Below are 44966 nucleotides of genomic sequence, written 5' to 3'. Positions count from 1 at the left end.
CAGGGCAACCGCATGAGTGCTCACTAATTAATCATGCCACTAAAACCCGCAGTTAGCACAGCTTCCAGATAGCTGGCTTTCATCCAAGCCCGTTTTTGCTTGGCGGGTATGCTGCCTTTTGATGACTCTGCCCGCAACATGTTTAGCGCTAAATGGCGTAGCATCGACCAGTTTTCGGCACCGTGATTCTGGTGTATCTGGCAGTCGTCTTCACCCATGCTGACATCCAGTACCCAATGTAAGCTGTTCTCTACAGCCCAGTGGGAACGTACTGCTTCGGCTAGTTGCTTCTCACTTAATGGTGCGGAGCTGATATGGTAGCGATACGTCAGTTCAGGTGCTTTGCCTTGTTGTTGGCGGAAGCTCATGCTCATGCCAAGCGTCTTTAACTCAGGCCATTGCGGGAACGCTTTGCTCACCTCATCAGCACTTAACACATGGTATGTCCGGGCTTCTATGCGACCCCGCTTTTGCTCGAAGGTTAAGCCACCAAGTGGTGCTTCCCGTGTCTCAGTAAACGCATCCTCGACTGCTTTACAGAGCTTGCCCTGATTGCTTTTGAGTGTGAACAGGTAATCACCACCTTGCTCGACTATTTGCTCTGCGATGCTGGTCTGGCAGCCCATAGCATCAATTGATACCAAGGTGTCCTGAACATCAAGTAACTGAATAAGCTCAGGGATTGCTGTAATTTCGTTCGACTTCTCTGAGGTTTTAACCTGACCTAAAACGACTTTATTGGTGCAGGCAAACGCGTTGACCATGTGTATCGTTGATTGGCGGTCACCGCGCTGGTAGGAGCTTCGCAGCGTTTTACCGTCAATCGCAATCAATTGTCCTTCGGTGCTTTCATGTACAGCCTGCATCCAGTTGATAAAGCAAGCTCTAAACTGCTCTGGGTCGAGACGCGAAATGGTACGGGCAATAGTGTCATCAACGGGGACGCCATCGCGCAAGTAACCATGTTGCTGGAACCAGCCAATATGACCGTCGGCATAGTCCCGGATATCGCTCCACCCTTCGGCTCCAGCGACGACACCACATAAGGTGATAAACAAAATATCCTCAAGTGGATAGGTCACTTTTGCTGATTGACGCGTGTCAGATAATTCCCCAAAGTGGGTGGTGAAGGCTTCGATATACATGGTTTTACTCCCCAAAAAGAGAGTATAAGATCACGACTAAACCGGATCGTCAAACTGATCGTTTAGTTTCCTCCAACTGGTTAATAAATATTCACGATCTCACCCTGGGATCTAGGACACTTATCACCTATCGCTTTTAGTTTCTCAGATGCTTTTTTAGCAACAATTGACAGGTGATTTTGCGCACTTGCGCGCTCTAGATCGTATTCCTTAAAACCTTCTATTGTCAGACGACTTGGTGACAACTGTGGGCCATGAAACCTTTCCATCCCACACAATATTTCGGGGTTTTCATTTAGAACATGAGTGAAAAAAGTTGTCCCTGAGCGAGGAACGCCGGTAACTAAAAACAGTTTTTTATTCAAGCGAGTGCTACCCATAAGTTGCAATTTTTCAAACCTTTACCGCAATAAAAGTTAGTTAAAGGGCGTGTAGGTCTGTACGTGAGAAACGATGCTACACTTATGAAGTAATTACAAGATAGACATTCGCCTACCAGGCTAAAAATATTCAAATTTTCGTTACCAAACTTGGCAATGTTTTTTCAGAACTCTAAACTCTTAAGCATTTGCTTACTGCAAGCATTTAAACTTAGCGAAGGTGTTGAGGTCAATTTCAGCGATTCGTTTTATCAAGAGATTGTGTTCACATGAATCATACAAACAAACCTAAAAAGAAAGTGCTTATTCACTTGGGCCATACCAAGTGCGGTTCTACTACAATTCAAAATTTTTTAAAGATTTACAAGCAAGAACTAGCTGAAGCGGGTTACTTAGTACCTAGTGCATCTAAAGTTAACGTGGAAGATCAGGGAATAACAGCGTATGCAGGTTTGGCCAGGTCATTAGAAAATTACCGAAAACACCATCAGCTTTCAGACTTTGAATATAATGATTTCGATTCTTATTTTGAGACAAAGCTATTGAGAGAGATAAACGAGAGCGACGCTCACACTGTTATCTTAAGTCATGAGGGATTATTTCCCAGAGATGCGAAGGCTATGCAAAAAGTAGTTCACTTGCTCTCGCTTTTCTCAGATGATATTAACGCATTGGTAATTTTAAGGCGACAGGATAGATGGGCAATAAGTTCTTACAATACAAGACTTACTGCGCATGGAACAGCAAATAAAAACATTTTAGTAAATGATATGGGGGGCGTTCACGGCCTGAATTATTATCATAAGTTAAAGGAATGGGCTACCGCTTTGGGGGAGCATAAGCTTACTGTTTTTGCATTTGAGGACTACAAAGACATCTTACTGCCTTACATGGACTATTTAAACTTTACGCCAAAAAGTTACTCACCTCTTAAAGCCAACCCCGGAATGTCAGCATACAGTCAAGAAATTATCAGAATGCTCAACGTACAAGCTAAGCGAACTGGAATTGAAACATCATCCCAAGTTGCGTTGAGAAAACGTTTACGGAGAATTCTGCCCACGGGCTTGCCAACGCTACCATCGAAGGATGATATAGATGCTTATATGGATAACTTTATCCAGTCAAATTTACAATTAAAGAATGGTTTTTTAGACGAAAACTCAGCTTTTTTCAGTGATATTCATGAGTATAAACGCGACTGCAATCGCCCACTTTTAGACGAAAAAGAAGTTGAACAATGGATAAAAAAGATTGAAACTCTGAATGATTAGATACCAACTGAGTGTTGATAAGTGAATTATACTGAATTAAAGCGCAGGATTGGTACCGTAAAAGCCAGTAATTACGACATTACAAGCTTATGTAACCTGCGTTGCGAGGGTTGCTTATACTTCTCGGGTGATGATTATAAAAAACATACTGAAGAAGATCCAAAAGAAAAATGGCATGAGTTTTTTAAATCAGAAGCCGAACGGGGGGTAAATTTCGCTTATTTGGCTGGCGCAGAGCCTTCACTTGTTCAAGATCGAATAAAAGCTGCAGAATCGTATATTCAGCGAGGTGCTATTTTTACTAATGGCACAAAAAAAATTGACTCAAGCATTAATTACAAAATTCACATCTCTATTTGGGGCGCTGAAGGTAGCCAAGAATACCGGGGTAAAGACTTAAACTTGCGGGCATTATCGAATTATCAAAGCGACCCTAGGGCGCTGTTCGTGATGACTATTAATGCGCTTAATATTAATGAAATATTAGAAGTCGCAAAGCTATGCGCAGAACACAATGTTCCACTTACGTTTAGTATGTTTTCCCCATCTGTTGAGTACCTGAATGGTATTAATAATGAAAATACGTGGGCTATAAAATCAGATTACCTCAGGTTTAGCACAAGTAACCGAAACTTGATTATCACTGATGAAAATCGAATGGAAATTACGAAGGCCATTGCTAATGCAGAAAAACTTTTCCCCGAAACCATAGTTTACAATTGGGATTATCATGAATGGCTTTTTTCTCCCCTTCCCCTTTATAAATTGGATGTAAATGGTATCGCCATTAATTGCGGTAACAGATTAACACCAGACGACAGACACTATACTGTTAGCATGAAACAGTCTGATGGAAAGTGCTGTATGCCCAATATAGATTGCTCTCAATGTAAAGCCTATGCACCTTCTCTTGCAACTTATCTTAAAAGAGTCCCGAGAATCAGGAGTCAAGAATTTAAGACGTGGCTAAATGTGTGGGATTTTTGGGCTAAGCTGTTCATCCACGAGTATGGTCAATGATGAACTTTGAAGCAAAGTTGAATAGAAGGACTGTCTAACGTGTTGTTGGAATCACTTAAATCTAAGTATGAAGACAAACTCTATTGGGAGGTTATCGAAGCAATAAGGGCACTACCTGACGGTACCCTATATAGTCCTGAATATACTCGCCTTCTCCTAAAGAGCTACGAGCAAGTTAAAGCGGTTCACGAAGCAGAGTTGCTTTTAGCAAACCACCCCCTAGATGATTGGCAGACTCAAAATATAGCTGCACATTTTTACTTCAAAACAAAAAATGAAACGTCTTTAACCAATATTTTAAGAAAGTTATCTAACAACGATTCCGCCCCTACCCTAGTCAAATTAGCTCAAAACGAAAATCTAGCTGTCCTTCAGTCTAACTGGCTATCTGCACTACATTTTAATGAAGCCACATTGGAGTACTATACAGATAAAAATATACCGAAGAGGGCAGTATTAAACGGGATAGAATACGGAATTCGATTGCTCAACACATCAAAACTTATAAAACGAATTAAACTTGCTGAAGATGAACCTAACGTTGAAATATCGCTAGATGAAGTACTGCATATAGCAACAATAACCGGAGAACAAAGCTTTTTTCATATAGCCGCAGCGCTTATAGTTCTGAACGGCTCGCAGAGCCTGTCCACGGCGGCTGTTTCTATTCTCAACGCTGCTTTAGCAAATATTCCTCGCCCCCAATTGATTCAACTAAAAAACGAATACCCTGAAACGATAGAATTAAGCTTCATCAAGCCAAACATAAAGCGAAGAATGGGTATAGCGTTAACTGCTCAACAGTTCAAAGCGTTGCCACCCCGTAATAAAGTAATGCGGCTAATTGAAAAATCAGACTGGACTTCCGCACATCAAGTGTTGATTGAGGAAAACATAGAGCCTGACGAAAAACGCGTACTACTTAACATGTTAAAAGAGCTAGAAGGTGGTCAAAGTTCTGAACCTAAGATATCAAATGAAACTGTTTCGGTATATGAATCTGAATACCGAACAAATAATGTGATAATCTGCTTTTCTGGTATTAATGGTTCTTACTTCGGTTTGACAGATGCAGCGTTAGACCAGTTGCTGTCGCAGTTTACTTGTCATCGAATCTATATCAAAGATACTGAAAGAAAGTTACATCTAAATGGTTTTGGCAACACTTCAAGTTTTGAAGAGGCCGGTGAATACATCAATACTGTGTTATCTAAAGAGTTAAACATAGCAAAGCCCTGTATAAATGTGCTTACAACATCTGCTGGCGGTCTCGCCGGGTTTCAATACGCTCAAATTTGGAAAGCTCAAGCCGTTGTTGCATTTTCTCCGCCAATATCAGTGTTCTCAGAGTTTGAAAATAGAGGAAAGGCGGTAATAAGGAGGCTCACACAAGGGTTTCCGAAAGAAAGGTTAGATTTTGCTAATTTTATCAAAAGTAAGCCTGTTCTATTTAACGCCGCTCATATTCTTTATTCCGCAAATCATCTAGTTGATCACAAGCATGCTACCGAATTCGAAAAAACTTCGGTCAACGTAAAACTTCACCCAATCGATTCTACCGAGCATAATGTCTTGAGGTATCTATTAGATAACAATTTGGCTAAAGCTACCGTAGCTGACCTACTCGAACTTGAGTAAATAAAAAACTGCCAATTTATGTATATGCTTGTGAGCGTCGGTGTTAAAGGAAGTTGATGGCAAGTGACATTTTGGGAATATTTAATTAGTTAACTCATCAAGCAGTTCCGTATAGCCTAAATGCTCAATCAGTTGCCAGTCTAGCTGCTCTTTTACATAACGAATATCACTGGCATCATATTCATTCATGTATTCATGTTGAGTGTAACGACCTTTATTAAAACTCTGATTCGTTTGGTATTCATCAAAAGTTGTTATCTTTTCCGCATCATTGATGCGTTTCACTTCTCTATTTGGTACTAAAAACTCTCCCGGCTTAGGGGTTAGCCCCATCTTAGTAGCTGCGCGATCTGTAATAATCTCTGGATTGTCGACTAACCACTCATAACGAATATGTACAAAATCATTATGTGACCAGTAGTTCCAATTCAACATAGTCCAAAAGTCGATAGGGTTAGCAAATCGCAATTGCGGCGAGTTAGGTTGGCCTTGATCAAACACAATAATTTTGCTGCGAAGGAATTGCTTAAATTCCGTTGGCGCTATCAGATTACGTTGCACGGTTAAATGGTACTTAAACAGTGAAGATAAAAATGAAAACGGGTTTTTAGTGATAAAAAATGCTTTTTCGTAATCAAAACGATATTGTGCATTTGAATCAGCAGAAATTATCGGTAGTAAGCCATGCTTCCAGCCAAATACATTATTTTTAACTTCACAATTATAGTTTTGCTCTAGTAGGGTTTTCGCGAAATTTGTACCGCTTCTGAAGCATCCCATCATCGCTATTTTAACTTGAGACATAAAAAATTCCGCTATTTGGTTACTTTTTTAGCTTACTCTGCCAAGCAGCTAATTTATCTTTTATAAAGGTACCTTCAGGCTTTAATTTACTCGCAAGGGTCATAAGCTGATACGCTAGACCAAGCTGCTGATTTTCGAGAAATAGTGCAGCATTTCTAATCTCAGTCACTTTTTCCTTAGCCTCTTTACCAAGCATGACTAGCTGTTGCTGCTGCAACAAAAATTGGATATCTGTTTTGCAGTTGTAAAAGTCTACACTAGTTAGCTTGGTGCTTAGCTCAGGAAATCGCTGCAGTAACGCCTTCATTTGGTCGGTATTTGCGTCGCCAGCATTATGTGTAAGGTATAATGCCGATTCCTGAGTACCCTCTATAGTTTTCATTTGCATAGATGTGGCTATGGGCAGCACCACAACCGGCGTATTCTTTAGCCACGTCATCGCCTTAAACCACAAGTCATCTGCATGGGGAGCAATACTCATAAATGCGCTTTCGTTAGTAACTTCTTGGTGAAAACAACCCGGTGGGTACAATACGCCCCCATAGCCAATAGGTATTAAGCAATGCGCCCCAGATATGGCATGGGGTTGGGATATAAACTGCCAGGATGGATAAGGCGCCACGGTGCACTCTTGACGATTTATAATCCGCCCTCTTGCAGCAATCACATGATCTGGGTATTGAATGGAGTAATTGTAGAGCTCCTCGATTAAACCCACTGGGTATTCAAAATCGTCGTCAACCGTGATGATGGTTTCATTTGGAAATAGCCTTAACGCAGGAACTAGCTTTTTGTAACTTCTTAAGTTAGGACAAAAGCGTATTTCAAAAGAAGCGCTTGATATTGCTTTGAGCGATGCTGGTACGGTAGCTGATGCAAACTCGTTTTCGTCCAGCCAAAGGACGATTTTCTTGGGCAGTAAGCTTTGGTTGAGTAACGACCTAATCGTATGATGAACAGTTTGTGTGCGCTGCCCGTAGGTAGTAAGACTAACAATAAGATCAGCTTTTTTCTTCTTAAACAAAATCTACACCGTTGAATATGAATATAAAAGCTTTATAACTTTATATAGCTTCCAGAGTTGGCAAATATTATCACATAAATTGAGTTTTGGGTTTAAACATCAATTGCTCTCTTTACCCATAAAGCTGATCAGCAAATTCTCTCAATTTACTAAGAATAAGTTTGCCATTAGGCCTGTATCTTCTGGCCTCCCTCATAAAATAATAGGCCATTTCCAAGTTGCCTATCTGCTCATGAAATAGCGCTAACTCTCTCAAAAATAGCCCATTATCAAGCCTGGCCGTCAGTTTTAGTCTCCTCCTGAAGCCCTTGATTTGCTCATCAGATAAGCTTTGATCAGGTAGTCTGTTAAACCTGTCAGCCACAGAGCGTTTATTCCGAAACATTAAACGCCACGCACGCGGAATTGCACTGCTTTTTGGAGAAAAGTAATTAAATGCCTTTCCAACCTCACTTTCTCTGAGTTGTGGGTGTGCATTGCTGGTAACTACCTGCTCCAATTTTACGAACAGTTGCTTGTCATACTTATTAACTGTTTCTAGAAGCTGAATTGCCTGAGCTTCACTCAATTGTTGTTTAAAGGTTTCTGCTTGCTCTGATTGCTTTACATTTTGTAAAAAAGCTTCGCCACTCTCAACTTGAATATTCTTAAACAGTTCTGCTAAAGCCGCTATTGTTAATGTTTTAAACTCTTCGTATTGCGGGATGCTGTATAACGAGAATTTTTTAGTTGTCTTGCTATATCGTTGAAGAAAATCATCCAGTTGATAGTGCAAAACATTGATTGGTACCAGGTTAAACCAACGTTTAAATTCCAATGCAGAAAACGAATATGATGGATTAACCACCTTGTCAGAGGCCTCAGGTGATAACTCAGGAGCAATAACCGACAGAAAATCGTTTACGATGCTTCCACCTTTAAAAAACTGGTTTCCAAACAAACGTACCGTTAATGCACTCCCAGGTTTTCCTTTTATCGTATCTCTAAGTTTGTAAAGGCGAGAGAATGATACTTCAGATGGAGCGGTGATTTTGGAGCAATTGAAATGTCGCTTGACTGACTGATTATAGAGAGACTCAGCACACTCCATTGGATTTCTTAAATAGAAAATGACTTTTACGCATTCAAAAAACGCTAATATTGGCTCGAATCGAGCAATAAATGCCTCGGAGGATAACAATAATGTATTAGCTCCTTTATGCTTTGCTTGCTCCAGTAAACCCGAGGCTTTTTCGTGACTGAATATAAGAGATCCTGACGCATCCGTACTAAATACGGCATCTACATTACCTGAACTCACACCGTTCTTATCCAAAATGTGGGGGGGGTAGTAGATCCCATGCCGGAGTAATTCCGGAGCCCGTCTTAATAACGATTGTTGTATAGCTGATGAACCGGTTTTTCCTGGCCCCACGTGAATAAGTATTCGCATTAAACAGTTACGACCTTTTCTGACTGGCCTTTATTATTCTAAATTCATTCAGCTTTTGGTTAATCACCGGGCCCTCCGGATGCAACTGATGCGCGACCTCCATTAATGAAATGGCTTCGTCAATATTTTGCGACGAAGCATCAATGGCAAGATCCCGTATTAGCCTGAAATTTTCTGGCTGTTCAGCTACCAGTTTAGCGCGATGCTGGCCAAATACCTCTACGACCTGATGTTGATAAACGCCCCTGAACATTTGCATCATAGTCGGATAATCTGTTTCTACAAAACCCGGCAACTGACTCATTGAATCATTAAAACGCCGCTCCACATATCCTTTGGCTTTGTCCAGCTGTTCCGGTTTGACATTGCTAATTAAAAAGTCGCGATAGGATGCCGCATATTGCTTATAAGAGGCTTCAGGAAAATCGACTTCTACAAACCAATTGTTAGGCACAGGCAACCCATGCCGATTAGTTTTATAGGGAAATGTTTCCCCTGGCCGCCCCCGGTATAACAAGGAAATATACTCTTCCACCGAGCGGTGCGCTCTATGATACACGAACGCATCTTTTAAGCTTTGTAGCTCTTCCGCAACGGCTTGTATAAGGCTTTTCCTGGCCGAAAAAGGGTGTCCGTCGGCCAATACATGATTTTGCGGGGCAGCGAATAGCGGAACATGATGCCGGAGTTCTATAACCGGTGTATTAATTGGAAAGAGTGTTTTTACCAATGGGGATAAATTGCCACCAAGCTTTTGCGGAATGGGAGAAAACTTTGGCAAATTTCCCAAATCATTTAACCACTCAAAGGAAATTACACTGTCCGGTTTAAAGCCAGCTATGTACTCTTTTATAGTGGTGGAAAAATCTTTTGGCATCCAGAATTCATCAATGTCCAAAAATAAAATATGAGTGAACCCCCCTTGACTGAGGCATTCGTCCCATACCTTATTATACACAATAAACTGGATATGTTTTTTGGCACCAGGTGGGCATTGGTCGATCCAATCTGCTTTATGCCAACTTACTGACGGATTATTTTTGCATATGGAGTCGAGCACCTCTGCGGAGTTGTCTGATGTTCTGTTTATATGAATTTCAATGTCATCAAATCCAAAGTAAAGGTGATGATATACCCACTCGTTAAAATATGCAGCTTCGTCCTTCGCTATCGCAACCAGCTTTACCTTAATATCTGACGTAGCGCTCTGGTTCTTGGAATTATTTTGCCAGTGCTTCATTATACTCTTTAATTTTTGCATTAATTACAGGGCCTTCGGGTCTTAGAGCTAATGCCTTAGACATAATTCTTCTTGCTTCAAAAATACTAAATGCTTCCGCTTTTAAGGCAAGCTCCCGTATCAATTCAACCTTATCTGAATAACGGCTGATGAGCTCATCATGGTAAGCTTCTATTTTGTGGGTAACAGAAGGAATGTTTACATTAGCGAATAACTTTAGCATCTTGCCATGCGATTCGGGCAGAGAGTTTTCGAGAGCGACAACGGCTTGCGCAAACCTTTGCAGCACATACTCTTCGCCACTGGCTTTTAGTTGGTTTATATTGCCGCGTTGCATAAAAGACTCTCGCGCTTGCTCGTAACGCTCAAACCCTGAATTGTTCAAGGTATAAGTCACAAGCTTCTCAGAGGAGCCAGGCAGCCCGGAACGATTGGTTTTTAATGATACATCTTTGTATCCAGGTCTGCCCCGATAGAGTGAAGAAACATACTCAGTTGGCGACCTTAAACACCGGTGGTAGACAAATGCAGGCAACCCAACGTGACGGGTTGAGTGTTCTTTGATACTGGGATCTTCATTAAACTTTGTGCCATCTGCCATTATGTATTGGTGCTCTTTTAATAACGGCTGATGTGGCCTGGCCATTTTTAGTGCTGATTTAACCGGAAACACTGATTTTACAAGTTTCAATGGTATACCCATTATTTCTTTTCTTAACGGGCTAAAAACGTCGCTTGTCGGATAGTCATTAATCCAACAAAAAGAGATGCCGACGTCTCTACCAGCCTGTTTAATAAAATCAGAAATTTTAACGTCTGGATTCTCGTGTAACCAGAACTCATCAATATCAAGATACATCAAATGCGTGATATCAGAGTTCTTATCATCTATTATTTTTTGATAGGCCAAAGCATAGGTAATATATTGCATTTTGGTATGGGCGCTGCCCGGTACCATATCCACAAAATCGGAGCGATCCCAACTTATCCTCGAATCAAGAGCACTTAATTCTTCGAGCAATTCAACACTTTTATCACGAGTTCTGTTTATATAGATCTCTATCTCAGCAAAACCTGCATACAGGTGATGAAATATCCAATCGGCCAGGTACGCACACTCATCTTTTGCAATTGCAACTAATTTAACTTTTATTGCTGAATTTCTAGACGACACGGGTCATTCTCCAAAAAACGGGTAGCGACCGTGATTGCTGATCATGGTTCCCCACTTATAAATGTCTGCTTCTTGTTTAAATTCCATATTAAACACATCTGCAAATCCGGATATTCTCCATTTATCCTCAGGGTGGAGTATATGTACATTCTGAAGTCCGAAATCCCCGCATATTTGTGCATCAGAACGGACATTATCACCAACATGTATATGTGATCTTTGCGCTTGTTGTACACGTTCTTTAATAAAAGACCACATGGTACCTGCGTCTTTACGCTTGCCAAGATCCGAGCTTACAAACAGCTTATACGGTACAGCAATACCAATTTTACGCAGCATGGTTTCTATCTGCTGTTTGGTATAGTAAATGTCGGTGATAAACCAGATTTCCCGGCCCTTGGATGACAGTTGCTTAACGATCTCAACCATTTCGTCTTTGGGCATGGCCATGGAAAGGTCGTAGTGGAACTCTTTTTCCAACCATTTTGCCGTTTCTTCTGTGCTGATATCCGTATCTTTGGCTAATTGCTCATATGCCTCGGTAATACACACATCACCCTGAAAATCATTATTCTGACGGCAGGTTAATTCGGCTTTATTGCGGGCTTCGATAAAGTCTTGCGGGCTTGCAAAATAACCTTGGGTAACCAGTTCTTTGCCCAGCAAATATTTGGCATAGTCCGGCTCATGATATTTACGGCGCAATACGGTGTCGAAGATATCGAACGAGACAATATCAAAGTTAGCTAAATCGCCTAGCAACGAACCAGCGGGTTTATAGTAACTGGCGGCAATAGAAGTTTTATCCTGGGTAAACCGGCCCAGCGGGGGATAGTAAAAGAACTGCTCGTATCCCTGTTTTTCTGCCAATAATCCCAACGTACGCTCTAATGCATGGAGCTTAGAACCATCGTTTGGCAGTGGTTCGGGCGGAAAATCTTCATACTGATGGGTGTTATCCAGCAGCGGCTTTAATGCCGCCGGGCGTGCCCAGAACATGCCGCCCACAGGATAATTAACAAAGTTATCACTAATATCTATGCCCCATTCATCGACAAACTCTTGAGCGAAAGGCTTGTTACATGTCCAGTGATTTACCCAGGCCGGCATCATCCAGAACGATGTAGGGTAGTAAATGCCGAGGTCTTTATGTTCATCGAACAGTCGCAATACTGACTTAGTAACATGCCCGTCTTTTAGCAAATACTGGTTTTGGTAATCAAACCACTGGGTTTGTTCACGACCGCTGTACAGAGATTTTTTAGAGTGCACATGACACATCAGGTCATAATTCAGCAGCTCTTTACTAAAGTGCACCAGGAACGGACCAAAGTTACGTCCTCGGTTTTGGCAAACGGCGGTACTAACTTTATGAACCCGGTTCAGCTTGTTAAAGGTATTAGTAGCATCGTCGGCAATTTCTTGAGTCGCCGCCGTTACAAATACATCCACCTGTACCGGAAAGCGTTCTAAGCATTCGGCAAACTTAGCTACAAAATCCGGATAGAAAATATGCAGAACGATGGCGATTTTTTGCTGACGCCAGGTTGATGTTTCTTTGGGAACCAGATTATCTTTCGGTGTCCAGCGCGGGAGCGCCTGAGACGACATCCGCCCTTCATACTGCCCATGGTACATATAATGAAGCAATGGTGAGATACCGGCATGGTATATATCTACATTACTACGTAAATAGGTTTCAGTATCGAAATTAGCTGACGGATTTACATTGCCAAAGGGAGACTTCTTTACATAATCTTTAAACGCTAACCAGTCTGAAGGAAACGAGCCGTAATGCTCCTGATACCACTTGGCATCAAACAATCCTGATTTTTTAGCTAACGTAAACGCTTTGGCAGTGGAAGGATAGGCCAGCCTCTCGACCTGAGTTTGCAAACTTCTTGCTATCTGCTTTATGTTGTTTTTCATTTTAAAGCCCAAAAAACTGCATAGAGTTCACATTTCCGAACCCGGAAATGGCATCATCAAATTCAAACAGTGGCCAACTCGCACTGGGTAATAGATTGCGTTTTGACACGTATTGTTCGTAAAGGAACTCTATTTCGCTGACTTTAAACTCAATGCCATGCTTATCAAAATGCGAGATGGCGTTAAGCGCACCGTCAAAAATTAAGTTGAGCTTTTCAAAATGATGTTGCGTGTAATTTCGTTTACCAAAACAAAAGTGAAAGCCCTTATCTCCCAGCGGTGAGTCGATAATGTCGATGAACTGACCGTCAGGTGAAGTAAATAAAGCCTCAAGGAACATTGAGCGATCCAGCATGGTATAGCCGCCGCCCATTTTTACCTTGTCTTTAAACACATAGCTTAAGTTAGCGGTATAACTACCAGCCTGGGTTTTAGTTGAATCTGTAGTTATAAAATAATAGCCATTGGTATCACTCTGTAACAAAATACTGAGTAGTTTTTGAATCGTGCCGGAATAGCCTACGTCCAAAAACAGCGATTCCGCTGCAGTATCTGAGGTTAAACCAATGGACGCTAAATATTTAATATATGCATTGCGTGTGGGTTTGATAATGGTTTCGATGATATCTGATTGATCCTTTAGGATCGTCTCGATTCTATCCTTGTCATCCAGGGTAGTGACCTCGTCATCTAATTCCCCCTGATCAACAAACTTTTTAACCTGCTCTAATGTAAAACCAAAGCGCGATACAAAAAAATCACCCAACTTTCCCTTGTATCCATGCCCGAGACTAAAGCTCCAGGACGCTTTGTGACTCAGTGTAATTCGGAACAAAAATGTACGGGAAGCGTACAAATAGGTGGGTGACCATTCACTGTTTATTATATTGAGCCCTTTCTGCAGAATATAGCCTTCACGCGCCAGGCAATAAACATTTTTAGGCGACTGTCTTAGTGCGTTATCTACTGCAGACAAATAGGTATGGAGTATTGGGCCACAAAAGTTAAACCCGAACTCCTTTAGTGATACTGACTCAACCATGTCCTGTTGGATTTCTCTGTTGTAATTTTATTCGTGGAAATTGCGTAATATTTGCATATTTCATGTTAGGTCGAATCCTACCATCAACGACATGAATTGTCTTGAGCACTCACTACAAAACACGGCGATTATACGTTAATAAATCGTATCTGCGCTACCCGAATTCAGATAAGTAAATGTGCCCCAGTTGATTAAACGAAGAGGAGATGTCGTTCCTGTTAGTGGCGCTCTGAAGTCTAAATATCGGGCGTGTAATTACCATGAATTACTTATTAGTCCCTACATTAACAAGGAGACAATAATGTACGAATTAAACTTAACTAAGCAAGAAGCTGTATCTGGCGGCAACCCACTTTTAGTCTATGTTGTAAATTTAGTAGTCGGGGGTATCGTTTATGATGGCCTAAAAGCCGCTTACGAAGAGCTATCAAATACAGAATATGGCGAAACCACTGGTGGTAATATGCAACGCGGCAGATAATTAGATACGTAGGTTGTATCCATAATGGCGAAACTGTTCTCCATTACCACTGTATAACCGCAAAATAAGGCCGAAACCAAGATGTTATCGGTTGCAGTATGGCCTTTATTCAATCACCAACTAACCAAAATTGATAAAAATGAAGACTGCAGATTCCCAAAGACATGCACTTTACCTTTATCTAGCTATCGCTTCGATGATAGTTTGCTTTATTTTTCAGACTCTATACAGGTCTTTCATTCTAAATAATCAGATTTACGACTTTGGCATTGCCGACTCGTCAGTCAGTTTTTGGGGCCCATTGTGTGCAATGTTCTACTTTTACTATCGCGATGCTACAGCAAACACTTTATCTATTGCCATAACAGCGGTACTTGGTGCTTCAATATATGAATGTATCCAACCCTTTTTCAAACTGGGTTACTTCGACTGGCTAGATATAATCGCATCCTGCCTGGCTGGGCTGCTTTTTCCTTTGATTGTTAACATAATAGTTAAGACTGGAATGACAGATTAGTCATAGCGGAAGATATGACTTCTCATTAAATGCAACTCTTAAAACAAAAAACCCGCCAGCGGCGGGTTTTTTAATCGAGTCGGTTAAGCGTTAGCTTAGCCGTTATCGAGTATTAATTACTCTTCAGTTGCTTCTACTGCTTCTTCTTCAGCTTCTACAACCGGGCGGTCAACTAACTCAACGTAGGCCATAGGCGCGTTGTCGCCGGCACGGAACCCGCATTTTAAAATGCGTAAGTATCCGCCTGGGCGAGTTTCGTAACGAGGACCAAGCTCGTTGAACAGTTTACCTACTACTTCTTTATCACCAGTGCGAGCCATAGCTAAACGGCGGTTTGCAACGCTGTCTTGCTTAGCCAGAGTGATAAGAGGCTCAATTACGCGACGTAATTCTTTCGCTTTTGGTAACGTCGTTTTGATCACTTCGTGCTTGACCAAAGAACCGGCCATGTTTTTAAACATAGCTTGACGATGGCTGCTGTTGCGATTCAACTGACGACCACTCTTACGATGGCGCATAGTTTTATCCTTCTAAAAAATCAGTTTCTTTTAAACCTGATTAATCTTTTTCAGCGATGCTCTCAGGTGGCCAGTTTTCCAGGCGCATGCCCAGAGAAAGTCCACGTGAAGCGAGAACATCTTTGATCTCAGTTAGCGATTTCTTACCTAAGTTAGGAGTTTTAAGTAACTCAACTTCGGTACGCTGAACCAGGTCACCAATATACTGGATAGCTTCTGCTTTCAGACAGTTAGCAGAACGTACTGTTAATTCCAGGTCATCAACCGGACGCAGCAGAATAGGATCGAACTCTGGTTTCTCTTCTTTCTGCACTGGCTCAGAGATATCACGCAGTTCAACAAACGCATCCAGCTGTTCAGCCAGGATGGTTGCGCTACGACGGATGGCTTCTTCAGGATCTAAAGTACCATTCGTTTCCATATCAATGATCAGTTTGTCCAGGTCGGTACGCTGTTCAACACGCGCAGATTCTACGGTGTAAGCAATACGCTCTACTGGGCTGTATGATGCATCTACTAATAAACGACCAATTGGACGATCATCTTCTTCAGAGGAACGACGAGTTGACGCTGGAACGTAACCACGACCCATTTCTACTTTAATACGCATGCTGATTTCAGCGTCGCCGGTTAAAGTACAAACTACGTGCTCAGGGTTTACGATTTCTACGTCACCATCATGCTGGATGTCACCAGCTACAACAGGGCCAGCGCCAGATTTCACCAGAGTCAGAGTCGCTTCGTTTTTGCCTTCTAAGCGTACTGCTAAACCTTTAAGGTTCAACAAGATCTCGATTACATCTTCTTGAACACCTTCTTTGGTGCTGTACTCGTGAAGGACGCCGTCGATCTCAACTTCAGTTACCGCACATCCAGGCATGGATGACAGTAAGATGCGACGTAAGGCGTTACCTAAAGTGTGGCCAAAACCACGCTCCAGGGGTTCCAAAGTTACTTTGGCACGAGTAGGAGAAACGTTTTCGATCTCAACTAATCTCGGTTTAAGGAATTCAGTCACAGAACCCACAATGCTTCCTCTTTAGTTAGCTTTACTTAGAGTAAAGTTCGACGATCAACTGTTCGTTAATTTCGGCAGACAAGTCAGTTCTTTCAGGAACACGCTTGAACGTACCTTCCATTTTGTTGCTGTCTACTTCAATCCAGGTTGGCTTCTCACGCTGTTCAGCCAGTTCCAAAGCAGCCGCGATACGCGCTTGCTTTTTAGCTTTTTCACGAACAGAAACCACGTCTTCGGCAGTAACGTTAAACGATGGAATGTTTACCACTTTGCCATTTACTAAAATAGCTTTGTGGCTAACCAGCTGACGTGCTTCGGCACGAGTGCTGGCAAATCCCATACGATAAACTACGTTATCAAGACGCTGCTCAAGAAGTTGCAACAGGTTTTCACCGGTGTTGCCTTTCAGACGAGCCGCTTCTTTGTAGTAGTTACGGAATTGCTTTTCTAAAATGCCGTACATACGACGGACTTTTTGCTTTTCACGCAGCTGCACACCGTAGTCAGACAGACGACCACGACGGGCACCGTGTTGACCAGGCGCAGTTTCGATTTTACATTTAGAATCGATTGCGCGAACGCCACTTTTCAGGAACAGATCTGTACCTTCGCGGCGGCTAAGCTTGAGTTTTGGACCCAAATATCTTGCCATGTTCTTTCTCCAACTGTCCGTCGATTAAACGCGACGTTTTTTCGGTGGACGACAACCGTTGTGAGGGATAGGCGTCACATCGGTAATGTTTGTGATCTTGTAACCTGTAGCGTTCAGGGCACGGATCGCAGACTCACGGCCTGGACCTGGACCTTTAACGAAAACTTCAAGGTTTTTCAGACCGTATTCTTGCGCGGCTACGCCGGCACGCTCAGCAGCTACCTGTGCAGCAAATGGGGTAGATTTACGTGAACCACGGAAACCAGAACCACCAGATGTTGCCCATGCAAGTGCGTTGCCTGAACGATCTGTAATAGTCACAATTGTGTTATTGAAAGACGCATGGATATGAGCCATACCGTCTGCAACCTGACGTTTAGCGCGCTTACGCGTGCTACGAGCTGGTGCTTTTGCCATAACTTATTCTCCCCGTTTACTTCTTAATTGGCTTACGAGGACCTTTACGGGTACGCGCATTAGTTTTAGTGCGCTGACCACGTAGAGGCAAGCTACGACGGTGGCGAATACCACGGAAGCAACCCAGGTCCATCAAACGTTTGATGCTCATTGAAACTTCACGGCGTAAGTCACCTTCAACAGTGAACGCAGCTACTTGTTCACGAAGCTTTTCGATAGTTGCTTCATCAAGCTCTTTGATTTTTGTATCTTCTGCAACACCAGCGCCTGCACAAATGCTTTTCGCACGTGTAGGACCAACGCCATAGATTGCCTGAAGGGCGATCACAGCGTGCTTGTGCTCAGGAATGTTAATGCCAGCGATACGGGCCATTAACAGCACTCCTCTTAATTATAGTCGACGGCCTAAAAAGCCCGATAGGATACTTACCCGTCGAACAAATTGCAAATAAAAGGTGATTAATTCATCTGCGCCGAAAGCAGAACCTGATGTCAGGTTCTGCTTACAGTTTTAACAAATCATTCACCGCGTTAGATTAGCCCTGACGCTGCTTGTGCTTAGGGTCAGAACTACAAATCACACGCACAACACCGTTGCGCTTGATGATTTTGCAGTTACGGCAAATCTTCTTTACTGATGCACGAACTTTCATTACATCACTCCGTAGTAGGCTTATCTTAGCGGCCGTAGCCTTTAAGATTCGCTTTCTTCAGAACAGACTCATACTGACTGGACATCAGATGGGTCTGCACCTGTGCCATAAAGTCCATGATAACAACTACGATAATCAACAGTGACGTTCCACCGAAGTAGAAAGGCACGTTCCACGCAATCAACATGAACTCGGGCACTAAACAAATAAAGGTTATATACATTGCGCCAGCAAGTGTCAGGCGAGTCATTACCTTATCGATATAACGTGAGGTTTGTTCACCCGGGCGGATGCCTGGGATGAATGCACCGGATTTCTTCAGGTTGTCTGCTGTATCACGCGGGTTAAATACCAGCGCAGTATAGAAGAAGCAGAAGAAGATAATCGCGACTGCATATAACATCACGTACAACGGCTGACCAGGCGATAGCAACAATGCTACGTCCTGTAACCAGGCCATTGATTCATTTTGTCCAAACCAGCCCGCTATGGTACCAGGGAACAGAATGATACTGGAAGCAAAGATTGGTGGGATTACCCCGGCCATGTTGACTTTAAGTGGTAAGTGCGTGCTCTGCGCAGCATAAACCTTACGGCCTTGCTGACGTTTTGCATAGTTTACCACAATACGACGCTGGGCGCGTTCTACAAACACTACCAGGTACGTTAAGCCTACTACAATGCCACCAATCAACAGCAGCAACAACATATTGATGTCACCCTGTCTTGCTTGTTCCGCGGTCTGACCTATCGCTGTTGGCAGACCGGCAACAATACCAGCAAATATCAAAATAGAGATACCGTTACCGATACCTCGCTCGGTAATTTGCTCACCCAGCCACATCAGGAACATTGTCCCGGTGACCAAGCTTACTACCGCTGTAAAGTAAAATCCGAAGCCAGGATTAATCACCAAACCATTAATCAGGTTAGGCAGGCCGGTAGCAATACCGATAGACTGGAACGTAGCCAGTACCAGCGTTAAATAACGCGTATACTGACTAATTTTACGTCTGCCTGCTTCACCTTCTTTTTTCAACTCAACCATTGGCGGATGCACAACAGAGAGCAGCTGCATAATAATGGATGCAGTAATGTAAGGCATAATCCCCAAAGCCAGAACTGATGCACGCTCAAGCGCACCACCGGAGAACATGTTAAACATTTCTACGATAGTACCTTTTTGTTGCTCGAACAGTTGCGACAGTACTGCAGCATCGATACCAGGAATAGGCACATATGAACCCAACCGGAATACTACAATCGCACCAAGTACGAACAACAACCTTGCTTTAAGCTCACTCAAGCCGCTTTTTGCGCCCGAATCCAATCCTGGTTTCGCCATTTAGCTTATTCCTCTACTTTACCGCCAGCAGCTTCAATTGCCTCTTTGGCACCTTTAGTAACCTTCAACCCGCTAACAGTAACAGCGCGTGATACTTCACCGCTCTTAAGCACTTTAACGAACAGTACGTCTTTCTTAACCAGACCCGCTGCTTTTAAAGTGTCTACCGTTACTGTGTCGCCTTCGACCTTAGCGATTTCAGTCAGTGTAACCTGATCGGATACAAAGCTCTTACGAGAAGTGAAACCGAATTTAGGCAGACGGCGCTGAATAGGCATCTGACCACCTTCGAAGCCCGGCTTGATAGAACCGCCTGAACGGCTGGTTTGGCCTTTATGACCACGACCACCAGTTTTACCAAGACCAGAACCGATACCACGACCGACACGCTTAGCGCTTGTCTTTGATCCTTCGGCAGGAGAAATTGTGTTTAAACGCATGTCTTACTCCTCCACGATCTCAACCATGTAATATACACGGTTGATCATGCCACGAACGGCTGGGGTATCTTCGAGTTCACGAACATGGTTGATTTTACGCAGGCCTAAACCTTTAAGCGTCGCTTTGTGCTTTGGCAGACGGCCAATTGCACTTTTAGTTTGCTTTACTTTAATCGTTGCCATGTCTGATTACCCCAAAATTTCTTCTACAGACAATCCACGTTTAGCAGCGATACCGGCTGGCGAGTTCATCTCGGTCAGCGCGTTAACGGTTGCTCGAACAACGTTGATTGGGTTTGTAGAGCCGTAACATTTTGAAAGTACGTTCTGCACACCAGCTACTTCAAGTACTGCACGCATTGCACCGCCGGCGATAATACCGGTACCTTCTGATGCAGGCTGCATGTAAACTTTAGAGCCAGAGTGACGACCTTTAATAGGGTGCTGCAGCGTGTGACCGTTAAGGTCAACGTTAACCATGTTACGACGGGCTTTTTCCATCGCTTTTTGGATAGCGGCTGGCACTTCACGTGCTTTACCGTAACCAAAACCAACACGGCCATTGCCGTCACCAACTACTGTCAATGCAGTGAAGCTGAAAATACGACCACCTTTAACCACTTTAGAAACGCGGTTAACAGCGATCAATTTTTCAAGCATATCACCTGTTTGAACTTCTTGTTTAGCCATTATTAACTCCTAGAACTGAAGGCCAGCTTCGCGAGCTGCATCAGCTAATGCTTTAACGCGACCGTGGTATTTGAAACCGCTGCGATCGAAAGCAACATCTTTGATGCCTTTTTCGATAGCGCGTTCTGCGATTGCTTTACCTACTAAAGCCGCTGCTTCAGCGTTGCCAGTTGATTTCAGATCTTTAGCCAGATCTTTTTCAACCGTAGAAGCCGCCGCCAATACTTCAGCACCGCTTGGAGCGATTAACTGAGCATAGATGTGGCGAGGTGTACGGTTAATCACCAGGCGATGCGCGGCCAGTTCACGAATTTTAGCGCGTGCGCGAGTAGCGCGACGCAAGCGTGCTGTTTTCTTATCCATCGTATCACCCACCTACTTTTTCTTAGCTTCTTTACGACGTACATGCTCGTCTGCATAACGAACACCTTTACCTTTGTAAGGCTCTGGTGGACGGTACGCGCGGATGTTCGCCGCAACCTGCCCAACGACCTGCTTATCGGCGCCTTTCACGACGATTTCAGTTTGGCTAGGAGTTTCAACTGTGATGCCCTGAGGCATTTCGTATGCTACAGGGTGAGAGAAACCCAGTGTCAGGTTTAGTTTGTTACCTTGTGCCTGCGCACGGTAACCAACACCATTCAGCTGCAGTTTTTTCTCAAAACCTTGCGTTACACCAACAACCATTGAATTTAACAGCGCGCGAACAGTACCAGCCTGAGCCCAGCCATCAGGGAAACCTTCACGAGGTAACGCCTTAACCTGGTTCTCTTCCTGTACTACTTCAACTGCGTCGTTAAATACGCGGGTTAATGTACCGTTTTTACCTTTGATTGTGACTTCTTGACCTGAGATAGAGATCTCTACGCCAGAGGCGAGGTCAACAGGGGCCTTTGCTACACGTGACATTTCAACTCCTCCGTTACGCTACATAACCGATGATCTCACCGCCCATGCCTGCTTTACGCGCAGCACGGTCAGTCATCACACCTTTAGAAGTTGACACGATAGCAACACCTAAACCACCCATTACTTTTGGCAGCTCATCTTTTTTCTTATAGATGCGCAGACCAGGACGGCTTACACGTTCAATAGTGTCGATTACTTGCTTGCCTTCGAAGTACTTAAGAGTCACTTCTAAAACAGGCTTAACGTCACCAGATACAGCGAAGTCTGTGATATAACCTTCAGCTTTAAGTACGCCAGCAATTGCTACACGTTGCTTAGAAGAAGGCATAAGTACAGAAACTTTCTGTGCCATCTGGCCGTTACGGATGCGGGTAAACATATCCGCGATAGGATCTTGCATGCTCATATCAGCTACTCCTTACCAGCTGGCTTTTTTCAAGCCAGGGACTTCACCGCGCATCGCCGCTTCACGCAGCTTGATACGGCTCAGACCGAACTTACGTAGGAAACCATGTGGACGACCAGTAACACGGCAGCGGTTTTGCTGACGAGACTTGGCGCTGTCACGTGGTAATTGTTGCAGCTTCAATACAGCATCCCAACGCTCTTCTTCAGAGGCGTTAACATCGCTGATAATCGCTTTAAGCGCAGCACGTTTTTCAGCATACTTAGCAACAAGCTTTGCACGCTTTACTTCACGAGCCTTCATTGATTCTTTTGCCATAACCCTACACCTTATTTTCTGAATGGGAAGTTGAACGCACTAAGTAATGCGCGCGCTTCTTCGTCAGTGCCAGCACTGGTAGTGATGGTAATATCCATACCACGAACTTTATCTACCTTATCGAAATCGATTTCAGGGAAGATGATTTGTTCGCGCACACCCATGCTGTAGTTACCACGTCCGTCGAACGACTTAGCGTTCAGACCACGGAAGTCACGGATACGTGGAATTGCAATCGAAATTAAGCGCTCTAAGAATTCCCACATGCGCTCGCCGCGCAGGGTTACTTTACAGCCAATCGGATAACCTTCACGGATTTTAAAACCCGCTACTGATTTACGTGCAACTGTAACAATTGGCTTTTGGCCAGCGATAGCAGTCATATCTGCTGTCGCGTGCTCAAGAACTTTCTTGTCAGCAACTGCTTCACCTAAACCCATGTTTAGAGTGATTTTTTCAATCCGAGGGACTTGCATGACGCTTTTGTATCCGAACTGCTTCGCAAGTTCAGCTACTACTGTTTCTTTATAGAAATCATGCAGTTTCGCCATCGTACTCTCCAATAAATTAAACGAGTTCGCCGTTAGACTTAAAGAAACGAACTTTCTTACCGTCTTCTGTACGGAAACCAACGCGATCAGCTTTACCCGTTGCCGGGTTAACTACCGCAACATTAGAAACGTGAATAGATGCTTCTTTCTCAACGATACCGCCAGCTTCACCCAGTTGTGGGTTAGGCTTTTGGTGTTTCTTGACAAGATTTACACCTTCAACGACTACACGGTCATCAGAATTAAGCACACGCACGACTTTGCCTTGCTTGCCTTTATCTTTACCCGCTAATACGACTACTTCATCATCACGACGAATTTTATTAGCCATTATCGTGACTCCTTATAGTACCTCTGGGGCCAGTGAGATGATCTTCATGAAGTTATCACTTCTCAGCTCACGGGTTACCGGTCCAAAGATACGCGTACCAATTGGTTGCTTGTTTGCATTAAGCAAAACAGCCGCATTACTATCGAAACGGATGGTAGAACCATCTGCACGACGAATGCCTTTTCTAGTACGCACCACCACTGCGTTCAGTACATCACCTTTTTTTACTTTACCGCGAGGAATTGCTTCCTTAACAGTAACTTTGATGATGTCACCGATACCTGCATAACGGCGATGCGAGCCACCAAGAACCTTAATACACTGAACCCTGCGAGCGCCGCTGTTGTCGGCAACATCCAGGTTAGTTTGCATTTGGATCATGATTAATGCTCCGCTGTTAATTATGACTCTCTCGAGTCTCCGATTGCGTTAAAAACGATCTTTTTGACCATTTTTAAACCATACCCAGCTAAAAAGGGCGCGAAATAATAACAGAAAAGATGGGGGGAGTGTAGCGGCAATTTGAATTATTTTTAGCTAATCGCGGGTTTTATGCGTTTAACTGTTAAAATATCTTTCCAATGGGCGCAGATGCCGGAATTTACTGGCCGGATGCGTAATGAAACAGCCGGCCGAAGGTGCTTAATATAGTCGATTTTGGCTTAATTTACGATCTTTATTTCATAACCAGAGCTCGTTTCAGCTGGCTCAACGGAAATAAAATAGTTTTTGGTTTCATTAAAGCCGTACAGCGGATACCTGAATAACAAATATTGTTCCTCATTACTGTCCTCATGCACGGCAATGACTTCGTAATAGTCCGCTGGCACTACATCTGAATTGGTCTCGGCAAAGCCAATATGCTGAGTGCTGTATTCGGCGGTATCAATGGTTTCATCATGCCGTACCATGTAAAAATCAACGTCAGCATAATCATCTACCAGATTTACATAGTTGATGGTTTTATCGTAAGCCTGCGATGCCGAACTCTCCACAAAGCTAAGTGATGCCAGTGACGACTCGTTTTGGTAGAGCACAATAGCCTTACTTTCACTCTGATTAAGCGTTATCAGCTTGTTGTTCATGGTGGTCAGGCTGTTATCGGCAATACTGGCGGTAATCCGGTAGTCACCGTATTCTACTTCGGTAAACTCCCCCACCTCGCCGGGCGCAAGTTCTACGCTTATGGCTTGTGCTTCGTTGTCACCGGTAAAGGTAACGGTAACCGGGGAGTCGATATTCAGGCTGTTGTAGATTCGATACTGAGACGTAGCGTCTACATCGGTCACTTCGTAAACGGTAGTTGAGTTTAGTAACACATCAAGCGCCATACCGTTTTGAATAGCACCGGATAAGTCGCGGGTAATCAGCACGTATTCTGTGTTATAGGCCAGGCTGAGGGTGGGTGTTTCAAATATTACTTCATCAGAGCCAGGTTCAGTAAGGTAGATGGTGTATTCGTCTTCATTAAAATCGTCGCTGTCGTCATCGCCGTCCCAGTACGTGTATTCGGTAAGTTCACCACTGGTGATCGTACCCAGATAGTTAGCCGCTTCGAAAGGGTCGCCCGAATCGCTCATATACAAATCGAAGGTGGTGGTGCTATCGAACATGGTGGAGGTGGCCATCAGACGGAAATGGTCTTCCAGCGATTCACGGAAATATTCGTAGGTATCAAATACCGGTGCTTCAAAGTCACCACTCAACACTACCAGCGTTTTGTATGACGTTTTTAGGGTAACGGTGATGGTATCGATCACCACTTCCTGGTCGTCGCTGTCGATGCGATAAAATTCGAGCTCCAAATCGCCCTTTTCACCGGAAATGAGCGCACTGGCATCGCCAAATTGAGCGTAGCCAAGATCCGAGCCATCCACTTCCCGCATGTAAACCGTGGCGCCATTTGGCGACCCGTTGTAAAAGTGCAGGTAAGCTTCATCGTAGTCGCTGTTGGTAGAACTGCCTGAGCCCCCGCAAGCCGTTAACAGCACAGTAAGCAGTGCAGCCATTGCCAGGCGCATTATTATTTTAAAATGGGTGAACATGAGGTATTGCTTCCTTGAGATAATCAAAAGTCATCTCAACAGACGCCCCATTGCGAAGTTGGTTCGCCAGCCTCGCGCAGCTTTGCATTCCTTAACACTTCTTTTCGTTGGCGGCGTAATTTTTCATATTCAACCCTAAGAAAGGCCAAAAAAAAGCGGCCGGGTGGCCGCTAAAATGGGAATGAAGTGAAATGTCCCAGGTACGCTCAGCTTAAAAACTAAAACGCGTGCCCAGTGTAAAATTACGACCGGGCAATGGCGTCTGATCTTTCAAAAATGACGTATGTACCCGGGCTTCTTTATCAAACAGGTTGTTGGCTCTTACGTATACCGTCCAGTCCTGCGTATCAGACAAACGATAATCTACCGAGGCATTCACCAGGGTGTAACCCTCTGTGGAGGTTTCATATTCGGTGGTTTTGGTCTGGTCGTCATACCACACTACCGATAGCGCTGAGCTTAACGCTTCACCTTCATAACTGATGGTAGAGCCTAACCGCAGGGGCGGAATGCGTGGCAGGTTATCCGAGTCGATTTTGGCTCGGATATAATCGCCAAACACGCTTATCCGCCAGTTGAGGTTAAGATCGACAAAACCTTCTGCTTCCATACCGTAGATGGTGGCATCGTCCTGGTTGAAGTAGTACACCGGCGTGCCTTCTTCTGCGTGCTCGTCGTGCGCTTCTATCTCATCAACGCCATTTTCCTCTTCTTCATGAGCATGCGAAAGTGCCGTCAGGCCGGTGGCACTCTGATAGATATAATCATCAGCCTGGTTGTAGAAGAAAGAAAGGGTGTAACCGCTGTCACCACTGAACTTACGGAAAGTCAGATCAATATTGTTACTCACCTCTTCTTTCACGCTGCGCAGGTTTTCAGACACTTCGCCCTCTTCGTCCATGTCGTAAACCAGGCCTACCTCGAAGGTTTGCGTTGCCAGATGCTGGCCGGCCGAGAATAGCTCCTGCATACTCGGTGCCCGTTCGTTGCGAGATAAGGTCAGTGCTACCGAGTAGCCTGGTATATACTCCCAGTTTAAGCCTGCTGACAGAGAGCTACTGGTAAAAGCATATTCGTCAAAGTTGAATGCCAACTCGTGCTCTTCGTGTTCAGCCACCTCTAATTCAAAATCGATGCTATCTGCATTGTAGGTTGTTCTCTCCAGACGCCCGCCCAACTCAAGGATCACTGAGCCAAACTTCTTCTGCTCTACTAAAAACAATGCCATGCTTTCGGTTTCGGTGGGTGGTGTGTAGGCCTCATCACCTTCTGCGGTGTAGTCACTGTTATGGTATTGCAAGCCAAACACCCCGTGCCAGGCATCAATGTCTGCGTGGGTAGCTGCCAGTCGAATATCGCTGCCCTGATTGGTAAAGCGAGTGCCAACCTGACCATCTTCAATCTCTACATGCTCGTAATCCGTATAGGCAGCGCCAAATTTAAGTGAGCTGATGCCCGTATACGGTGAGTACCACTCACCGGCCGCCTGGTAACGGGTCATGTCTACATCCAGGTTAGTTCCCTCCTCACCTGCATGCTCGGCATGTTCTTCTTCGGTTTCACCTTCATGCTCTTCTTCATGATGGTGGCTGTGACCCGGCACGCCATAAAAATTATCAAGCTTTTCTACCGAGAAGCCAAAGTAACCTTCTTCGTCTACCAACGACAGACCCGCCGTGAGATTGGTGGTATCCATTGCACTGCTTTCCAGGGTGCCCGGTTGCTCATCTTCATCGGGTATTACCGATGCGTACCCCGGAATATCCGCGTTGTCGGTTTTACGCTTAAAACCATCTACATGAAAGGCGATATTTTTTTGTCCGCCAGTCAGGTTAAAGCGGCCAAACTTGCCGTCGTTTACGGTGGCATAGTTGGCTTCTACATCGCCCTCAAGGCTGGTAGGTACTTCGCGAGGGATGCGGTTATCCACCACGTTCACCACGCCGCCGATAGCGCCACTGCCATATTGCAGAGTAGCCGGGCCGCGCAGTACTTCAACCTGGGTCGCACTGGTGCTGTTGGCCGCTACGTTATGGTCCGGGCCAATACGCGATACGTCGGACACATCCAGACCATTCTGCACAATCTTAACCCGTGGACCATCATTACCGCGTATTACCGGGCTACTGGCAACAGGGCCGAAGTAAGTGCTGTGCACCCCGGGAGTGTTTTTTAACGTTTCGCCAAGGGTTTCGGCCTGAATTTTTCTCAGTTTATATTCATCTATTACCGATACCGGGGTTACCGACTCGAGCACAGAAGAGCCCAGCACACTAGCGGTGACTACAATGTTTTCAACTGAAACTGGCGTCAGTACGAAGTCTGCTACCTGATCGCTGTTGATATCGCCAAGGTCGTTATCGCCATGCACATAATCCGGCGAATACACATGCAAATGCACATGAGGCACCTGTACGCCTTTAAATTCATAATTACCCTGCGCATCGGTATAAGTAACTTGTTTAGAGCCCTCTATGCGCACTTCAGCGCCAGCGACAGCCTCGCCGGCTTCGTTAGTCACTTTGCCCTTAATGGTAGTCGCCATAGCAACCTGGGCAGTGAATGCCATAAACACTGCAGCACTAATTGCGGTTGTTTTGTTCATTGTGTGTTTGACCCTGAATCTGTCGATAAGAGTTATTGTTATAATATAACATTACCTCGATTATGCCATTTTCGTCAAGCGTCAGTGACCGCTGAAATTATTCGTATTGTCGTAAGGCAGGCAGTAGCACGGCATTAAATGTAAGCACTCACTATCAATAAATTAACTTATTAAAAATAAGGTTTAGAGTTTATAGCTGAGTTTTTTGATGATCATCACACAACATAAACGATTAAATGCTGTATCAGTCAGGACTATTCCGTTATGGTGAAAATAGCAGCAATATCTCATCAATTAGTTTTTACTTGCGGAGGAAGCATGAGCATTCGTCATTCGGTTACACGGTGTATTTCAGGTCTTATTTTAAATTGCGCCCTGGTTGTCGGTGTAAGCTCTGCCGCTGAATTTAACACAGGGCCGGTGTTTCAGGATTATGGCAAAAAGGTGCAGGTTGAAGGCGTCGAATTTAACGCTAACACTGAGTTTAAAGTGGCTTTTGATGTGGCGAAGGGGGCAGAACCCGGTAAAGTAAACCGACAGTTCGACAGTCTTGCCCGATTTATTAATATGCACGTGGCGAGCGGTGTTCCGGCAGAAAATATTGAGCTGACGTTGGTGGTGCATGGCAGTGCCACACTGGATTTACTGGCGGACCCGGCCTACCAACAAAAGCAGGGCGGCAAAAATACCAATATTGCCTTGTTAAATGCGCTGATGGCGAATCAGGTGCGGGTAATTGTATGCGGTCAGTCAGCCGCGGCCCATGGCTATGCTAATGAGGCTTTTCTGCCCGGCGTGGAAGTGGCGCTATCAGCGATGAGCGCTCACGCGTTGTTGCAACAACAGGGCTATACCTTAAATCCTTTTTAAGCAATGCCGTTAAAATTGTCAGGCGCGGTTTACCGGAAACGCCAATACCTGTTCGATATGGGTGTAGCCATGTTTGAGCATTAAAATACGATCAATGCCCATGGCCACGCCCGCACAGGCAGGTAAACCTGCCTCTAATGCACCGAGGAAACGTTCGTCGAGCGGTTTTTCCTCAAACCGGAAAGTGCGGCGTAAGCGGTTGTCGTGTTCAAAGCGTTTGCGCTGCTCGGCGGCATCCTGCAACTCGTGAAAACCATTCGCCAGCTCGGTACCTTTAAAATACAGTTCAAAGCGGTCGGCGACTCGCGGATCATCGCGGCTAATTTTTGCCAGTGACGACTGAGAGGCCGGATAATCATAAATAAAACACGGATATTGCTGGCCAATTCTCGGCTCAATTTCATAGCTGAACAGCAACTGCAGCATGCCATCGTGATCGATGGGATACTCATCGCTTAGATCGATATTGCAATCATTAAAGACTTCAGCAATACGCTGGGTACTGTCGCTTAGCGGGTCGAGGTTCAGGTGCTTTTGAAATGCCTGCTGATAGGTCATGCGCTCGGTTTGCTGCGCGCCAATAAGCGCTTTAAGCAAGTCGCTTATTTCATCCATCAAGGCATGGTGATCCAGCCCAATCCGATACCATTCAAGCATAGTGAACTCGGGGTTATGTAAGCGCCCGAAGCCCTCATGGCGGAACACTTTCGACATCTGATAAATGGAAGTCTGGTAGCTGGCCAATAAGCGTTTTAACGCGAATTCGGGGGATGTCTGTAAATACAGCGTTTCATTGTGGCCACTGTCGCTGTAGGCGAAGTTTGTCGCAAAGCCATCTATAAAGACATCGGTAACGGTACCGTGGGATAACACCGGCGTGTCGACTTCCAGCACATCACGTTCGGCAAAAAACTGGCGAATGGCAGTGTAAAGTTGTGCTCGCTCGCGCAGGGCTTGTAATGAAGCGGTAGGCCGCCAGTTGTCTGGAGTTGTCATAGGATACGCTGGTAAGTCTGCGTACCTGTCCGGTCGGAAGGTACGCAGCAAAAGAATTATTTTTGTGCGCGGGAAACGTATTCACCCGTACGGGTATCAACTTTAATGACTTCGCCGGTTTGCACAAACAGCGGTACACGAACTACCGCGCCAGTGGTCAACGTTGCTGGTTTACCACCGGTACCTGCAGTATCGCCTTTCAGACCCGGGTCGGTTTCGGTAATTTCCAGTTCAACAAAGTTTGGCGGGCTCACGGTGATAGGGGCGCCGTTCCATAAAGTAATGGTACAAACATCGTTTTCTACCAACCACTTAACATTATCGCCCACGGCTTTTTCGTCGGCAGCGATTTGTTCGAATGTTTCATTATTCATAAAGTGGTAGAATTCGCCATCGGTATACAGGTAGGCCAGTTCCGTATCCATTACGTCTGCGCCTTCGACTGATTCACCGGAACGGAAGGTTTTTTCCAGTACTTTGCCAGAAATCAGTTTACGAATTCTAACCCGGTTAAACGCCTGGCCTTTACCGGGCTTAACATATTCGTTTTCAAGAATGTTGCAAGGTTCGCCGTCGAGCATGATTTTCAGGCCCGCTTTGAACTCGTTAGTGCTGAAATTAGCCATAATTCCTCAATAAAAACTGTAGGTTTTAGTTTTAGTGGCGCAAATAATACAAAAAAATAGCATAACTGTAGAGCAAAACTGGCAAAAAGAGTTGGCCAGTGGCTTTACTGATCCATTTTCACTGCTCAGTTACCTGAATCTGGACCCCACTGACTTTGGCTCGCATGCCGAAGCCCGTCGCTTATTTCCGATGCGGGTGCCGCGCTTTTTTGCCTCATTAATGGAAAAAGGCAACTGGCAGGACCCTCTGTTATTGCAGGTGTTACCCAGCAATCAGGAATTCCTCACCGCGCCTGGTTACAGCCAGGATCCGCTTGCAGAGCATGATACCGCGAATCCAGGCCTGTTACATAAATACCACAGCCGCGTGCTGTTAATTGTAAAAGGCGGCTGCGCGGTAAATTGCCGCTACTGCTTTCGCCGGCACTTCCCCTACGCCGACAACTCACTGAGTAACACCGAACTGGAAAATAACATCGCCTATATTGCTGAGGATCCAGCTATCGACGAGGTGATACTCTCCGGCGGCGACCCGTTAATGGCAAAAGACAGCAAACTCGCTACACTGGCCGAAAAAATTGCCGCCATTCCCCATGTAAAAAGGCTGCGTATTCATACCCGCCTGCCGGTGGTCATGCCCTCGAGACTCGACGCTTCTTTCTATCGCTGGTTTGCCGGGCTCCCCGTGCAACGTGTACTGGTACTGCATATCAACCACGCCAATGAAGTGTCGACTGAACTGGCCGAAAAACTTGCGCCTTTGCGTCAGGCGGGCGTCACAGTGCTTAATCAGGCAGTATTACTAAAAGGAATAAACGACACCGCCGATATCCAGGCACAGTTAAACGAAAAGGTGTTTGCTGCCGGCATTATGCCTTATTACCTGCATCTGTTAGATAAGGTACAGGGTGCTGCGCATTTTGATATTGATGTAGAACAAGCCAGAGAAATAATGGCCGGAGTGATAAAGCGATTGCCAGGCTTTATGGTTCCCAAGCTCGTTACCGAAATTGGTGGCCAGCCTGGCAAAACGCCGGTTGACTTACGTCTTTATCCGCAAGACTAAACCCACAGGTTCAGTCAGAGTTACGCGAACGTATCGATGTTGGCACCGATAGCCGGGTTGGCGGACGTAGGTTTTGGTACGTCAGCGGCTGATTCCAGCAGCTGAAGCGTCGCTTTTCCTTCCTGCTCTTGCTGACCCTTAGCCAGTTTGAGAGAAGCCAACTCAAGCGACGCACCGGACGTTCCAGAGGCACCTGCACCTTGAATATCCATACCAGTTTCCTTATTTGCTTGTAGCAACGTTAAAAAGTGGGCAGAATTGCCCACCTCACTGCTATATCGGCAGACCTTAATCATTCTTTAGTCTTTTTTCTGTTTTACTTAAGGAGCGCTCTTTGGATTCTGTTCACCAGCAATTACAGGAAACGCTACAAACACTTTATCGCAAAGCGGTGGATGCCGATCAGATCCTTGATCAATTGCAGCACCAGCAACAGGGCAAGTTTGCTGCCATCTTTGCCGACGACAGCGGTTTTACCACCCGCTCAAAACGCTTTGACCCCTATGTGGAAGAAATCGCCGCCGACTGGCAGGCCCTCAAACAACTCAGCGATGAAGAGGCTAAACAGGCACTGGTGCCATTAGTAAAGAAAATAGAACTGACATTAAGCACCTTGCAGCAATTTGTCAGCAGCGTGAAGAAGTAAGCCCGCCGGGCAAAATTGGGAAAGTATGGGCTGCCGCTATTGCTGATATAGCGGCAGGTTATCAATACGCTGTTGAATCTCAGCGACCTGTTTTCGGTATGCCGGGCTGTCTACCTCGCTGTAACGGTGCCGGAACTCCTGCTTGCTCAGTCCTTCCGGTAAGCCACCGATGTAGGGCAGAATATCCCGCTCACGAAGACCCTGTTGCGCCAGCTCCTGGAGTCGCAACGCGCTGTCTGGCTGAGTAGCAATACGGGCAAACGCCATTCCCGACATATCCGCAGCCAGATCAACAAAGCTGTAACCACTGCCGCCCATGGCCCGGTCCATCAGTTCCTTAAATTCGCCAATGGCAAGGGTCATGTTTTGTTGGGAAAGAATTTGCAAGGCTGCAGAAATGGTAAAGTGACGAGCCAGATCATTACGCTGGGCCAGCACAGCCGGCGCTTTAGACTCAACCGGCGAATCCCCTTGTGGCTGACTCGCCCCGGCCAGGCCGCTGATTCTGTGATCGCCCAGAAAGATGGCTAAAGCCAACAGCGCAGCCTGATTATGCATTACCGGATCGCCGTCTTTACTTAGTGAGGCCGCCCGGCTGAACATCAGGTTAAGGTAGTTAGCAACCGACTGCGGCGACGGCGAACGCCCTAGAGGCGAGTCATTAACATAAGCAAGATAATCGGTAGTTAGTTCGCCTAGTTCATCCACCCCGGTACTGATATTTTCGCGGGCAACATCGATTTGCTGGAGTAATTCATCCAACGGCCGCATGTCCAGTACCAGCCGTTCATCAGACATAGTGATTTGGGTGATCTGATTTGCAGCAGTACTGGCTACATCACTACTGGTAAAACGGTCCACCAGCCATACCGCGCTGGATAAGGCAGTATCTCCCGGTACCACCAGATTACCAATCCTGACGTGATCGATATTAACCCCCTCCCCCGGAAACACCTGGGCAGAAAGGTTAATGTAAAAGTCATCAGCCGGCGCCGGCAACGCAATACTGGCAGCAATTTGGGTTTGTTGCGCCTCTACTTCTACTGCCCCGTTAAAGCCGGGCAAAGCGCGCTGGGCAAATCCCATCAGGCTTTCAAACTGTGCTTGAGACACCTCAACGCGCTGCTGTGAATGGCGCTCTTCAAGGCTGTTTTTTAACTGGCGGAGCAAAGCATGCACTGTTTCGGCGTTATCGACCTGCTGCGCAGATACGCGACTGACCTTAGGCGAGCCGTCTACCACCAGCACGGCAAGCAGGGTTAGCGCGGCAACAAACAGCAATACAATAATAAACAGGAGTCGGCCGAACATGTTTTTGGATATCCTATCAGCACCGGGTTGGTTAGTTAGCTAAATTGCTCATTAGTCCACGCAGACAAGCTTTGATATACTGCGGCCGCGGCAGAAAAGTCATGGCCCATGGATTGTTCAGTAGGTATCGCCACACATTGCAGTCCTGCCGCTACCGCGGCAGCCAGACCGTGCTCGGTATCTTCCACTGCCATCGCCTGCTCTGCTGTCAGCCCCATGTGCTCCAAAGCCATTAAGTAACAATCGGGCGCTGGTTTACTGTGCTCAACGTCCTCTACCGCTACTACACACTCCACCCAGTCGGCAAAGCCGTAACATTCCAGGGTGCGTTGCACCGAATACTTGCTGCCGCCTGTCACGATGGCAATACGTAACCCCAGCTCATGACAGAGCGTCATGGTTTCCAGCGCGCCAGGCATTAACGGGAAGGGCGCTTTTTGCAGATGTTCTTCGGTCAGCCGGGTTTTCGTATCGGCTAACGCCGCGGGCTCAGCCGACAACTTGAAATCCCGCACCACATCCACGCCATTTTGTGAAGTGGGCACACCCGCCATGGTCTCGTTATAGTAAGCGTCGGTTAATTCAACATCATAAGGCGCGAGGGTTTGCTGCCACAACTTAAAATGAACCGCCTCTGAATTTATCAGCGTACCATCATGGTCGAATAAAATTGCCTGCAGCGCTGCTCCCGGGTTTGCCATTACACTACCTCGGCCAGATTACCTTTGCTTTCCAGCCAGGTTTTACGGTCACCACTGCGTTTCTTGGCCAAGAGCATATCCATCATTTCGAGCATTTCATCGTTATCGTCAGCCGTTAATTGCACCAGCCTACGGGTATTTGGATCCATGGTGGTTTCGCGCAGTTGTAACGGGTTCATTTCACCAAGGCCTTTAAAGCGCTGTACGTTTACTTTGCCACGTTTTTTGTCTGCTTCGATGCGATCCAGAATGCCCTGTTTTTCGGCTTCATCCAGCGCATAAAACACTTCCTTGCCCACATCGATTCTGAATAGTGGCGGCATGGCAACGTACACATGACCAGCATTCACCAACGCACGGAAGTGACGCACAAATAACGCGCATAATAGGGTAGCGATATGCAGACCGTCTGAGTCAGCATCGGCCAAAATACAAATTTTACCGTAACGCAAACCGGTTAAATCTTCGGAGTCGGGATCAATCCCCAGCGCCACGGAAATATCGTGAATTTCCTGCGAGCCGAGTATTTGCCCGGAGTCCACTTCCCAGCTGTTAAGTATTTTACCGCGTAGCGGCATGATGGCCTGAAATTCGCGATCGCGAGCCTGCTTGGCAGAACCACCAGCGGAATCTCCTTCCACCAGGAACAGTTCAGACTGAGTAATATCCTGCGAGCCACAATCGGTTAATTTACCTGGCAACGCCGGGCCCTGAGTCACCTTCTTACGGGCGACCTTTTTGTTCTGACGCAGGCGGCGCTGTGCATTGTTGATACACATTTCGGCCAACGTTTCGGCGATGTCGGTGTGCTGATTCAGCCACAGACTGAATGAATCTTTAACCACGCCAGAAACAAACGCCGACGCTTGGCGCGAGGACAGACGCTCTTTGGTCTGGCCGGCAAACTGCGGATCGTGCATTTTGGTAGAAAGAATATATGCACAGCGATCCCAGATATCATCGGGTGTTAATTTAACCCCGCGTGGCAGTAGACTGCGGAATTCACAGAACTCACGCATAGATTCTAACAAGCCCTGGCGCAAGCCATTAACGTGTGTACCACCCTGAGCGGTAGGAATCAGATTTACGTAACTTTCGGTGGTCAGTTCGCCACCTTCCGGTAACCACATTACGGCCCAGTCAGCTGCCTCGCCGTTACCACTGAAACTGCCGGTGAAAGGCACATCGTCGGGCACGGTAATGTAATCTTTAACGGCGCTTATCAGGTAATCCTGTAAACCGTCTTCATAGTGCCACTCGTGAGTTTCCTTGCCGATCTTGTCTTCAAACTTGATCCGCAGGCCTGGGCATAACACTGCCTTTGCACGCAGGTTATGACAAAGTTTTGCTACGGAGAATTTTGCCGAATCAAAATATTGCGGATCAGGCCAGAAGCGCACGCTGGTACCGGTATTACGCCGGCCGCAGGTATCGATAACGTTGAGGTCTTCGGCTCTGTCGCCATCGGCGAAGGCAATAAAGTAAACCTGACTGTCGCGACGGATGGTAACTTCCACCCGGTTAGACAGCGCGTTAACCACCGAGATCCCCACACCGTGCAAACCACCGGAGTACTCGTAGTTTTTATTGGAGAACTTACCACCAGCATGGAGCTTGGTCATGATCAGCTCAACCCCGGAGATCTTTTCTTCCGGATGAATATCCACCGGCATACCACGACCGTCATCCACCACTTCCAGGGACTGGTCTTCATGCAGTACCACTTTGATATTAGAGGCGTGCCCCGCCAGCGCTTCGTCCACACTGTTGTCGAACACTTCCTGACCAAGGTGATTCGGGCGGGTCGTGTCTGTGTACATTCCCGGACGCCGTTTAACCGGCTCCAGACCATTTAGGACCTCAATTGCATCTGAATTATATTGATTCGACATTGTTGTGATTATTCTTCGTTTGAGCTGCACACGTGTTGCAATGGTAGCGTTGCAAGCAGACGCCACCAGAACAACCTTTTAACTGATGTTATCAGGGGTCTGGTAGAAGCGCAATTTGACCTAACTTTGGGTTGCTTTGGCCGAATTAAGGAAAGCCATTATTCCATCAAGGTGGGCTTCGTAATTCACAAAACTGTGATCGCCGCCTTCCTCTATATACACATCAGCGCCGGAGTAATGCTCTACAGCCTGACGGTAATCAAGGGTTTCATCGCCGGTTTGCAGCAGCACCTTATAGCATTCGGGATGACTCAGCTGCGGCTGATAAAATCCGCGGATATGGCCGATATCATCTTCGCTAAGAACGAAACGTTTATTCGTGTAAGGGTTTTCGTGTTCGCCCAGATAGTCTTTAAGCAATTCAAAGGGGGTTACCGCCGGATTGATAAGTACCGCTCTGCCACCGTATTGCTCGGTGAGCCAGGTTGCCAGATAGCCGCCCATGGAACTGCCTATCACCTTAAGGCCTCCGGTGAGTAAATCCGGATGCGCTTTTAGCAGCGCCTGCAATTGCGCTTCAAGTTCGGCAGGGCTATTGGATAATTCCGGGCAGATAAAGGTTGTGTCAGGAAAATGTTGTAGCAGGTACGCCCGGGTTTGGTTGGCTTTTAACGAGCTTGGGGAGCTTAAGAATCCATGTAGGTAAAGTATCGACGCCATTACGACTCCTGTTTTATTGCGTTATCCGGTGTATGCGGGAAGTAAAAGTACCATTTTCTGCCCATTCAATTACCCGAAACCCAGGTCTTTCGCTGGCCAGGCCAAACTCGGCTGAAAGTTGCCACTGCCAGCACGAAGACGGCACACCAAGTATCGGAGTATCGCTAAGCTGAGCCTGATTGTCGGCATGAATGTGACCATGTAATACGGCTTTTACCGGGTACTCTGCAAGCCAGCGGGCAAGCGCGACAGTATTTTGCAGCGCATGATTATCCATCCAGCTGCCCGTGGCAACCGGATGATGGTGAATGGCCAGCAGGTGCCCGGCATCGGGTGCAGTAGCAATACTAGCTGCAACACTGGCCAGTTGCCTCTCATCAACCATACCAAGCGTACCCTCAAGTCGCGTATCCAGGCCATGAATATATTTGCCTTCAAGTACCCAGGGCGCATTAGCCTGTAACCAGTTGGCTTTAAGCGTCTGGTCAAAATAGGCGTTATTATCGTGATTGCCGGGGATCACCCGCCATGGTATCTCCCCGCCCCATCGGTTCAGCAGACGCAGAAATAACTGATAACTGGCGGCGCTGTCGTCGCCGGAAATATCTCCGGTAAATAACAGGCCGTTTGGTTGTTGCTCAGCGGCCGCAACCAGCACAGCAGTAAGAGATTGCGCGGGATTAATATCACCGTAGGCGGATAATTCGGGTGATGCAAACAAATGACAGTCAGATATTTGGATCAGCTTCATTTAAGTTGAGGCAATAGGCTGTGCGTTGTGATTTAAACAAAAATGCAGCCACTCGGTTAAAAACAAATTCACCATGTGTTTTTCGTTGCGAAGGCGCATTTTAGCATTGGGGTATTCGTAAGAAGGCGCCAGTGCGCCAGCATTCTGACTGGAGGTGACCTCGGCCATTCGCGCATCATGATACAACCTGACTGTCATGGATGGCTTAAGATAACCGGGCGTTGCAACGTTCACCTGTTCCACCAAAATGGTACTGGTGTAGCGTGCCGATTCAATAATCTGAATACGGTAAGACAACCCCAGTCCGGCCGTAAACCGGTAGGTGAGGTCCTCGGTATCGCAGTCGGGTAACATGCTTAAAAGATGCACATAATTACGCTCGCAGATTGCCTGCAAGGTGGGTAAATTAGGTACATATTTACGCTTATTACTGGTCACCGGACTGCCACTGCTCTAACAAAGTGTGTTTGTTCATAAAAAACCATTGTAACGCAATTATGCTTGCCGCGTTGTCTATTTTACCGGATTCCAGCCACTCACGGGCTGTGTCTTCTGCCACCCGGTGGACTAATATATCTTCTGATTCATACTCAAGTCCGTGCACACCGGACGCATTAGCCGCATCGGTACAGGCCACGTACACATGCAACCTTTCGGTGGTACCGCCAGGGCTCGCCAGGTAACTTAAGGCTTTAGTAAGGTGAGTGAGTGCAATCCCCGCTTCTTCCTGCGCTTCGCGATGACAGACTGACTCCTGACTTTCCCCTTCGTCGATGATACCGGCGATAATCTCTATCAACCACGGGGAATCAGTAGTAGGCAACGCACCAATCCGAATTTGTTCAATCAACACAAACTCCTGGCGAACCGGATCGTATGGCAGCACGGCAACCGCGTGGCCCCGCTCGAAGATTTCCCGGCTGATGTTTCCGGTCCAGGTACCGTCGTATTTCTTGTGCGAAAAGTCGTAGCGAACCATCGTGAAGAAACCTTCGTACAAGGGTTCAATTGCGGCGATTTTGACGTCTTCTGAGTTGAAACGTTGAATTTTCGCTGTCATTGCATTCTCATTTATAGATTAAACCAGTTAATATACGCGATTGAGTATTTACGATCATGAGTGTATATATAATTTTCGTATAAACACGCTCAGACAAATAAGACACATATTCTGTTACACTTGCGCAAGCTCTGTTACGACTTAGTTGTGTCTTTTATTATGCGATTTTTTTAAAGTACACCAATGTAGTTGAAGTGAGATCGTCATTTGGGTGCATGGTTCGGGCAAAGGCATACCCGTTAACCATACTAGCGTAATTTTGCTACCCATATCACCCATTTAGTTAGTAAACACAGTTGAGATTGAAGGCACAAACATGAAAAAAACACTTTTATCGCTAATGCTTGGTCTGGGAATGACCACACCGGTATTAGCAGATAGCTTATTGGACGTTTATCAACAAGCCATGGCCAACGATCCGGTTGTTAATCGTGCAAAAGCACAACGCGACGCAGCTTATCAGGCTATTCCAATTAGCCGTGCCGCGCTGTTACCACAAATTTCAGGTTCACTGGGATATTCCACGTCTACCAGTGAATCTACCCAGAACATTCAACGTGAAGATGAAAACGGCAACCCGACCTTCGAAATTTTTGACGTAGATGTTGACCTTGACTCGACCAGTTGGGGCATTGACCTCAGTATGTCGTTATACGACCACTCTCGCTGGTTAGGTCTGGACCAGGCTGAATTAACCGCAGAGCAAAGCGATGCCACGTACGCTGCCGCAGTACAACAACTTATCGTCCGTACCGTTACGGCTTACCTAGATGTATTGCGTGCCCAGGACAACCTGGATTTTGTGCAGGCAGAGAAACGTGCCATCGAACGCCAACTGGAACAAACCAAACAACGTTTTGAAGTGGGCTTAACTGCCATCACCGACGTGCACGAAGCGCAGGCCAATTACGACAATACTGTTGCTCAGGAAATTGTCGCAGAAAACAACATCGAGCTGGCCCGTGAAGCACTGCGTGTGATTACCGGTAAATATCACGACCGTCTGGACGTGCTGGATACCCAGCGTTTTTCCGCCTCATCACCATCGCCGCAGGCCGTTACTGAATGGCTGGACATCGCCGAAGAGTCTAACCTGACCCTACTAGCGCAGCGTCTGGCCATGGATGTAGCGAAGATGGAAATCGACATTGCCACAGCGGGTCACTACCCAACGCTTGGCCTGTCTGCATCGTATGGCAGCTCAAAAACCGAAGTTTCATCACCGTTTTTCATTGACGAAACGCCATTTCAGGATAGTCAGAGCATTGGTGTAAATGTGTCCGTACCTATTTACCAGGGCGGTCAGGTATCGGCGCAAACGGATCGTGCCCGCGCGTTGTTTATCAGTGCCAGTGAAGATTTAGAACTTGCCCATCGTCAGGCCGTTCAGTCAGTACGCAGTTCGTACAACGATGTGAAGGCTGCCATTTCGACTATACGCGCACTAGAACAAGCTGTGCTTTCAGCCGAAAGTGCATTAAAAGCCACTGAGGCGGGTTTTGATGTGGGTACGCGTACTATTGTTGACGTACTCAACAGCACCCGTAATCTTTTCAACGCTCGCGCTAACTTGTCTGGTTCGCGTTATGACTTTATCCAGGCTATGGTTACGCTAAAACAAGCGGCTGGTAATCTGACCGCCAGTGACCTTGAGCTAATTAGTCAGGGCCTGAAAGATGCGCCAATGGACAGCGAGTAATTCGCTTTACAATACACAACAAACGCGCCCTTGCGGCGCGTTTTTTATTGCACGATGATTTATCAGGGTTTAGATATAAACTGTATGGCCTCGAGACGTTGCAGGATTTCTTCCATAGACGCCTTAATTTTAAGGGTCTCTTCAACACTCGGCGCATGGTTATTTAATTGTTCTGCCAGTTGCGCTAATTTAGCTTGCAAACTTTCACTGCTGTCGTCCATGATACGGCCTGAAAAATTGATATTTCACAATCATATAGTCTTATTTCACGATTCTCAAACGAAACTAACTGACCATGAAGGCATCTCATCTACAGCACAAATTTGAACAGGTTCGAACCAATAAAGTGTTCGAACTTTTTGTTATTGCAGTTATTTTATTTTCGGCGTTACTGGTAGGGGCAAAAACCTACGACATGCCGAGTACCGTTAATCAGGTCACCAATGTACTCGACTGGCTGATTAGCGCGTTCTTTTTAATAGAAATCACCATTCGTTTTTTGGGTGAGAAAAACAAAGTCGATTTCTTTAAAAGCTTCTGGAACTGGTTTGATACGCTGATTGTATTAGTCAGTTTATTACCACTGGAAAACAGCGATACTGCACTGATAGCCCGACTGGTGCGGGTTTTCAGAGTGCTGCGGATGATCTCTATCATTCCGGAATTAAGAATACTTCTGGTTTCCCTGATGAAGGCCTTGCCTCAGCTTGGCTATGTGATGCTGCTGATGTTTATCATCTTTTATATTTACGCGGCCATCGGCAGTACGCTATTTGAAGACATCAACCCTAAACTATGGGGCGACATTACCATTTCACTGCTCACCCTGTTCAGGGTGATGACCTTTGAAGACTGGACAGATGTAATGTACGAAACCATGGAGGTCTATCCGTTAAGCTGGTTCTTCTACCTGAGCTTTATCTTTTTCACCGCTTTCGCGTTTTTAAATATGGTGATTGGTATTGTGGTCAATGTAATGGAAGAAGAAAACGCTAAGGCATACCGTGAAGCGCACAAAGATGAACCGACCATCAATGATATCGCCGCTCATTTAAAACGGCTCGAACAAAAAATTGATGGCATGCAGCGAAAGGAATAATCGCGTGTTAATAGGCTGAGCCAGCCTGTTCAGGAGATCCCGGATAAGCACTGCGTACTTTCCGGGATGACGGGAATATTAATGTCGGTATGACAATGTTGTATTAGCTTGTTCTCGTACTCATATCAATGCTAATCAAGCCTAGATATCCCCGGAAACGCTTTGCGTTATCCGGGGTCTGAATGTCATCCAGAAGGGACTATCCGGGACCCCCTTGCATGTTATCGTGGGCTAAAAATTTCCGCACTTTAATACCAATGAGTGCTTTTTCAGAACATCAAAATTTCTCAGCATTATGTCAACGACCCGACAAATTGCTAATGTTTCTGATCAACTATAAAAGCTACTTTGACTGAGCCAACCTGCTCAGGAGATCCCGTATACCACCTATTTCCTGTGCTTGTTGCTCTTAAAGCAACAATATTATCCTCAATTTCTGACGAGCTAGAAGAGTTAGCAGTAATAGCCATGAAAGTTAATATTAAACGGGTTAATAAGCCTATAACCAGTTCTTTGGTTAAAGTAGCGATGCCAAAAACTGTGTAAAAGGCACAATATCCTGTTTTACGCTGGCTGCTTCCAACGCTTGCATATATTCATCTCTTCGCTCGACAGGTACGACTGTCCATGGGTAACCACCAGATGCCATCATTAAATTCATGATGAATCTTCCCATTCTGCCGTTACCATCGAAGTAAGGGTGGATGTAGACGAAAATGAAGTGACCCAGTACCACTCTGACTGCTGCATTTTCCTCTTCTGCGAGCAAGTCGAAAAGTGTCGGCATCATGTCACGAACCGCTTCTCTGCTTGGTGGAGTATGCATAGACTGGCGAATATAGACAGGCCCTGACCGGTAACCAGCCAAGTCCGACTGTTTAATAATACCGGCCGCAACACTAGGACCAAATAAGGCGAGATACCAATCGCTGTGCGTCTGTTCCAATACATCGCCAGGGTTCTTACCTTCTAATACTGCTAACACGGCTTTTTTAACTTCCTGAAACGCATCCCAGTAGCCTCTAGCAGCCATGGCATCTAGGTGTTTTTTGCTGTGGTCTGAACCTTCAGCTTGCCAGTTGCCTGAACGAACCAGTTCAATCAATTCGCGAGTCACCCGATAGCCTTCAATGGACAGTGAGTGGTAGGCGTCTGTGACGTATTTGTCTTCCACTTCGGCCATGTAGGTTTCGATATCAATGGTTTGGTGTGGTTGTTCTGGAAAGTGTGCGATAATACTTTCACGCATTTGCGCCCACATCAGCCGCATGCGATTAACATAGGGCGAAACGTCACGACGACCAAAGCTAATCTGTACCTTCTCTGCGAAAGGGTCATCTTCTTGCATTTTCAAATCGGCCGCTTGCATGCCCTTTAAGATATTGTCAGCAATCAGATCCCGGCCTATATTTCTAAAAGCCCCCACTAATCGGCCGGCAATTACACTGTGATTACCTGCGAGTAAAACGGACAATACGTCGGATGCATCTGTCACCATCGATAAGGCTGTACGCATATGGACGGGGGCGTTTTGAAATTGATTTGCCGAAGAGTAAACAAGCGCAGCCGCCAGGCTGTATACATTGAGCCCCTCTAGATTTTCAATGTGTTCTGCGGCTGGCATGTTCAACCTGACATCAAAAATCGAGGTGTTGTGCAAAAAGGCGGTGGGTTTATTATTGCCTTTTGGGGAGCGTACGAGCAATTGCTGAGGAACGGTTCTATCACCGATATGCAGACTAAGTGATTGCTCTGGTGATAAACACCAGGATTGGTCGAATCGCTGTGACAAATAAGCGGCGCAAAAATCCCAAAAAGAGGTATACCAAGATGTACTGTCGCCAGGCTTTTCATCAGGCATCGCCGGTATGTACCAACCCCGAATAACTTCGCGAATAAACCCATGCTTCAATAGCCGCTCTCGGTGCACTCTGCTGAGTTGTTTTGACTGGATAGCAACAACCCCAGACTCTTGAAGCTGTTGTAATTGCTCAAGCGAATCTGCTAGTTTTTGTGATATGTCATTCATGTTCACTCCAGCTATTACTCGTGATACTTACCATTTATCAATCCTCACCTCTAGGTTTTAGCGTTATACCATTTATAGGTTTTAATGTCACTTGGTTTGTAGGTTTTAATGACTTGTTGTTTTTAGGCTTTAATGCTCATTAGCTTGAAGAAGGCATACAAGAAACAGAGCTTTCCGGCTATAAGCCTTCCCAAAGAAGTACAGATTTCTAACCGGCGAGCAATTAAGAAAGATGATGTAAATACGAGCTAACTTCTCCTTTAGTTAGTCGTTTTCCAGCTATGGCCGCAGGATGTGTTTTGGAATAAGTTTTTTTGAGCTGTGTTTGTGTTACCTCCAAATAGACTTGCGTGGTCGATAAGTCAGCGTGCCCCAGGTATTCCTGAAGTTCACGACAATTAGCGCCATTCTCAAGCATATGTGTCGCTGCACTATGTCGAAACGCATTACAAGCCGCACCAACCTCTATGCCAGCGCTTAGCAGGTACTTTTTAACCAAGGCCGTTAATTGATGAGGCCTGAATGCCAGGCCATGATTGTCCAAAAACACCGTTGTTCCCGATGTAGGATCAGGTCAAGTTTTATAACAAAAAAAGGGGGGGGAAGAACGTAATCAACCGTCATTCCGCACCTAATTAACTGATTTATTTTTCTTGACACCAATCCCCCATTTTGATCTATTACTCATCTTTGGGTGCAGCAAAATGGCTATTTCTACTACCTCCCTATCAGGGTTAACTATCAAACGCATGGACCATCTTGGTTTAGTATCCGGTATGTGTCGGGAGCTTGGTATCGCTAAGATGATTGACGCGGTTATCCCAAAAAACAATGAGCATAAGGTGACTCATGGAGAAGCCTTTGTCGCCATGCTTCTCAATGGTTTGGGTTTTCACAGCCGCACCCTACACATGTTTGCAGATTTTTTCGCTGACAAACCCACTGAACGCCTGATTGGTCCGGGTGTACAGGCCAAGCACCTGAATGATGATGTACTTGGTCGGTGTCTTGATGCCCTCTATGAAGCAGACGTGTCGTCGCTATATCAAGTCATGGCTGAGCGAGTGGTCGACACGCTGGGGTTAGCCAGTAACGCTGTGCACCTGGATATCACCAGTTTTCATGTCGATGGTGAATACGCTGTTGATGAACAAGATAGCGAGACTAAACGCATTGAACTGGTTAAAGGTTACAGCCGGGACCACCGGCCAGAATTAAACCAGGTGATACTGGAGCTGATTTGTGAAAATCAAGCCGGTATCCCTGTCTATATGCAGGCTTTAAGTGGCAATACGAATGACCAGAAAGCTTTTGCAGAAGTCACCCGTCACCATATTCAGTGTTTAAAGGCCGCACAACAATGCCGATATTTTGTTGCCGATGCGGCGCTTTATACCGAAGAATCTATCACTGCCCTGGCAACACAGAACCAATTGTTTATCTCACGAGTCCCCATGACCATCAAAGACGCCAGGCAGCACGTAAGCAACGTGACGGAAGCC

At 45.8% G+C, this 44966-nt stretch carries 51 protein-coding genes; 10 read left to right on the top strand and 41 right to left on the bottom strand.

Annotated elements, in window-relative coordinates; genetic code table 11:
• Window positions 1-23 precede the first annotated feature (23 nt).
• Both C6Y40_RS09015 and C6Y40_RS09010 read right to left on the bottom strand, forming a co-directional pair.
• The gene (locus C6Y40_RS09015; protein ID WP_105933256.1) at window positions 24-1145 is read right to left on the bottom strand and encodes an ISAs1 family transposase; all 1122 of its coding nucleotides are present in this window, start codon (window positions 1143-1145) and stop codon (window positions 24-26) included.
• 80 nt (window positions 1146-1225) lie between these two features.
• Window positions 1226-1510, bottom strand: coding sequence for a sulfotransferase (locus tag C6Y40_RS09010; protein WP_170308450.1), 285 nt, complete (start codon window positions 1508-1510; stop codon window positions 1226-1228).
• A 284-nt stretch (window positions 1511-1794) separates the two neighbouring features.
• Between C6Y40_RS09010 and C6Y40_RS09005 the strand changes: the two genes are divergently transcribed.
• The 3 genes from C6Y40_RS09005 to C6Y40_RS08995 are packed head-to-tail and all read left to right on the top strand — an operon-like array spanning window position 1795 to window position 5457.
• A complete protein-coding gene (locus C6Y40_RS09005) occupies window positions 1795-2799 on the top strand; it encodes a hypothetical protein (protein WP_105934308.1) in 1005 nt (334 codons plus the stop codon).
• Between the two features lie 21 nt (window positions 2800-2820).
• Window positions 2821-3819 carry a hypothetical protein gene (locus tag C6Y40_RS09000; protein WP_105934307.1) on the top strand — a complete coding sequence of 333 codons (999 nt, stop codon included), beginning with the start codon at window positions 2821-2823 and terminating at the stop codon, window positions 3817-3819.
• Between the two features lie 39 nt (window positions 3820-3858).
• Window positions 3859-5457 (top strand): hypothetical protein, encoded by a 1599-nt coding sequence (locus C6Y40_RS08995; RefSeq protein WP_105934306.1) that lies wholly within the window; start codon window positions 3859-3861, stop codon window positions 5455-5457.
• An 81-nt stretch (window positions 5458-5538) separates the two neighbouring features.
• Here the strand turns inward: C6Y40_RS08995 and C6Y40_RS08990 are convergent, their stop codons facing one another.
• The 7 genes from C6Y40_RS08990 to C6Y40_RS08960 form a co-directional block, all read right to left on the bottom strand.
• Complete coding sequence (locus C6Y40_RS08990; protein WP_105934305.1) at window positions 5539-6261, bottom strand: hypothetical protein; 723 nt, start codon at window positions 6259-6261, stop codon at window positions 5539-5541.
• A 19-nt stretch (window positions 6262-6280) separates the two neighbouring features.
• Window positions 6281-7285, bottom strand: a complete 1005-nt coding sequence (locus C6Y40_RS08985) for a hypothetical protein (protein WP_105934304.1) — start codon at window positions 7283-7285, stop codon at window positions 6281-6283.
• Between the two features lie 112 nt (window positions 7286-7397).
• Window positions 7398-8717: a hypothetical protein gene (locus tag C6Y40_RS08980; protein WP_105934303.1), complete on the bottom strand. Its 1320-nt coding sequence runs from the start codon at window positions 8715-8717 to the stop codon at window positions 7398-7400.
• A gap of 7 nt (window positions 8718-8724) precedes the next feature.
• Window positions 8725-9957 carry a glycosyltransferase family 92 protein gene (locus C6Y40_RS08975; protein ID WP_170308449.1) on the bottom strand — a complete coding sequence of 411 codons (1233 nt, stop codon included), beginning with the start codon at window positions 9955-9957 and terminating at the stop codon, window positions 8725-8727.
• Window positions 9938-11131: a glycosyltransferase family 2 protein gene (locus tag C6Y40_RS08970; protein WP_105934301.1), complete on the bottom strand. Its 1194-nt coding sequence runs from the start codon at window positions 11129-11131 to the stop codon at window positions 9938-9940. The genes C6Y40_RS08975 and C6Y40_RS08970 overlap by 20 nt, the downstream gene beginning before the upstream one ends.
• 3 nt (window positions 11132-11134) lie before the next feature.
• On the bottom strand, window positions 11135-13060 hold the full coding sequence (locus tag C6Y40_RS08965) for a rhamnan synthesis F family protein (protein WP_105934300.1): 1926 nt from the start codon (window positions 13058-13060) through the stop codon (window positions 11135-11137).
• 1 nt (window position 13061) lies between these two features.
• A complete protein-coding gene (locus C6Y40_RS08960; protein ID WP_105934299.1) occupies window positions 13062-14102 on the bottom strand; it encodes an HAD family hydrolase in 1041 nt (346 codons plus the stop codon).
• Window positions 14103-14403: 301 nt separating this feature from the next.
• On the opposite strand from C6Y40_RS08960, the gene C6Y40_RS08955 reads away from it, so the two are divergent.
• Window positions 14404-14583 (top strand): hypothetical protein, encoded by a 180-nt coding sequence (locus tag C6Y40_RS08955; RefSeq protein WP_105934298.1) that lies wholly within the window; start codon window positions 14404-14406, stop codon window positions 14581-14583.
• 633 nt (window positions 14584-15216) lie between these two features.
• Here C6Y40_RS08955 and rplQ read toward each other — a convergent pair.
• The 19 genes from rplQ to C6Y40_RS08855 form a co-directional block, all read right to left on the bottom strand.
• Window positions 15217-15618 carry a 50S ribosomal protein L17 gene (rplQ, locus tag C6Y40_RS08945; RefSeq protein WP_070176332.1) on the bottom strand — a complete coding sequence of 134 codons (402 nt, stop codon included), beginning with the start codon at window positions 15616-15618 and terminating at the stop codon, window positions 15217-15219.
• Between the two features lie 40 nt (window positions 15619-15658).
• Window positions 15659-16648, bottom strand: coding sequence for a DNA-directed RNA polymerase subunit alpha (locus C6Y40_RS08940; protein WP_105934296.1), 990 nt, complete (start codon window positions 16646-16648; stop codon window positions 15659-15661).
• 19 nt (window positions 16649-16667) lie between these two features.
• Window positions 16668-17288, bottom strand: coding sequence for a 30S ribosomal protein S4 (rpsD, locus tag C6Y40_RS08935; RefSeq protein ID WP_070176334.1), 621 nt, complete (start codon window positions 17286-17288; stop codon window positions 16668-16670).
• 24 nt (window positions 17289-17312) lie between these two features.
• A complete protein-coding gene (rpsK, locus tag C6Y40_RS08930; protein WP_012519215.1) occupies window positions 17313-17705 on the bottom strand; it encodes a 30S ribosomal protein S11 in 393 nt (130 codons plus the stop codon).
• Window positions 17706-17721: 16 nt separating this feature from the next.
• Window positions 17722-18078: a 30S ribosomal protein S13 gene (gene rpsM / locus C6Y40_RS08925; RefSeq protein WP_105934295.1), complete on the bottom strand. Its 357-nt coding sequence runs from the start codon at window positions 18076-18078 to the stop codon at window positions 17722-17724.
• A 163-nt stretch (window positions 18079-18241) separates the two neighbouring features.
• Window positions 18242-18358: a 50S ribosomal protein L36 gene (rpmJ, locus tag C6Y40_RS08920; protein WP_073325329.1), complete on the bottom strand. Its 117-nt coding sequence runs from the start codon at window positions 18356-18358 to the stop codon at window positions 18242-18244.
• A gap of 25 nt (window positions 18359-18383) precedes the next feature.
• A complete protein-coding gene (secY, locus tag C6Y40_RS08915) occupies window positions 18384-19703 on the bottom strand; it encodes a preprotein translocase subunit SecY (RefSeq protein WP_105934294.1) in 1320 nt (439 codons plus the stop codon).
• A 5-nt stretch (window positions 19704-19708) separates the two neighbouring features.
• Window positions 19709-20143, bottom strand: a complete 435-nt coding sequence (gene rplO / locus C6Y40_RS08910; RefSeq protein WP_105934293.1) for a 50S ribosomal protein L15 — start codon at window positions 20141-20143, stop codon at window positions 19709-19711.
• Between the two features lie 3 nt (window positions 20144-20146).
• Window positions 20147-20326 (bottom strand): 50S ribosomal protein L30, encoded by a 180-nt coding sequence (gene rpmD, locus C6Y40_RS08905; RefSeq protein ID WP_014950907.1) that lies wholly within the window; start codon window positions 20324-20326, stop codon window positions 20147-20149.
• A gap of 6 nt (window positions 20327-20332) precedes the next feature.
• Window positions 20333-20833 carry a 30S ribosomal protein S5 gene (rpsE, locus tag C6Y40_RS08900; RefSeq protein ID WP_105934292.1) on the bottom strand — a complete coding sequence of 167 codons (501 nt, stop codon included), beginning with the start codon at window positions 20831-20833 and terminating at the stop codon, window positions 20333-20335.
• Between the two features lie 9 nt (window positions 20834-20842).
• Window positions 20843-21196 (bottom strand): 50S ribosomal protein L18, encoded by a 354-nt coding sequence (gene rplR, locus C6Y40_RS08895; RefSeq protein WP_105934291.1) that lies wholly within the window; start codon window positions 21194-21196, stop codon window positions 20843-20845.
• A 12-nt stretch (window positions 21197-21208) separates the two neighbouring features.
• On the bottom strand, window positions 21209-21742 hold the full coding sequence (rplF, locus tag C6Y40_RS08890) for a 50S ribosomal protein L6 (RefSeq protein ID WP_105934290.1): 534 nt from the start codon (window positions 21740-21742) through the stop codon (window positions 21209-21211).
• A 13-nt stretch (window positions 21743-21755) separates the two neighbouring features.
• Window positions 21756-22148, bottom strand: a complete 393-nt coding sequence (rpsH, locus tag C6Y40_RS08885; protein WP_105934289.1) for a 30S ribosomal protein S8 — start codon at window positions 22146-22148, stop codon at window positions 21756-21758.
• 12 nt (window positions 22149-22160) lie between these two features.
• The gene (gene rpsN / locus C6Y40_RS08880) at window positions 22161-22466 is read right to left on the bottom strand and encodes a 30S ribosomal protein S14 (protein ID WP_070125769.1); all 306 of its coding nucleotides are present in this window, start codon (window positions 22464-22466) and stop codon (window positions 22161-22163) included.
• Window positions 22467-22477: 11 nt separating this feature from the next.
• Window positions 22478-23017 (bottom strand): 50S ribosomal protein L5, encoded by a 540-nt coding sequence (rplE, locus tag C6Y40_RS08875; protein WP_105934288.1) that lies wholly within the window; start codon window positions 23015-23017, stop codon window positions 22478-22480.
• A gap of 16 nt (window positions 23018-23033) precedes the next feature.
• Window positions 23034-23348 carry a 50S ribosomal protein L24 gene (rplX, locus tag C6Y40_RS08870; RefSeq protein WP_105934287.1) on the bottom strand — a complete coding sequence of 105 codons (315 nt, stop codon included), beginning with the start codon at window positions 23346-23348 and terminating at the stop codon, window positions 23034-23036.
• Between the two features lie 12 nt (window positions 23349-23360).
• The gene (rplN, locus tag C6Y40_RS08865; protein WP_105934286.1) at window positions 23361-23729 is read right to left on the bottom strand and encodes a 50S ribosomal protein L14; all 369 of its coding nucleotides are present in this window, start codon (window positions 23727-23729) and stop codon (window positions 23361-23363) included.
• A gap of 281 nt (window positions 23730-24010) precedes the next feature.
• Complete coding sequence (locus C6Y40_RS08860; protein WP_105934285.1) at window positions 24011-25393, bottom strand: DUF4397 domain-containing protein; 1383 nt, start codon at window positions 25391-25393, stop codon at window positions 24011-24013.
• A gap of 211 nt (window positions 25394-25604) precedes the next feature.
• Window positions 25605-27998 (bottom strand): TonB-dependent receptor, encoded by a 2394-nt coding sequence (locus tag C6Y40_RS08855; protein WP_105934284.1) that lies wholly within the window; start codon window positions 27996-27998, stop codon window positions 25605-25607.
• Between the two features lie 318 nt (window positions 27999-28316).
• Between C6Y40_RS08855 and C6Y40_RS08850 the strand changes: the two genes are divergently transcribed.
• Entirely contained in the window at window positions 28317-28868 is a 552-nt protein-coding gene (locus C6Y40_RS08850; protein WP_105934283.1) for a DsrE family protein, read from the top strand.
• A gap of 18 nt (window positions 28869-28886) precedes the next feature.
• Here the strand turns inward: C6Y40_RS08850 and epmA are convergent, their stop codons facing one another.
• Together epmA and efp are read right to left on the bottom strand one after the other, a co-directional pair.
• Window positions 28887-29864, bottom strand: a complete 978-nt coding sequence (gene epmA / locus C6Y40_RS08845; RefSeq protein WP_105934282.1) for an elongation factor P--(R)-beta-lysine ligase — start codon at window positions 29862-29864, stop codon at window positions 28887-28889.
• Between the two features lie 56 nt (window positions 29865-29920).
• A complete protein-coding gene (gene efp, locus C6Y40_RS08840) occupies window positions 29921-30490 on the bottom strand; it encodes an elongation factor P (RefSeq protein ID WP_105934281.1) in 570 nt (189 codons plus the stop codon).
• Between the two features lie 34 nt (window positions 30491-30524).
• Here efp and epmB point away from each other — a divergent pair, with 34 nt between their 5' ends.
• Window positions 30525-31556 (top strand): EF-P beta-lysylation protein EpmB, encoded by a 1032-nt coding sequence (gene epmB, locus C6Y40_RS08835; RefSeq protein WP_105934280.1) that lies wholly within the window; start codon window positions 30525-30527, stop codon window positions 31554-31556.
• Between the two features lie 20 nt (window positions 31557-31576).
• Here the strand turns inward: epmB and C6Y40_RS08830 are convergent, their stop codons facing one another.
• On the bottom strand, window positions 31577-31768 hold the full coding sequence (locus tag C6Y40_RS08830; RefSeq protein WP_105934279.1) for a hypothetical protein: 192 nt from the start codon (window positions 31766-31768) through the stop codon (window positions 31577-31579).
• A gap of 122 nt (window positions 31769-31890) precedes the next feature.
• Between C6Y40_RS08830 and priC the strand changes: the two genes are divergently transcribed.
• The gene (gene priC, locus C6Y40_RS08825; RefSeq protein WP_105934278.1) at window positions 31891-32202 is read left to right on the top strand and encodes a primosomal replication protein PriC; all 312 of its coding nucleotides are present in this window, start codon (window positions 31891-31893) and stop codon (window positions 32200-32202) included.
• Window positions 32203-32238: 36 nt separating this feature from the next.
• On the opposite strand, the gene C6Y40_RS08820 is transcribed toward priC, so the two are convergent.
• The 7 genes from C6Y40_RS08820 to nudF all read right to left on the bottom strand — a co-directional run bounded on the left by C6Y40_RS08820 (window position 32239) and on the right by nudF (window position 38637).
• Window positions 32239-33513 (bottom strand): YfiM family lipoprotein, encoded by a 1275-nt coding sequence (locus tag C6Y40_RS08820; RefSeq protein WP_105934277.1) that lies wholly within the window; start codon window positions 33511-33513, stop codon window positions 32239-32241.
• 35 nt (window positions 33514-33548) lie between these two features.
• Window positions 33549-34214: an HAD family hydrolase gene (locus tag C6Y40_RS08815; RefSeq protein ID WP_105934276.1), complete on the bottom strand. Its 666-nt coding sequence runs from the start codon at window positions 34212-34214 to the stop codon at window positions 33549-33551.
• Window positions 34214-36106, bottom strand: a complete 1893-nt coding sequence (gene parE / locus C6Y40_RS08810) for a DNA topoisomerase IV subunit B (RefSeq protein ID WP_105934275.1) — start codon at window positions 36104-36106, stop codon at window positions 34214-34216. The genes C6Y40_RS08815 and parE overlap by 1 nt, the downstream gene beginning before the upstream one ends.
• Window positions 36107-36226: 120 nt before the next feature.
• The gene (locus C6Y40_RS08805; RefSeq protein ID WP_105934274.1) at window positions 36227-36826 is read right to left on the bottom strand and encodes a YqiA/YcfP family alpha/beta fold hydrolase; all 600 of its coding nucleotides are present in this window, start codon (window positions 36824-36826) and stop codon (window positions 36227-36229) included.
• Window positions 36827-36839: 13 nt separating this feature from the next.
• Window positions 36840-37577: a metallophosphoesterase family protein gene (locus C6Y40_RS08800; RefSeq protein WP_105934273.1), complete on the bottom strand. Its 738-nt coding sequence runs from the start codon at window positions 37575-37577 to the stop codon at window positions 36840-36842.
• Complete coding sequence (locus tag C6Y40_RS08795) at window positions 37578-37973, bottom strand: DUF1249 domain-containing protein (RefSeq protein ID WP_240621892.1); 396 nt, start codon at window positions 37971-37973, stop codon at window positions 37578-37580.
• Window positions 37974-38004: 31 nt separating this feature from the next.
• On the bottom strand, window positions 38005-38637 hold the full coding sequence (gene nudF, locus C6Y40_RS08790) for an ADP-ribose diphosphatase (protein ID WP_105934272.1): 633 nt from the start codon (window positions 38635-38637) through the stop codon (window positions 38005-38007).
• Between the two features lie 316 nt (window positions 38638-38953).
• Here nudF and tolC point away from each other — a divergent pair, with 316 nt between their 5' ends.
• Window positions 38954-40336: an outer membrane channel protein TolC gene (tolC, locus tag C6Y40_RS08785; protein WP_105934271.1), complete on the top strand. Its 1383-nt coding sequence runs from the start codon at window positions 38954-38956 to the stop codon at window positions 40334-40336.
• 62 nt (window positions 40337-40398) lie between these two features.
• On the opposite strand, the gene C6Y40_RS24725 is transcribed toward tolC, so the two are convergent.
• Window positions 40399-40557, bottom strand: a complete 159-nt coding sequence (locus C6Y40_RS24725; protein WP_170308447.1) for a hypothetical protein — start codon at window positions 40555-40557, stop codon at window positions 40399-40401.
• Window positions 40558-40631: 74 nt separating this feature from the next.
• On the opposite strand from C6Y40_RS24725, the gene C6Y40_RS08780 reads away from it, so the two are divergent.
• A complete protein-coding gene (locus C6Y40_RS08780) occupies window positions 40632-41435 on the top strand; it encodes an ion transporter (protein ID WP_105934270.1) in 804 nt (267 codons plus the stop codon).
• A gap of 517 nt (window positions 41436-41952) precedes the next feature.
• On the opposite strand, the gene C6Y40_RS08775 is transcribed toward C6Y40_RS08780, so the two are convergent.
• The gene (locus C6Y40_RS08775; protein ID WP_105934269.1) at window positions 41953-43464 is read right to left on the bottom strand and encodes a Fic family protein; all 1512 of its coding nucleotides are present in this window, start codon (window positions 43462-43464) and stop codon (window positions 41953-41955) included.
• Between the two features lie 223 nt (window positions 43465-43687).
• Complete coding sequence (locus C6Y40_RS08770; protein WP_105934268.1) at window positions 43688-44014, bottom strand: tyrosine-type recombinase/integrase; 327 nt, start codon at window positions 44012-44014, stop codon at window positions 43688-43690.
• Window positions 44015-44168: 154 nt separating this feature from the next.
• Between C6Y40_RS08770 and C6Y40_RS08765 the strand changes: the two genes are divergently transcribed.
• The coding region (locus C6Y40_RS08765; protein ID WP_146129531.1) for an IS1634 family transposase at window positions 44169-44966 on the top strand (798 nt) is incomplete at its 3' end.

It is taken from the genome of Marisediminitalea alba (assembly GCF_002993365.1).
Classification (GTDB): Bacteria; Pseudomonadota; Gammaproteobacteria; order Enterobacterales; family Alteromonadaceae; genus Alteromonas; species Alteromonas alba.
Note: the sequence above shows the minus strand (reverse complement) of the source record. Positions and strands in the feature narration are given on the sequence as shown.

Excerpts from the sequence above, each read along its gene's own strand:
- C6Y40_RS08780 (WP_105934270.1), top strand. The coding sequence starts at position 40,632 with ATGAAGGCATCTCATCTACAGCACAAATTTGAACAGGTTCGAACCAAT.
- rpmJ (WP_073325329.1), bottom strand. The coding sequence starts at position 18,358 with ATGAAAGTTCGTGCATCAGTAAAGAAGATTTGCCGTAACTGCAAAATC.
- rpsH (WP_105934289.1), bottom strand. The coding sequence starts at position 22,148 with ATGAGCATGCAAGATCCTATCGCGGATATGTTTACCCGCATCCGTAAC.
- C6Y40_RS08830 (WP_105934279.1), bottom strand. The coding sequence starts at position 31,768 with ATGGATATTCAAGGTGCAGGTGCCTCTGGAACGTCCGGTGCGTCGCTT.
- C6Y40_RS08955 (WP_105934298.1), top strand. The coding sequence starts at position 14,404 with ATGTACGAATTAAACTTAACTAAGCAAGAAGCTGTATCTGGCGGCAAC.
- efp (WP_105934281.1), bottom strand. The coding sequence starts at position 30,490 with ATGGCTAATTTCAGCACTAACGAGTTCAAAGCGGGCCTGAAAATCATG.
- rplQ (WP_070176332.1), bottom strand. The coding sequence starts at position 15,618 with ATGCGCCATCGTAAGAGTGGTCGTCAGTTGAATCGCAACAGCAGCCAT.
- C6Y40_RS08805 (WP_105934274.1), bottom strand. The coding sequence starts at position 36,826 with ATGGCGTCGATACTTTACCTACATGGATTCTTAAGCTCCCCAAGCTCG.
- nudF (WP_105934272.1), bottom strand. The coding sequence starts at position 38,637 with ATGACAGCGAAAATTCAACGTTTCAACTCAGAAGACGTCAAAATCGCC.
- rplX (WP_105934287.1), bottom strand. The coding sequence starts at position 23,348 with ATGGCTAATAAAATTCGTCGTGATGATGAAGTAGTCGTATTAGCGGGT.
- rplN (WP_105934286.1), bottom strand. The coding sequence starts at position 23,729 with ATGATCCAAATGCAAACTAACCTGGATGTTGCCGACAACAGCGGCGCT.
- rplO (WP_105934293.1), bottom strand. The coding sequence starts at position 20,143 with ATGCGTTTAAACACAATTTCTCCTGCCGAAGGATCAAAGACAAGCGCT.
- tolC (WP_105934271.1), top strand. The coding sequence starts at position 38,954 with ATGAAAAAAACACTTTTATCGCTAATGCTTGGTCTGGGAATGACCACA.
- rpsE (WP_105934292.1), bottom strand. The coding sequence starts at position 20,833 with ATGGCTAAACAAGAAGTTCAAACAGGTGATATGCTTGAAAAATTGATC.
- C6Y40_RS08800 (WP_105934273.1), bottom strand. The coding sequence starts at position 37,577 with ATGAAGCTGATCCAAATATCTGACTGTCATTTGTTTGCATCACCCGAA.
- C6Y40_RS08860 (WP_105934285.1), bottom strand. The coding sequence starts at position 25,393 with ATGTTCACCCATTTTAAAATAATAATGCGCCTGGCAATGGCTGCACTG.
- rplR (WP_105934291.1), bottom strand. The coding sequence starts at position 21,196 with ATGGATAAGAAAACAGCACGCTTGCGTCGCGCTACTCGCGCACGCGCT.
- C6Y40_RS09005 (WP_105934308.1), top strand. The coding sequence starts at position 1,795 with ATGAATCATACAAACAAACCTAAAAAGAAAGTGCTTATTCACTTGGGC.
- C6Y40_RS08965 (WP_105934300.1), bottom strand. The coding sequence starts at position 13,060 with ATGAAAAACAACATAAAGCAGATAGCAAGAAGTTTGCAAACTCAGGTC.
- C6Y40_RS24725 (WP_170308447.1), bottom strand. The coding sequence starts at position 40,557 with ATGGACGACAGCAGTGAAAGTTTGCAAGCTAAATTAGCGCAACTGGCA.
- rplE (WP_105934288.1), bottom strand. The coding sequence starts at position 23,017 with ATGGCGAAACTGCATGATTTCTATAAAGAAACAGTAGTAGCTGAACTT.
- secY (WP_105934294.1), bottom strand. The coding sequence starts at position 19,703 with ATGGCGAAACCAGGATTGGATTCGGGCGCAAAAAGCGGCTTGAGTGAG.
- rpsN (WP_070125769.1), bottom strand. The coding sequence starts at position 22,466 with ATGGCAAAAGAATCAATGAAGGCTCGTGAAGTAAAGCGTGCAAAGCTT.
- C6Y40_RS08820 (WP_105934277.1), bottom strand. The coding sequence starts at position 33,513 with ATGTTCGGCCGACTCCTGTTTATTATTGTATTGCTGTTTGTTGCCGCG.
- rpsD (WP_070176334.1), bottom strand. The coding sequence starts at position 17,288 with ATGGCAAGATATTTGGGTCCAAAACTCAAGCTTAGCCGCCGCGAAGGT.
- C6Y40_RS08850 (WP_105934283.1), top strand. The coding sequence starts at position 28,317 with ATGAGCATTCGTCATTCGGTTACACGGTGTATTTCAGGTCTTATTTTA.
- C6Y40_RS08775 (WP_105934269.1), bottom strand. The coding sequence starts at position 43,464 with ATGAATGACATATCACAAAAACTAGCAGATTCGCTTGAGCAATTACAA.
- epmA (WP_105934282.1), bottom strand. The coding sequence starts at position 29,864 with ATGACAACTCCAGACAACTGGCGGCCTACCGCTTCATTACAAGCCCTG.
- C6Y40_RS08975 (WP_170308449.1), bottom strand. The coding sequence starts at position 9,957 with ATGAAGCACTGGCAAAATAATTCCAAGAACCAGAGCGCTACGTCAGAT.
- C6Y40_RS08815 (WP_105934276.1), bottom strand. The coding sequence starts at position 34,214 with ATGGCAAACCCGGGAGCAGCGCTGCAGGCAATTTTATTCGACCATGAT.
- parE (WP_105934275.1), bottom strand. The coding sequence starts at position 36,106 with ATGTCGAATCAATATAATTCAGATGCAATTGAGGTCCTAAATGGTCTG.
- rpsM (WP_105934295.1), bottom strand. The coding sequence starts at position 18,078 with ATGGCCCGTATCGCTGGCATTAACATTCCTGAGCACAAGCACGCTGTG.
- rpsK (WP_012519215.1), bottom strand. The coding sequence starts at position 17,705 with ATGGCAAAAGCACCAGCTCGTAGCACGCGTAAGCGCGCTAAACGTCAG.
- C6Y40_RS09015 (WP_105933256.1), bottom strand. The coding sequence starts at position 1,145 with ATGTATATCGAAGCCTTCACCACCCACTTTGGGGAATTATCTGACACG.
- C6Y40_RS08980 (WP_105934303.1), bottom strand. The coding sequence starts at position 8,717 with ATGCGAATACTTATTCACGTGGGGCCAGGAAAAACCGGTTCATCAGCT.
- C6Y40_RS08855 (WP_105934284.1), bottom strand. The coding sequence starts at position 27,998 with ATGAACAAAACAACCGCAATTAGTGCTGCAGTGTTTATGGCATTCACT.
- C6Y40_RS08960 (WP_105934299.1), bottom strand. The coding sequence starts at position 14,102 with ATGGTTGAGTCAGTATCACTAAAGGAGTTCGGGTTTAACTTTTGTGGC.
- rpmD (WP_014950907.1), bottom strand. The coding sequence starts at position 20,326 with ATGGCAACGATTAAAGTAAAGCAAACTAAAAGTGCAATTGGCCGTCTG.
- rplF (WP_105934290.1), bottom strand. The coding sequence starts at position 21,742 with ATGTCACGTGTAGCAAAGGCCCCTGTTGACCTCGCCTCTGGCGTAGAG.
- C6Y40_RS08990 (WP_105934305.1), bottom strand. The coding sequence starts at position 6,261 with ATGTCTCAAGTTAAAATAGCGATGATGGGATGCTTCAGAAGCGGTACA.